This is a genomic window from Lentzea sp. NPDC004782 (assembly GCF_040609115.1).
Classification (GTDB): domain Bacteria; phylum Actinomycetota; class Actinomycetes; order Mycobacteriales; family Pseudonocardiaceae; genus Lentzea.
On the sequence record NZ_JBEXJN010000005.1, the window covers coordinates 101,607 to 159,277 of the forward strand.

General features: G+C 67.7%; 50 protein-coding genes (1 of these 50 only partly in view). 16 read left to right on the top strand and 34 right to left on the bottom strand.

Annotated elements, in window-relative coordinates:
* Positions 1-984: 984 nt before the first annotated feature.
* Positions 985-1,356, top strand: coding sequence for a helix-turn-helix domain-containing protein (locus ABZV40_RS06655; RefSeq protein WP_319971885.1), 372 nt, complete (start codon positions 985-987; stop codon positions 1,354-1,356).
* A 26-nt stretch (positions 1,357-1,382) separates the two neighbouring features.
* Here ABZV40_RS06655 and ABZV40_RS06660 read toward each other — a convergent pair whose 3' ends face one another.
* From ABZV40_RS06660 to ABZV40_RS06720, 13 genes are all read right to left on the bottom strand, one after another.
* Positions 1,383-4,337 (bottom strand): BTAD domain-containing putative transcriptional regulator, encoded by a 2,955-nt coding sequence (locus ABZV40_RS06660; RefSeq protein ID WP_355436859.1) that lies wholly within the window; start codon positions 4,335-4,337, stop codon positions 1,383-1,385.
* Between the two features lie 157 nt (positions 4,338-4,494).
* Positions 4,495-4,932: a hypothetical protein gene (locus ABZV40_RS06665; protein WP_355436861.1), complete on the bottom strand. Its 438-nt coding sequence runs from the start codon at positions 4,930-4,932 to the stop codon at positions 4,495-4,497.
* Positions 4,933-4,986: 54 nt separating this feature from the next.
* Entirely contained in the window at positions 4,987-5,439 is a 453-nt protein-coding gene (locus ABZV40_RS06670) for a pilus assembly protein TadG-related protein (RefSeq protein ID WP_355436862.1), read from the bottom strand.
* Positions 5,436-5,933, bottom strand: a complete 498-nt coding sequence (locus ABZV40_RS06675; protein WP_355436864.1) for a TadE/TadG family type IV pilus assembly protein — start codon at positions 5,931-5,933, stop codon at positions 5,436-5,438. Before ABZV40_RS06675 ends, ABZV40_RS06670 begins: the two co-directional genes overlap by 4 nt.
* Entirely contained in the window at positions 5,930-6,355 is a 426-nt protein-coding gene (locus tag ABZV40_RS06680) for a TadE/TadG family type IV pilus assembly protein (RefSeq protein WP_355436866.1), read from the bottom strand. Before ABZV40_RS06680 ends, ABZV40_RS06675 begins: the two co-directional genes overlap by 4 nt.
* 70 nt (positions 6,356-6,425) lie before the next feature.
* The gene (locus ABZV40_RS06685; protein ID WP_319971893.1) at positions 6,426-6,611 is read right to left on the bottom strand and encodes a hypothetical protein; all 186 of its coding nucleotides are present in this window, start codon (positions 6,609-6,611) and stop codon (positions 6,426-6,428) included.
* A 52-nt stretch (positions 6,612-6,663) separates the two neighbouring features.
* Positions 6,664-7,557: a type II secretion system F family protein gene (locus ABZV40_RS06690; RefSeq protein ID WP_355436869.1), complete on the bottom strand. Its 894-nt coding sequence runs from the start codon at positions 7,555-7,557 to the stop codon at positions 6,664-6,666.
* The gene (locus tag ABZV40_RS06695; RefSeq protein ID WP_355436870.1) at positions 7,554-8,477 is read right to left on the bottom strand and encodes a type II secretion system F family protein; all 924 of its coding nucleotides are present in this window, start codon (positions 8,475-8,477) and stop codon (positions 7,554-7,556) included. Before ABZV40_RS06695 ends, ABZV40_RS06690 begins: the two co-directional genes overlap by 4 nt.
* Positions 8,474-9,922: an ATPase, T2SS/T4P/T4SS family gene (locus tag ABZV40_RS06700; RefSeq protein WP_355436872.1), complete on the bottom strand. Its 1,449-nt coding sequence runs from the start codon at positions 9,920-9,922 to the stop codon at positions 8,474-8,476. The genes ABZV40_RS06695 and ABZV40_RS06700 overlap by 4 nt, the downstream gene beginning before the upstream one ends.
* Positions 9,919-10,758 (bottom strand): chromosome partitioning protein, encoded by an 840-nt coding sequence (locus tag ABZV40_RS06705; RefSeq protein ID WP_355436874.1) that lies wholly within the window; start codon positions 10,756-10,758, stop codon positions 9,919-9,921. The genes ABZV40_RS06700 and ABZV40_RS06705 overlap by 4 nt, the downstream gene beginning before the upstream one ends.
* Complete coding sequence (locus tag ABZV40_RS06710; protein WP_355436876.1) at positions 10,758-11,468, bottom strand: SAF domain-containing protein; 711 nt, start codon at positions 11,466-11,468, stop codon at positions 10,758-10,760. The genes ABZV40_RS06705 and ABZV40_RS06710 overlap by 1 nt, the downstream gene beginning before the upstream one ends.
* A 119-nt stretch (positions 11,469-11,587) precedes the next feature.
* A complete protein-coding gene (locus tag ABZV40_RS06715) occupies positions 11,588-12,628 on the bottom strand; it encodes a hypothetical protein (RefSeq protein ID WP_355436878.1) in 1,041 nt (346 codons plus the stop codon).
* Entirely contained in the window at positions 12,622-13,212 is a 591-nt protein-coding gene (locus tag ABZV40_RS06720; RefSeq protein ID WP_355436880.1) for a hypothetical protein, read from the bottom strand. The genes ABZV40_RS06715 and ABZV40_RS06720 overlap by 7 nt, the downstream gene beginning before the upstream one ends.
* Before the next feature lie 283 nt (positions 13,213-13,495).
* Here ABZV40_RS06720 and ABZV40_RS06725 point away from each other — a divergent pair, with 283 nt between their 5' ends.
* Entirely contained in the window at positions 13,496-14,140 is a 645-nt protein-coding gene (locus tag ABZV40_RS06725) for a prepilin peptidase (protein ID WP_355436882.1), read from the top strand.
* Positions 14,141-14,512: 372 nt separating this feature from the next.
* Here the strand turns inward: ABZV40_RS06725 and ABZV40_RS06730 are convergent, their stop codons facing one another.
* From ABZV40_RS06730 to ABZV40_RS06765, 8 genes are all read right to left on the bottom strand, one after another.
* Positions 14,513-15,301: a sigma-70 family RNA polymerase sigma factor gene (locus ABZV40_RS06730; protein WP_355436884.1), complete on the bottom strand. Its 789-nt coding sequence runs from the start codon at positions 15,299-15,301 to the stop codon at positions 14,513-14,515.
* A 207-nt stretch (positions 15,302-15,508) separates the two neighbouring features.
* Entirely contained in the window at positions 15,509-15,793 is a 285-nt protein-coding gene (locus tag ABZV40_RS06735; RefSeq protein WP_355436886.1) for a helix-turn-helix domain-containing protein, read from the bottom strand.
* 77 nt (positions 15,794-15,870) lie between these two features.
* Positions 15,871-16,362, bottom strand: coding sequence for a helix-turn-helix transcriptional regulator (locus ABZV40_RS06740; protein ID WP_355436888.1), 492 nt, complete (start codon positions 16,360-16,362; stop codon positions 15,871-15,873).
* A 12-nt stretch (positions 16,363-16,374) separates the two neighbouring features.
* Positions 16,375-16,854, bottom strand: coding sequence for a hypothetical protein (locus tag ABZV40_RS06745; RefSeq protein ID WP_355436890.1), 480 nt, complete (start codon positions 16,852-16,854; stop codon positions 16,375-16,377).
* Positions 16,855-16,986: 132 nt separating this feature from the next.
* On the bottom strand, positions 16,987-17,391 hold the full coding sequence (locus ABZV40_RS06750) for a hypothetical protein (protein WP_355436892.1): 405 nt from the start codon (positions 17,389-17,391) through the stop codon (positions 16,987-16,989).
* Positions 17,388-17,693 carry a hypothetical protein gene (locus ABZV40_RS06755; RefSeq protein WP_355436894.1) on the bottom strand — a complete coding sequence of 102 codons (306 nt, stop codon included), beginning with the start codon at positions 17,691-17,693 and terminating at the stop codon, positions 17,388-17,390. The genes ABZV40_RS06750 and ABZV40_RS06755 overlap by 4 nt, the downstream gene beginning before the upstream one ends.
* Positions 17,666-18,007, bottom strand: coding sequence for a hypothetical protein (locus ABZV40_RS06760; protein WP_355436896.1), 342 nt, complete (start codon positions 18,005-18,007; stop codon positions 17,666-17,668). Before ABZV40_RS06760 ends, ABZV40_RS06755 begins: the two co-directional genes overlap by 28 nt.
* Positions 18,004-18,315 (bottom strand): zinc finger protein, encoded by a 312-nt coding sequence (locus ABZV40_RS06765; protein ID WP_355436898.1) that lies wholly within the window; start codon positions 18,313-18,315, stop codon positions 18,004-18,006. The genes ABZV40_RS06760 and ABZV40_RS06765 overlap by 4 nt, the downstream gene beginning before the upstream one ends.
* A gap of 453 nt (positions 18,316-18,768) precedes the next feature.
* On the opposite strand from ABZV40_RS06765, the gene ABZV40_RS06770 reads away from it, so the two are divergent.
* Both ABZV40_RS06770 and ABZV40_RS06775 read left to right on the top strand, forming a co-directional pair.
* Complete coding sequence (locus ABZV40_RS06770; RefSeq protein ID WP_355436900.1) at positions 18,769-19,632, top strand: helix-turn-helix transcriptional regulator; 864 nt, start codon at positions 18,769-18,771, stop codon at positions 19,630-19,632.
* Positions 19,633-19,659: 27 nt separating this feature from the next.
* Positions 19,660-19,881 (top strand): DUF397 domain-containing protein, encoded by a 222-nt coding sequence (locus ABZV40_RS06775; RefSeq protein ID WP_355436902.1) that lies wholly within the window; start codon positions 19,660-19,662, stop codon positions 19,879-19,881.
* A gap of 654 nt (positions 19,882-20,535) precedes the next feature.
* On the opposite strand, the gene ABZV40_RS06780 is transcribed toward ABZV40_RS06775, so the two are convergent.
* The gene (locus ABZV40_RS06780) at positions 20,536-22,002 is read right to left on the bottom strand and encodes a helix-turn-helix transcriptional regulator (protein ID WP_355436904.1); all 1,467 of its coding nucleotides are present in this window, start codon (positions 22,000-22,002) and stop codon (positions 20,536-20,538) included.
* 499 nt (positions 22,003-22,501) lie between these two features.
* Between ABZV40_RS06780 and ABZV40_RS06785 the strand changes: the two genes are divergently transcribed.
* The 6 genes from ABZV40_RS06785 (at position 22,502) to ABZV40_RS06810 (ending at position 31,083) form a co-directional block, all read left to right on the top strand.
* The gene (locus ABZV40_RS06785; protein ID WP_355436906.1) at positions 22,502-22,687 is read left to right on the top strand and encodes an FxLD family lanthipeptide; all 186 of its coding nucleotides are present in this window, start codon (positions 22,502-22,504) and stop codon (positions 22,685-22,687) included.
* Positions 22,688-22,888: 201 nt separating this feature from the next.
* Positions 22,889-25,873, top strand: a complete 2,985-nt coding sequence (locus tag ABZV40_RS06790) for a lantibiotic dehydratase (RefSeq protein ID WP_355436908.1) — start codon at positions 22,889-22,891, stop codon at positions 25,871-25,873.
* Entirely contained in the window at positions 25,870-27,117 is a 1,248-nt protein-coding gene (locus ABZV40_RS06795) for a lanthionine synthetase C family protein (RefSeq protein WP_355436910.1), read from the top strand. The genes ABZV40_RS06790 and ABZV40_RS06795 overlap by 4 nt, the downstream gene beginning before the upstream one ends.
* Before the next feature lie 27 nt (positions 27,118-27,144).
* Positions 27,145-29,271: a methyltransferase, FxLD system gene (fxlM, locus tag ABZV40_RS06800; protein WP_355437144.1), complete on the top strand. Its 2,127-nt coding sequence runs from the start codon at positions 27,145-27,147 to the stop codon at positions 29,269-29,271.
* Between the two features lie 6 nt (positions 29,272-29,277).
* A complete protein-coding gene (locus tag ABZV40_RS06805; protein WP_355436912.1) occupies positions 29,278-30,393 on the top strand; it encodes a hypothetical protein in 1,116 nt (371 codons plus the stop codon).
* 45 nt (positions 30,394-30,438) lie between these two features.
* The gene (locus tag ABZV40_RS06810) at positions 30,439-31,083 is read left to right on the top strand and encodes an HAD family hydrolase (RefSeq protein WP_355436914.1); all 645 of its coding nucleotides are present in this window, start codon (positions 30,439-30,441) and stop codon (positions 31,081-31,083) included.
* A gap of 19 nt (positions 31,084-31,102) precedes the next feature.
* Here ABZV40_RS06810 and ABZV40_RS06815 read toward each other — a convergent pair whose 3' ends face one another.
* Both ABZV40_RS06815 and ABZV40_RS06820 read right to left on the bottom strand, forming a co-directional pair.
* Entirely contained in the window at positions 31,103-32,449 is a 1,347-nt protein-coding gene (locus ABZV40_RS06815) for a helix-turn-helix transcriptional regulator (protein WP_355436916.1), read from the bottom strand.
* A 110-nt stretch (positions 32,450-32,559) separates the two neighbouring features.
* Entirely contained in the window at positions 32,560-32,757 is a 198-nt protein-coding gene (locus ABZV40_RS06820) for a hypothetical protein (RefSeq protein WP_355436918.1), read from the bottom strand.
* Between ABZV40_RS06820 and ABZV40_RS06825 the strand changes: the two genes are divergently transcribed.
* The 4 genes from ABZV40_RS06825 to ABZV40_RS06840 all read left to right on the top strand — a co-directional run bounded on the left by ABZV40_RS06825 (position 32,756) and on the right by ABZV40_RS06840 (position 35,472).
* Complete coding sequence (locus ABZV40_RS06825; RefSeq protein ID WP_355436920.1) at positions 32,756-33,208, top strand: NUDIX domain-containing protein; 453 nt, start codon at positions 32,756-32,758, stop codon at positions 33,206-33,208. The genes ABZV40_RS06820 and ABZV40_RS06825 overlap by 2 nt on opposite strands.
* Positions 33,209-33,271: 63 nt before the next feature.
* Positions 33,272-34,132, top strand: a complete 861-nt coding sequence (locus ABZV40_RS06830; protein ID WP_355436922.1) for an inositol monophosphatase family protein — start codon at positions 33,272-33,274, stop codon at positions 34,130-34,132.
* Positions 34,133-34,134: 2 nt separating this feature from the next.
* The gene (locus ABZV40_RS06835) at positions 34,135-34,443 is read left to right on the top strand and encodes a hypothetical protein (RefSeq protein ID WP_355436924.1); all 309 of its coding nucleotides are present in this window, start codon (positions 34,135-34,137) and stop codon (positions 34,441-34,443) included.
* Between the two features lie 84 nt (positions 34,444-34,527).
* A complete protein-coding gene (locus tag ABZV40_RS06840; protein WP_355436926.1) occupies positions 34,528-35,472 on the top strand; it encodes a hypothetical protein in 945 nt (314 codons plus the stop codon).
* A gap of 27 nt (positions 35,473-35,499) precedes the next feature.
* Here ABZV40_RS06840 and ABZV40_RS06845 read toward each other — a convergent pair whose 3' ends face one another.
* The 5 genes from ABZV40_RS06845 to ABZV40_RS06865 form a co-directional block, all read right to left on the bottom strand.
* A complete protein-coding gene (locus ABZV40_RS06845; protein ID WP_355436928.1) occupies positions 35,500-36,369 on the bottom strand; it encodes an NYN domain-containing protein in 870 nt (289 codons plus the stop codon).
* 232 nt (positions 36,370-36,601) lie between these two features.
* A complete protein-coding gene (locus ABZV40_RS06850; RefSeq protein WP_355436930.1) occupies positions 36,602-38,722 on the bottom strand; it encodes a hypothetical protein in 2,121 nt (706 codons plus the stop codon).
* Positions 38,719-39,591: an SAM-dependent methyltransferase gene (locus ABZV40_RS06855; RefSeq protein ID WP_355436932.1), complete on the bottom strand. Its 873-nt coding sequence runs from the start codon at positions 39,589-39,591 to the stop codon at positions 38,719-38,721. The genes ABZV40_RS06850 and ABZV40_RS06855 overlap by 4 nt, the downstream gene beginning before the upstream one ends.
* 488 nt (positions 39,592-40,079) lie before the next feature.
* Positions 40,080-40,235 carry a hypothetical protein gene (locus ABZV40_RS06860; RefSeq protein ID WP_355436934.1) on the bottom strand — a complete coding sequence of 52 codons (156 nt, stop codon included), beginning with the start codon at positions 40,233-40,235 and terminating at the stop codon, positions 40,080-40,082.
* A gap of 917 nt (positions 40,236-41,152) precedes the next feature.
* Positions 41,153-42,544: a hypothetical protein gene (locus tag ABZV40_RS06865; RefSeq protein WP_355436936.1), complete on the bottom strand. Its 1,392-nt coding sequence runs from the start codon at positions 42,542-42,544 to the stop codon at positions 41,153-41,155.
* 391 nt (positions 42,545-42,935) lie between these two features.
* On the opposite strand from ABZV40_RS06865, the gene ABZV40_RS06870 reads away from it, so the two are divergent.
* Both ABZV40_RS06870 and ABZV40_RS06875 read left to right on the top strand, forming a co-directional pair.
* Positions 42,936-44,321, top strand: coding sequence for a hypothetical protein (locus ABZV40_RS06870; protein WP_355436938.1), 1,386 nt, complete (start codon positions 42,936-42,938; stop codon positions 44,319-44,321).
* A 233-nt stretch (positions 44,322-44,554) separates the two neighbouring features.
* On the top strand, positions 44,555-49,762 hold the full coding sequence (locus ABZV40_RS06875) for an NACHT domain-containing protein (protein ID WP_355436939.1): 5,208 nt from the start codon (positions 44,555-44,557) through the stop codon (positions 49,760-49,762).
* An 832-nt stretch (positions 49,763-50,594) separates the two neighbouring features.
* On the opposite strand, the gene ABZV40_RS06880 is transcribed toward ABZV40_RS06875, so the two are convergent.
* The 5 genes from ABZV40_RS06880 to ABZV40_RS06900 form a co-directional block, all read right to left on the bottom strand.
* Positions 50,595-51,620, bottom strand: a complete 1,026-nt coding sequence (locus ABZV40_RS06880; protein ID WP_355436941.1) for a hypothetical protein — start codon at positions 51,618-51,620, stop codon at positions 50,595-50,597.
* The gene (gene cas3u / locus ABZV40_RS06885) at positions 51,617-54,385 is read right to left on the bottom strand and encodes a type I-U CRISPR-associated helicase/endonuclease Cas3 (RefSeq protein ID WP_355436943.1); all 2,769 of its coding nucleotides are present in this window, start codon (positions 54,383-54,385) and stop codon (positions 51,617-51,619) included. The genes ABZV40_RS06880 and cas3u overlap by 4 nt, the downstream gene beginning before the upstream one ends.
* Entirely contained in the window at positions 54,382-55,920 is a 1,539-nt protein-coding gene (csb2, locus tag ABZV40_RS06890; protein ID WP_355436945.1) for a type I-U CRISPR-associated protein Csb2, read from the bottom strand. The genes cas3u and csb2 overlap by 4 nt, the downstream gene beginning before the upstream one ends.
* Positions 55,917-57,137 carry a type I-U CRISPR-associated RAMP protein Csb1/Cas7u gene (gene cas7u / locus ABZV40_RS06895; protein WP_355436947.1) on the bottom strand — a complete coding sequence of 407 codons (1,221 nt, stop codon included), beginning with the start codon at positions 57,135-57,137 and terminating at the stop codon, positions 55,917-55,919. Before cas7u ends, csb2 begins: the two co-directional genes overlap by 4 nt.
* Before the next feature lie 197 nt (positions 57,138-57,334).
* Positions 57,335-57,671 carry the 3' portion of a hypothetical protein gene (locus ABZV40_RS06900; protein WP_355436949.1) on the bottom strand. It continues 38 nt past the right edge of the window, so 337 of the gene's 375 nt are visible here — the last part of the coding sequence; the start codon falls outside the window, past its right edge; its stop codon occupies positions 57,335-57,337.

A 57,671-nucleotide genomic window follows, 5' to 3' on the forward strand; every position in this document is an offset into this window, starting at 1 on the left:
CGGCGCCCAGCGCACGCGACCAGCGACCGGCACGACGGCGCCCAGCGCACGCGACCAGCGACCGGCACGACGGCGCCCAGCGCACGCGACCAGCGACCGGCACGACGGCGCCCAGCGCACGCGACCAGCGGCACCCGGACAGCTCGTTACTGCAAACAGTTCGGATTCAGGCGGCAGAATTGCCGAGATCGGGAATTGCACTGTCCAGCAGTCGAACCCCACCAAAATGCAATTCATCCGAGAGAAATTCTCAATAGCCGAGAACCAGTTGACAAATGATGAACATAGCGCTTGTCAAGGTGGGATTGCTTTGAATCCAGATTGGCGCGGTGCCAAAATTGATGGAAGTCGATCAGCGCGAAGCAAGCATGCAGAGCGGGAGGCGCGGGCAAGGGGCAACGGAAGACAGATAGAGCTGGCCCGGTGGAGAGTGGGGCACGAGGAGATGGCGACCATCGCAGTCAAGACGACCACCGGGTCAAGAGATGCGACAGGTGACCACCCACCCAAAACGACTGTTCATATGCCTGTCGGCCGACGAGTCGGGCGCAGCATCGGTAGCCCCCATGACAGGAGTGACCAGGCACTTCGTCGCACTGGAGGGCTACCGCTCTAACAGGTAGCTGGATCGGACCGTCGTCGGGTAGTTGGCCAGGACGCTACAAAGCGATTCACCGATCGTACTGTTGATCTACTAGTCGGTCACTCGATGTAGTGACACCGGTCCGTCCTAAGTAGAAACACGCTGCACGGGGAACCCCGTTTGGCGTAGCGTTGACAACCTTGACACTGATCATCAGGCCCGCTGATATCGGGCAAAACTATACCCGCACAACCGGAAAGGCGCGATTCTAATCTCTGAATCTCAGGGCTCGCCTGTACTGCGGGGACGAGGTGCGGACGGGCTGTCGCGAACGATCATTGGGGGTGGACATGGGAATGGGGGATGATAGGCACCTAGCGCGGTCGCGAGATCTCCGTCATATGTTGAACGGGGAATGGCTCACGCACATCTTGGTGGCGTTGAGCGCTGGGCCCCTGCATTACAACGAGCTTCATGCCGCCATCCAGGACATGACTACGTTCGACCCGTGGACCGGGACGGTCCGCAAGATTCAGAGTCGGGCGTTGGGCCGCACCCTGCGCCGGATGGAGACCGCAGGCCTGGTGGACCGGGTCGAGGAGCGGACCTTCCCGCGGTCGGTGGTGTACTCGCTAACGCCGGCTGCCGCGGACTTGCTGGTCCGGGCGCGGCCTCTGATCGACTGGGCGGAAGAGAACCTCGATCTGATCGAGCGCCTGCAGAAGACGCTGGAGGACGGCGATCCGCCGCAAGGCGATGATCGGTCTGACTGAGGTACCGCTGCGATGGTGGACGCGGTTCAGCTGACTGCGGCGTTGTTGGTGGAGACCGGCCGCCGGCTGCTGCCGCGGCGCTGGAGGAAGTCGGCGAGGTTGAGTGTGTCGGCACTGGGGCGCTGGCCGATTTCGTCCAGTGTGGTGGTCAGCAGGGCGAGGGTGCGCGGGATGGCAGCGTACTGATCGAGGCGGGCTTGGGTGCGGATGATGTCGCGGTAGACGCCCTCGTTGTAGCGGTCGAGCTTCCGGGTGCGTTCCAGCAGCGTGAGCATGGTTTCTGGCTCACTGTCGCCGTGCGCGCGGATCAGTGCGCCAAGCGCGTCCAGGACGTCGCGTCGGGTGGCCTCTCGGAACGTTTCGATCCAGGGCACGAGCAGGTCCTCGGCGAGGTCGCCCTGATAGAGCTCGACGGCATCATGCAGCTGGGCCTCGGCATCGGGTGAGCTGGACGCCTGCAGGGCGTGCTGAAGTTGCCAGTAGTCGACGACGACAAGTTCGTCGTCGAGCTGATAGCGGCCGTCATCGTTGAGAACGAGGTTGTCGAGCCGGCCGTCAGTGGCGTCAGTGAGGGCACGGCGCAACATGGACAGGGTGTTGTGGAACGAGTTGTACGGCCGCGGCGGCCGGCTGTCGGGCCAGAGGGCCTCGTTGAGGACTTCGCGGCGGACGCCGTGGGGGTGCAGCGCGAGGTAGACGAGCAGTTCCCGTTGCTTCGGGGTCAGCGCGCCGCTGAGCTCGCGGTCGCCCTCGTCGTCGCGCAGGGCCAGGTGCAGGCGTCCCAGCACATGCACAACCAGCGGGGGTTGCGGTGCTGTCACGTCACCGTTGTCCCGTTTCCGGGGTTCATCAGCGGCCGGTTCCTGGCCTGCGGCTGGCTTGACGTCCTCGGCAGTCGTGCGGCGCTCGTCGATGTCGTCGTCCGGAATGGCTGAGGCCGGGCCGTTTGGCTGGACGTCCACGGGGATGGGGCGAACGTCCAGCAACTGCAGGCTCGGGGCCAGTCGGGACTGCTGGTTGTCTTCCTGTTCCAGCGAGCGGGTGGACTCAAGCTGAGTCATCTCGTCAACCGAGCGCTGCTCGGGGACGGGCGGCGTCGGTACAACGTCGTGATCGTCCGCAGACAGCACGAGCTCGTCGCCGGTGAGGCCGCCGGTTGCGCGCCTCGGCGTAGCCAGGTCGGAGGGGCCTTCGGCATCGCGGAGCACGGCAAGCAACTCAGCGGCGTCGGTGGCAGGCAGCCTGAACAGGTGCGTGTCGGCGAGGGCGTCACCGAGACCGGGGCTGGTCGCGCTAACGGTGCCGTCGTGGCGGACGCGCACGGTCGCGCCGGGGTGCCACTGGCCGAGAAGCACGCCGGCCAGGCCGAGGGTCGAGCCGTTGTCGAGCACGGCCTGCAGGCGGCGTTCCGCGTGGGGCGCGGGGCTGGCGAGCAGCACGAGCGAGGCCGGGACGAACTGGGCTTCGGTCTCCTCGATGACGTGGCGGGTCCGGGTGAGCAGAGCCGCTTCCATCTCATCGAGGGCAGCGTCGAGCGTGGCGACGACGTGAACGGTGGATGGCAGGTTCTCGACGCCGGCGCCGTCGAAGACGAGGTGCAGATCGTCGGCGGGTACGAGCACGCGGATGCCGTCGCCGGGCTGCTGTTCGGTGAGCAGGTGCAGCAGGAGCGCGCGGGCAGCGGCGGTGGCGCCGGGGCCGGCGAGACCGAGGCCACGGGTGCTGGCCAGGTTCAGGGCGAGTTCGCGACCGCCCCGCACGCCGACCCTCGCCGGTACGGAGACTGGTTCGTCGTCGGGTTCCAGATCCCCGGCGGCGGTGATGTGGATCCGCGGTGGAGCGGGCGCGAGGTCGACGAACTCCACGTTGTCCAGGGGCCTGCGTTCGCTGTGGTCGTCCTGGTCATACGCGGCCCTCAGGGCGCGGACTACGGGCGCGATCGGTCGCTGCAGGTCGATGCGGTCGCCGCTGCCGACGCGGTAGCAGCGTCGGCGCCACATCCGGGCCGACACCATGGCCGTCGTGATCGCTCCGGCCAGGCCGAGGCTGACGAACACACCCGTCAGCAGGTCGAGTCCCGGTTCGGCATGGTCGTCGCTGTGCTCGCCAGCCTGGTCCGTGGCCGGCGCTGGGGTCGTGTTCGGCGCGGGCTGTGTTGACGGTGGCGTGGTCGGCGCTGTGCTCGTCGGAGGAGGCAGTGGTTGCGGAGGCGGTACCTGCGGCTGCTGCTCGCCGGGATGCTGTTCGGGCGGGGCCGCGATGTAGGCGGTGATCTTCCAGCCAGGGCGAACGAGGTTGGGTTGGGTCAGCGCGCGACCGTCGGGCTGCTCCACGCCGCGGTTGAGCTGGAACAGCTCCGGCCAACGGCTTCCGCCGCCGGGACCGTAGATGCGTTCGGCGACCCGCCACAGGCTGTCGTAGATCCCGTCTCGGGGAAGTCGGACTTCCTCCGTGATCTGGACCATGCCCGGCGGGGCAGGTGCTGCACGATCGATCACCAAGGTGGTCGCCGGGACCACGGCCGCGGCTGTCTGCGGGTCTGCAGCCTGGGTGGCCGGGCCGGGCGTCAATGGCGCGACGACCGCAACTGGCACGAGATCGCCGGTAACGGCTGCGGCGGTCAGGGTCGGGACGGTGTACGGGGTCCGGTTGTCGAGCAGGGTCAGCACGATGGTGCCGATCAGGGCTGCGGCGAGCCCGTGCAGTGGGCCAGGTGGGCGGACCTGCGGCCAGGTAATCCCGCGCGCCGCATCGACGGTGCAGCGCAGGACGTCGAGCGCGAAGAAGAACCAGACGATCCAGCACAGCACCGCCAGGGTGTTGAGCAGGAACTGTGCGCTCATCGGGTTGAGCAACGTCGCCTGGATCTCGTCCCACGTCGGCACGTGGTCAGGCAGGGGCCAACCCACGAAGTGCACGAGGGCCCAGGGCAAGCCCGCCACGAGCGCGAGCAGGACGATGAGCGCGAGCAGACTTCGCACGAACCGGAGTGTGACGGCGAGCGCCCACCAGCCTGGTCGGCTTGTCCTCGGCCGTATCGGCTTCCGATGAGAGGAGTGCGAGTGTGCGGTCACGACGTGCTCGATTCCTTGGACGTACAGGTTTACGGCTCCGCGGATGCCACCGGAGACAGCGGCGTCATGTCACCGGCGTGGGAATCCGGGTGGAGGTGTCCGCCGCGCCGTTGCGAGGCCCGGCGAGCTCGGGTGACGCGGATGACTGGGTGACCGGCGCCGGGTTCGATGTGGACGATGCCTGGCTCGCATCCCGTTTCGCGGTAGCGGTGCTGGAGGTGGACCGCTTGCGGCTGGGGCGAGTCGTCTTGCGGCCGTTGAGCCACTGGGTGAGGTCGGTGGCCGGTACGTCGGTGAACTTGGCCAGCTCGTCAACGCTGATGACGTCGCTGGACTCAGCAAGAACATCACCGAGTTCTCGCTCGATGTCGCCGAGTTTCTCGGCCACCTCTGCCCGCAGCAATGCGAGCTCACCGACGCGCTTGGCCGCAGCGGCCCTCTTCGCGCTACGAGCCGCGTCGGCTTGCTCCACACGGCGTTCGATCTCTTCAGTCGTCGCCATCCTGGTCTCCTTCCCCGTTGTGGCACTGAATTGGGTACGAGCGCGTAGGGATCGTCATGGGAGTACTCCGGAGATTCCGCGTTGCGGTTGGGCCTGCCCGGTTCCCGTGACGGTGATTGAGCCGATGCTGACCAGTCCGAGCAGTTGAGTCGGCTGGGTGATGCTGACGGTCACGTTCACCGTGTTGCCGGCGACCGACACGGTGCCGGTGTGGCCGGCGGCGGCGAGGTAGCTGTGGGCCGCGGCGCTGGCCTCGTGTGGGACCAGGCGCAGGGTGCCGTCGGTGCGGTAGGCGGTCAGGTCGATTTCTTGGGCACCGGCCCGCGCGGCTTCCTGCGCCTCCCCCATCGCACGGACCTTGGCGGCCAGGGCGAGCCCGCCGTCGAGCACGAGCCCGGCGAACAGCAGCGCGGCGAGGGCGATGATGACGACGAAGGCAGTCACCCGACCGGCCTGGTCCTCGCGCAGCCGGCCGGTTCGGCGGCGCAGCGATGCGGCCAGCCTCATGGCGCACCTCCGGCTTGGGCGTTCGGGGCGGTGCCGCGCCAGACATCGACCGGGGAGGAGAAGCTGGATTGGAACGTCCGGCTGCCGGGCACGCCGAGGGAGGTCAGGTCTCCGAGCCCGACGCTGCAGGACACGGTGACGGTCACCGTGGAGCCCGGCTTGAGTCCCTGGGTGTCGGTGGACACCGACAAGGACTGGCAGGTGATCCCGGCGGACGCCAGGGCTGCGCTGGCGGTGGCTTGGGCGTTGGTGGTGGCCTGCGATGGGGTGCGGGCCAGGGTGGCGGTGCGGGCCGCTTGGTGCGCGACGTCGTTGATCCGCAGCTTGGTGTCGGCCAGCCGACCGCAGAACACCACGAACAACAGCAGCAGGATCAGGAGCGGGGTCAGTAGGGTGAGCTCGGCCGCAGCGGAGCCTCGTTCGTTCCGACGCAGCGCGCGAATACTCGCGCGCATCGAGCGCACGAACACGGGAAGACGGCGGGCCGCGGTCATGGTGCCACCGCCCCTGCACCGGTCGGCGGGGTGAATTTCTCCACGGGCCCAACGGCTTCGGCGTGCACCGTGAAGGTCGCGAATGGAATCACGTTGATCACGGTTCCGGTGACCGTCACGGATGCTTGGTTCGGTCCTCGCTGGACGTTGACCGATGTTCCCTGCAGCGGGCCACTTCCGAGTTGGGTGAGGACTCGTTGTCCTTCGGCATTGCCCGCGGCCGTACTGGCGCCGTACACCCGTGCTGCGGACAGGGCTTCGGAGGCGGCGGCTTGGGCGATGTGGGTGGCGTGCATGTAGAGCGCGAACTGCGCGATCAACAGGATCAGCAGCAACAGCAGGGGCGTTGCGATGACGAGTTCGACCGTGCCGGCGCCACGCTGATCCGTCCGCAGCCGGTGCAGCGCCGCCCGCACGCGCATCCGGTGTGGACGCTCGCGCGTGTTCGGCGTGCGGGGTCGGCTGGGGCGTCGAGGCATCGTGGTCACCGGCCTACAGGTTGATCCCGTTGGCTTTCTGGGTGACCTTGACGACGATGATCGCGATCACCCCGATGGCCAGCGCCGCCAGCAACGCGGTCACCACGACCGCCTCGGTCGAGTAACCCGCCTCGTCGCGGCGCAGCCGCTCCAGCTCGGCCCGGATGCGGGCAATGAGGATCTGAACTTCGGTGAACATCAGCTTCTCCCCTGCGGTTCGGGGTCCGGTATGGACAGTCCTTGTGGGAACTTCAGAGACCTCCCAGCACGCTCGCGAGGGCAGGGAACCCGATGAAAATCAGGAACCCGCCGAACAGCATCACCACGGGAAGGCTCATCCGTTCGGTGGCGGCCTGCGCTTCGCCTTCAGCGTCAGTGAGTTCACGAGTGCGCAGCGCCGCGGCCTTGGCCGCGAGGCTGGCTCGCACGCGGGCGCCCTCGGTGCCGGCGAGGCTGACCGAGGCGGCCAGCTCGGACAGCTGATGCACGTCGAGCTCGGCACCGAGCTGACCGAGGGTCGACCACGGTGTCGTGCGGGTCAGCTTGGCGGTGACCAGCGCGCGGCGCAGCTGTTGGAAGGCCCAGCCCTTGCCGATGCCGACCGCGTCCGACAGCGCGCCGTCGACTCCGGCGCCGCCAGCCAGCAGGACCCGGATCAGGTTCAGGTAGGCCGACAGCGCGTGCCGGAAGGTCGAGCGCCGCCGCTCGGCTTCCTGCCGCACGCTGATATCCGGCAACAGGAACCCACCGAGCGCAAAGAGCAGGCTCGCGACCGCCGGGACTTCCCAGCCGAGACCAACATCGGCCACGACGAACAGCAGTTGCATCAGGATCGGCAGCAGCAGCCCGGTCAGCGCCAACGTGGCCTTCTCTGCCAGGTGGTGCTCGATGCTCTTGCCGGTGACCGCGAGGTCGTTCCGTAGTTTGCGGTTGGGCAACCCGAGCGCGGCCAACGGCTTGATGAACGGCCGGCCCACACGCAACGCCCAGCCGTCGGAGTCCGCGGTAAGGATCGGTGGCGGCGCGGGCGTCGCGTGCAACCGGTCGACCAGAGCGCGCAGCGGCGGCCTCGGCGGAAACACGTAGACCACGAGCGCCCACAAGCCGACGCCGAGCCCGGCACCCCACAACAACGCGCTGATCATGACGACGCCCCCTTCCCGGTGAGCAAGTCATCGACGTCCACGTCGGCGTCGTGCGGTCGGATCGTGTCCAGCTCCGTGAGGAAGCGCTCCGGCTCACGCATCCGCGCAATCCTTGCCAGCCAAGCAAAAGCTGTCGCGAACAGCGCACCGACGAACAGCAACATGATCTGCCCGAACGCGGAGTCGTACGGGGCGACGTAGCCGCGGTTGAGCAGCACCAGCCCGATCGCGAAAGACAGCGTGGTGATCACGATGACGCGCACGCTGGTCCGGGTACGGGCGCGGCCGGCCTCGACGCGCATCCGCATGGACGCCTGCTCGCGTGCCTCGCTAGCGAGTTCGCCGAGCAGGTCGGCCAGCTGCCGGGCCTGGTGCTCCGCGGCCAGCACGAGCGCGGAGATCACGAGGTCCGCGGTGGGGTCGCGCAGCTGGTCGGCGAGGTGGCGCAGCGACGGTGCGAGGCGTTCGCCGCGTTCCAGCCGGACGGCGAGCTCGGTGATCTCCTCGCGGATTGCCTCGGGGCAGGCCGGGGCGGTGGCGAGGATGGCCTGTTCCAGGCCGGCCGCGGCGACCAGGGTGTCGCGCAGCATCTCCGTCCACCCGGCGATCGCCTCGATGCGTTCGAGGTGGCGCTTGTGGTCGACGTTTGAGCCGAGGATCCGCGGCAGGCCGACGACCGCGAGCGCGGTCAGGATGGCGGCGACCACCCAGCCGGTGACCGCGCCGACGGCCAAGCCGGCGAGCACGGCCACGACGAGCCAGCCGACCCGCTTGCGGTCATGTCGTGCGGCCAGCCAAGCGCTGAGCCGCGACGGCGTCGCCGGACGGGCGGGTCGGCCGCGCAGCCCGGTGGCGATCAGCAGGACACCGACGGCCGCACCGGCACCGAGCAGGCCGAACAGGGCGGCGGTCGTGGTCATGGCCTCCACCACCCTTCGCGCCGCTCGAACAGGTCCGGGTCGTAGCCCGCCTCGACGAGCAGGTCGACGGTGTCGGTGCGCAACGGCGCGCCCGGTACGGCGCGCAGGTCCGGGCCGGGGCGCCAGACCTCGTTGCTGATGATCTGGGCGCCATCGGCGCCGACGACTTCCCGGATGGACGACACCACGCGCTTGCTCGGGTCGTCGCGGGGCTTTTCCAGGTGCACCACGAAGTGCAGCGCCGCAGCGACAAGCAGGTTGGTCGCCTCCATCGGCAACCGCTCGGGACCTTGCACGGCGTAGGCAGCCAGCTTGGTGAACGCGCCTTGGCTGCTGGAGGAGTGCAGGGTGCCCATGCTGCCGTCGTTGCCCATGGACATCGCGTTGGTCAGCGGGATGACCTCCGGGCCGCGGACCTCGCCGACGATGACCCGGTCCGGGCTCATCCGCAGGGACTGCCACACCAGGTCCGACAGCGAGATCTCACCCTGCCCCTCGATGTTCGGTTCGCGAGCCTGCAACGCCACCACGTCCGGGTGCGTCTCGGCGTCCTCGCCGAGGCCGAGCTCGAAGACATCCTCTATGGTGATCAGCCGCTCCCACGACGGGATGGCCGAGGCCAGGCCGCGCAGCAGGGTGGTCTTGCCGATCGCCGTGCCGCCGGTGACCAGGACGTTGCGCTTGGCCCGCACCAGAGCCTTCAGAAAGCTCTCCAGCGCGAGGTCGATGGTGCCGTTCTCGCGCAGCTCGGCCAGCGTGACCTTGGTGAACCGGTGCCGGCGGATCGACACTGACGGGCGCGCGGTGACCGCCATGACCGCCGAGACACGCTCGCCACCAGGCAGCTGGAAATTCACGATCGGGCTGCCGCGGTCGAAGCGGCGCTCCTCCACTCCCGAACGGGTCGCCAGGTCGCGGATGAGCTCGATCAGCTCGGTGTCCGAACCGACCACCGGGGGCAACCGCTTGCGTCGGCCGTCGGCGTACTTGACGAAGACACGGTCGCCGTTGATGTTGATGTTCTCGATGTCGGTGTCGGCCAGCAGCGGTTCCAGACCGGCCAGGCCGAAGACCTCGTCGAGGACCTGGCGGATCAGGCGCTGCTCGACCTCGGGCGCCACGAGCATCCCGCCGGTGGCGGAGTTGCGCAGCTCGGCTTGGGCGTGCGCCTCGGCCGCGTCGGTCAGGATCGCCTCAGCCAGCCGGCGGCGTGCTGGGGCGTCCATCGGCGGGCGGCCGGCGGTCTCGTCAGCCCGGATGCGCCTGCTGAGTTGGGTGGACAACTCCTCGCGCAGGTGCTGCCGCAGCCGTTCCACCGCGGCGGCTTCCCCGGCGGGCCGGTGTGGCAGATCCGCCGGTCCAGCCGCGTGGTGGGCAGCCAGGTTCGGGCCGGCGCCGTTGGTCGACGCCGCCAGGCGCGGATCACCGACATCAGGTGGCGTCATGGCGTCGCCCCGTTACGAGTTTGCGGCCCGAGCGGTTGCAGCGCCGCACCCGAGACCGGCTCACCCGGAACGGCCAGCCGCAGGTGCGGGGCACGGGCGCCGTTGCCGGTCGGCTGGTGCCCGTGCGCATAAAGGTTGAGCGCGATCCTGGCGGCAGCCCGCCCCAGCGCGGACTTGTCGGGCCCACGTCGGCCGGTGCCCTGGCCACACAACACCGCGGCGCCCTTGTCGTCGCGCGGCACGCGACCCATCACCGGGATGCGCAGCGCCAGGGAAACCTCCGCGGTCGGGTAGCCGTCGCCGACCAGGACGAAGCACGGGCGTCGTGACCACTGCTGGGCGGCCTGCAGCTTGAGCGCGACGTGCGCGAGCTCGTCGTCATGTGGGCGGGCGACCAGCAGCATCGCGTCCGCGCTGCGGATGATCGGGAACGCGGGTGAGTCCGGATCGACCCGGCCGCAGTCGGCGATGACCGTGGTCTCCGGCTGGTCTGTGGCCCGCCGCAGCGGCGAGGACGGGCCCGAGGCCAGCACCGTCAGGGCGGCGCGAGCTTGTTCGGCACCGACCGGGCCGAGCACCACCCGCAGGCCACCAGGGAGAAGCTGGGTGTGCTGGCCGAGCAGATTCGGATTGACACCGCTACGGCCTCGTGCCGCCGCGGCCAAGCTGACCAGGCCCGGAGTGTCGGGCAGCCGGAAGCGGGCCATCAGGTCACCGCCAGCAGGGTCGACCTCGGCCACGATCGGGTTCTCCTGGCCCGGCCAACGGGCGCCGAGCGCGGTCGCCAGGGTGGTCACGCCCGGCGACCCTTTCAGCGAGCAGACGGCGATGAGCATCAGCGGCCTCCTCCCGAGATCGCGACCAGACTCAGTTGCCCCGCCGGGGCCGATGCCAATGCGCGAGCGTCCGATTCGGACAGTTGCAGCGACACCACCGTGGTCTGCTCGGTCTCGCGCGTGGCGATGCCTGTCACCACCGCGGTCCACGACGACGTCTGTCCGGAACCGGTCGACGTTCCGGTCGTCGTGCCCTGCCCTGGAGTCGTGAGGACCGCGACGGTGGTACCGGGCGACAGGTCGGGCGGGAACTGTCCCGGCTTCAGCCCCACGGCGGCGATTGCCCTGCCATGCGCCGGAATCTGCGGTGCGCCGAGCACCGAACGGGTCACCAGTGAGCCAGCGGGCAGGCTGAACGCAACCGGCTGACCCACCACTGTGGACGCAGCAGATGCGAGCATCACGTCCATGCCGGAGTCCGCGGCCATGCTGACCTGCTTGAGATCCTGCGCCGTCAGAACTTGGCCTACGGCAACGGGACGGGCCAGCGCGAGCACGCTTTCCCGGTCACCCAGCTGCATTCCGGCGAACACACCGCCGGCCGCGCACACCAGGACCAGCAGAACGCCGAGCAACAGGTAGGGCACGCTGCGGCGCCGGCCGCTGCCGCTCAAACGCGAAGGAGTCTTGCCGTCACGGCCGGCCCACGCGTTCGGCGACGCTGGTTTCTGCGTCGTGTCCGTACTGGTCGAACCTGCGGTAGTGGTCACCACCGACCTCCTTCAGGCATGACGCCATCGCGACGCGTCGACTCGGGTGTTCGACGTGCCTTGTTCGCAACAGGGTGTTTCGTTGTGCACGCCCGCCCTCGTGAGGCGGGAGGCTTTGCTCAGCCGGTCGCGATTCCCTGGCTCTCCGCCACGCGGAACGCCACCGAGGCCGAGGTCGTCATGTTCGGGAACGTGCCGCCCTGGCCCGCGCCCAACCACGTCACGGTCCAGTTCACCGTCGCGGTCACCGGGAACGCGTCGGCGCGCTGCCCGGCCGAAGACGTCTTGTACGTGTAGCCGCAGTCCGGCGAGGCGCTCTTCGGGTCACCACTAGCGGGGAACGGCGAGCCAGGGCCAGTGCAGGTCACCGAGCCGCCATCACCCATCGACCACGTCACCGAGGTCGGCCTCGCGACCGCAGTCACCGACACGCCCGGCACCGACGCGGTGGCCGAGACGTCACCCCAGCTGCTGCGGTCCAGCCACAACCACGTCGGCAGGCTGACCAGCTGATCGCCCGCCGGGTTCGCCTTGATCTTCGGAGTAGGAAGCCGCAGCTGGTTCCGCGCCTGCGCCGCGAGCTCGGCCGGCGACGGCAACGGCACCGGGCCTGGCTGGCCGTCAGCGATCCAGACCGGCGGCCGGTACAGGGCATCCGCAAAGCCGGGGCCGGTGCACTTGTATACGTACCAAGCACCGGACGGCGGCTGAGCCTGCGCGAACCGCGGCTGCGCGACCGCGAACTGCACGGTGGCCGACTCGCGCTGCGGCCGATACACCGCAGGCACCGCCGTGACCGCACCGGTTTTCGGCGGAACATGGAAGGCCGCCGGCTGCACGCCTCCCGGTGGCGGGCCTTGGTAGTCGCTGCGCACGTAGCCGCACTGGGCCAGATTGGTGATACCGCCGACGATCGTGTCGCCATTGGCATTGGACTGCCCCGTGCCGGGATTGCCGTTGCCAGGATTCGGCTTGCTGTTCCCGTTGCCCTGGTTACCGTTTCCGGGCCGAGGGTTCTTGCCTGCACCAAGTTCACAACCAGGGTTGGGGTACTGCGTGCAGTCGGTAAACCCGTACCCATCGTCCGCGAACGCGGGCAACGCGCTCGCCAGCATCACGGTCGCAGACAGGCCGACCGCAACTCCCAGACGTTTCAACACGAACCCACCCCCTCCACGGCGAAGCGGGTAACCCTCCACGTGCCGTCCTGCTGCTTCTTGACTTCCGCGGTGATCGATCGCCGTCCGCCCGGTGCGTCATTGAGCAACTGGCCGTCCTTGTACTTCAGCCAGTTCGAGCTGTCACTGCAGTCCGAGATCATGACCGTGGTCGGATTCGCAGCGGGTTCCGCACTGGACACCTGGGGGTTGTTCGTCGGCGCACCCTTGGACACCACACCGTTGAGGTGATCGGTGTACAGGCTGCGATTGATCACCCCGAGCGCGTCGCCAGTCGCGTACTTCGCGAGCTCAGGCGACTGCCAATCCGCGGTCTCGCCCACCTTGGCCATCTGCCGCCACATGCCCGTGTAGGCAGCCGTCGCCTGCTGACGCGCGGTGTCCGCGGGAGAAGCCGACGACGGCGGAAGGCTGGTCGTCGATGGCGGCGTTGCCGTCCCAGTCGTGCCCCCAGGCGTCGAGGACGAGTTCGAACTGCAGGCCACCAACGTCAGCGCCGCGAGTCCAACAACCGCCAGTCCCACCCTGCGCCAGCCGTTGCGGCCTTGTACGTTGCCCCCGACCACGTGCACCCCCTCCGATCTGCGAAAAGTCCTTTCGATCTAGTGTCGTACTCCTCACGTCTACCTGGCGCCCCCTAGGAGACCGCAATGTCCCTATGAAGGGACACAAGTGTCGGAACAGCGGAAACCGGGCAAACTTCGCCCAAATGGGTTAATGCCGCCGTGTCCAAATGGCGCCGAGCAATAGGCTCGTTACACCGGAAGGCTGCAACAAGAGGGCCACAGGGGGTACAGCCTTGACGAGCTCTGCCGCACCCGCGAGCACGCGAACGACGCGAGTACCACGGTGACCGCGGCCAGCATCGGCTGCTGGGGGCTGGTCGGACTCGTCATCGCCAGCGTCCTGCGTATCGCCATCCAGCGAAGCTCACTTCTCCCGCCAGGGTGCGAGCGACTCTCGCCACCGGCCCTACTCGAAGTGGTCACCGCGGTCGCGTTCTCGGCACTGGCCTGGCGCATCGGCGCCGTACCCGACCTGTTCGCCTACTCCTGGCTCGCTGCGGTTGGTGTCCCGCTGGCCGCGATCGACTGGAACTCCCGCACGCTACCTACCCAGCTCATCTGGCCCAGCGGAATCGTCCTCGCCGCACTCTTCGGCATGGCTGCCCTGCTCGACCGCGACGCGTACCCGCTCCTCCGGTCCGGAGTTGGCATGCTCGTCCTACTCGCGTTCTACGGAGCGCTCTACTTCCTTCGCCCCGGCCAGCTCGGCGGTGGAGACCTCCGACTCTCAGCTCTGCTGGGCCTTGCTCTCGGGTGGCTCGGCTTGTCGGCGATTCTGGTCGGCACGCTCGTTGGCTGGTTCGGCGCTGCCCTCGCCCTGCTCGTGCTACGCATCAGTCGATCATCGAGGCCCAGCCATGATGTACCGCTCGGCCCGTTCCTGATCATCGGAGCCTTCAGCGTCGTGCTCACGCAGCAGATGACCTGACGCCCTCCAGGCCGTCTGCCGGCTAGCTGGAGCTGGGGCCTCTCACTCGGAACAGTCGCGGGTGCCCGTGGCGAGAGTGTCGTGTGCAGGGGCCGGTCGTTACGTCATGCCGAGCCTCAGACCGCCGCCGAACCTAGTTGCAGGACCTGCGCAAGATCGCTGCCACACCGCCGGTCATCGAGCAGGCCAAGGGCATGATCACGCTCCTGACCCATGCGACGACGACCAGACGTTCACCGTGCTGCCCGAGCTCTCCCTACATATCAACGTCAAGCTGCACGACTTCGCCGCGATTCTTGCCGCCAGCGGCAGCAAGGCCACCCCACAACTGGACGACGGGGGTGAAGGCCGTGCTCGCCGATGTTCGTATTGCTATGCCGAGCGCGTCCCGTGGACACGAGCGGGCATTGCTGGCGGTATGGCGTTCAGCGTCGCCAGCTCTGCGACAAGCTTGCGGCAACGCAGGCAGCCGCCGAGGTGTTGTTCCACCGCGGATCTGCGCCGGGTACGTAACGTCTGACGGATCCATCCGCCCAGTTCGTCCACAATGGCCTTACAGCGCCCCGCCGGCCTGACGGTGTCAACATGCGCGGCAAGCCACGCTGTACGGAGGTCGTCACGAGCCCGATGCGCGCGGGCCGCAACGGCTCCCGGAGCGATCTCCAGAATCGGTGCCGCCTCGGCCGGGGACATGTTCAGAACCTCCGTGTACCAAAGGACCTGCTGCGACGTGCCGGGCAACCTCTCGAACGCGCGCACTACGAGCGCACGGTCCACGACGCCCTCGATTGCCAGGTCCAGGAAGGATTCCTGACGCACATGCCCGCGACCAGCATCGTCAACCGGCGGAGCCTCGGTGGGCACCTCACGCGCTTCCTTCCGCGAGCGGGCGAACGCGAGGTTCGTGATCGTCCTCCACAGGTACGCGCTGAACGACTCGGTCGGCCCTCCACCGGCAAGCAAGGCCTCCAGTACCTGCATAAAGCCGTCAGAGACCAGCGCGTCAGCCTCGGCGCTGCAACGCGCGAAATAGCGGGTGCGACGTGTCGCCGCGGTGACGTGCCGCTCGTACAACGGACCGAAGGCGGCCACGGTTCCAGCGCGTACAAACGCGACCAGGTCGGCGTCGCCGTGGCGCGTGTAGTCCACAGTGGCAGTCAACTTGGTCTCCTCCTTCGTTTCCCGGCAGCGCTCTTCGGTACTGGAGGTATCGGCCGCGGACCAACCAGGGGTGCACAGTGCCGATGTGCGTTTCCGGGAGGCCGAGCGAGACGGCGATCTGCGGCAGGCTGAGCCCGTCGGCCTTCGCATCGGCGACCCACAGCGCGCGTTCGTCGCGGTAGAGGCGGTAAGTCAGCCACCATGAGATCAGCATCCGCGCGTGTCGATCAGCGACGACGTCGTCGGGATCGGAGCCGTCGTCGGGATCGGCTTCTGCTTGCTGCCGCCACGGGGCCGGAACTGGGTTCCGGCCTCGGACAGCCACCGGTGAACGGTTCCGTACGGGCGGTCGATGCTCTTGGCGATGGCCCGGATGCTCTCCCCGTTCTTGTAACGCCTGGCAAGTCTGGCGAGGTACTTCTCGCGCTCCGCGAGCGTGAGGTCAAGAGTCTTGGGTTTGGGCTTGGACGTGCGCCTTGGCGTGGTTGTCATCGTGAGTCCTCCTGTCCGGATGTGATTGATAAGGAGGGGCAGGGCCTCCCTGGAGAGCCCTGCCCCGGTAGCGCCTGTCAGCCGGGGGCAGGCGGCGACAGGCGGTAGACCTCGAAAACATGCTCCTGCTCCTCTGCCGTGAGATGGCAGCCGGCACAGGAGCATGTGCACCGCGGCGCGCACCGGCAGCCGAAGGCCTTGTTACAGCACCAGTGCGCGAAGGACATCGCCGAGACCGGAGCCCCGGCGAAGGCCAGCACGGCGGCCAGCTCGTGACGGCCTGGGACTTCGCCATAGTCAGCCGGGAGCAACTTTCCTTGTGCCGCAAGGCATGTCTCGTAGACCTGCAGGAGTGCCGCAAAGACATTGATGTCGAACGCCGCGCAGAGGCGGACGAGCGACTCCATCGACGGCACCATATCGGCGATGATGAACTTGCCGAGCGCGCCCGGCGCCAGGGCCGCGCGCTTCACCGTCTCGTTGTAGCTCAGGCCAGAGCGCTCCAGGAGGATCTTGAGCGTGTCCGCCATCGCGCGGCGGTAGGAGTCTCGATCGACGTCGTGGTACACGTGAAGCCTTCGTCAGTCGCTGGTGGGCACCTGATGCGGATCGTTGTCCGCCGGTAACGTCAGCTCGTTCAGTGCCGAAGGCCGTGGGCGCCACGTTCGGAGCAGTGTCTGGCGTCGGCGACGGCTGAGATGGCAGCCCTCGCACGCGCAAGAACAGTCAGCGCCGCAGACGCAATCCAGCGGCTGTCGGCAACACCACTCGACAAAGGCCAGAGTGGATGTTGGCAGCCCTACCCACAGGTACGCCATCGCGACACCGAAGATGTCTCTGCTCTTCTCGAACGCCAACGGCGGAAGCTGTCCCTTCGCACTCAGCACGTACCGGTAGCTGTCGCAGAGCAGGCCCCACATGTCGACATCGAGGAACTCGCACAACCCGAACAGGTCGGTCAGCGAGACCCAATGACGTCCGGCTTCAAGGCCGACAACCTCGTCGACGGGAATGCTCCACGAGCGAGAGCGCCCTCGAACGTACACGCTTTCGACGTTCACGCCTCGGCGCTCTCGATGGGCACGTAGCTCCACGCCGACCTTGCGCAACCACGCGGAGCGCTCCGACTCGTTAACCTTTGTAAGCAAACGCACAACTATCCCAAGGAAGAAGAGGGTGTCCAGAGTGGACGGTTACTCGACCGCGTCGCCGTTCTGCTCGGGCCGTGGGGTGACATCGATGTAGGTGCCGATGGCTAACGCCAAGGCGTCCTGGTTACCGCGCCACAGGAAGAGCACTGCGGCGCTCAGCGCGCCGGTTCCCGCAACCAGGGCTATGACCGACCACGGTGAGTATGTGCCGGTAGCGACGTACAGGATCGCAACGACGTTCAGCGACAGGCCCAGGGACAGAAGTACCGCCGCACGGCGCTCCGCCGTTGCCCAGCCGCGGACAACCTTGCTGCGGGCTGTAAGCACACGGACGATCCGTGTCTGGGTTGGGCCATCAAGGAGGTCGGCTTTTTTGGCGAGGTCGGTAAGGTACGTCGTGGCCAGCACGGCGCGCACATCCGGGAACGGGTCGAAGCCATCACTCACGACGTCCACACCCCTTCCGGCATGTCCTCCAACATGTCCCGAAGCCGGGCCTGCATCGCGGGGACCTGCTCCTCAAGCCTCTGCGCGATGTAGGTGCCGTATGCCAGCTGGCACTTTTCGCACTCCGGCGTCGTGTCCCCTGTCGGCCCCAGCTGGTCGGCGCCGTACTCCGCGCCGCACTCCGCCCTGCGCATCTCCCCGACGTAGTCCACCGGGAAGGCGTGGCTTTCGTAGCCCTCGGTTTCGAGCAGGATCTCCAGCGCCGCCACGGTGATCACCGGCTCGCCCTGCCTGGCCTCCACGCGGAGCACACGCGCGCCTTCGGCTCCTGCGGCTTCGGGCCGTTCAACGTCCAGGCCAGCCGGACGGCGAGCAGCATTCGGCATGGCCCCGGCAGGCGCTTCCACCAGCCGCGCCGGCACTCCCGGCAGCGTCCGTCCGCGTCCGGTTTGTGCTGATCAACCAATGCCATCAGGGCGGCCACGAGGCGTGGCATGTCGTGCCTCGCGATGGAAAGAACGGAAGCGTCGTCACCGTCGGCTGCGACGGTGCCGAGCTGTTCCAGGTCGCGCGTCAACTCGTCGCGCAGGATCTTCTCCAGAACGCCGTTCGTCATGAGCTGACTCCGGTCTTCGGACGCCGCGTACGCCCTGGGCGCGGCTCGTCAAGGGTGCTGCGGGGCGGAGGTAGAACGGGTCGCGGTTGCTGACCGGCCTGCGTGCGCCACTCCCGGTCACACGCCACACACTCTGGCCACATTCCGTCCGGATATTTCGGCGGTGGCGCATCCGGGATGACGACGGGCTCGCCGCACAGGGTGGTTCCGCTCAAGCCCGGCATCGTCAACTCACGCGGCACCGCATGGCGAGCGCCGTCGTACGGCAACCACCGGAAGCGCTCGGGAGGCGTGAGTCCGGAGATCATTGCAGCCTCCACCCGGAGCGGTCGGCCAGGCGCAAGGCAGGTTCCGTAGCGGGAACTGCGTGCCGCAACTCCCCCACCAATCCCAGGCCGATCAGCAGTTCAGTCGGCATAACGCACCTCCGGCAGTTCCCCGCTAGTTCGGGCTGCATGGCGTTCGCCAGCTGCATAGATCGGCACGCGGGCGAACCCGCGGTCGTGCGAAGCGCCACTTGTCTGCGAGGTGGCCCGGACACCACCGATGCGAGGGGAGCGCATACGGCAGGCCGGACCACCTGACCCGCCTCGGTCTTGCTCGAACCCGCGAAGGCTGAGACGGGCCGCCGACGACGTCGACCACAGTCGAAGTTACCCCAGGAATAATTCCTCGGGGAATAATCCGTTCGGTGGACGTGCCTCGCATCGCTCGTTCGAGGTCGGTCACACTTGGTCACCTCAGGAGGCACAGGAGGATGGATGGCGAAGGACGCTCAGCCGCGAACACCGTTCGTGAGAAGCCGCCTGGGCGAGAGGCTGCGCGAGCTCCGCGAGGAGGCCGGCGTGTCGGTCAAGGCGATCGCCGAGAGGCTTGATCTCCGACAGGGCACGCTGAGCAAGATGGAGACTGGCCAGCAGTCGATCCGCCTCGCCTACGTCGAGATCATGTGCCAGGAGTACGGCGCTAGCGAGGAGGAGACAGCCGAGCTCAAGAAGTGGGCCAAGCAGACGGGACAGGCCAACCCACTTCAGACCTACAGCGATGTCGCCAATGCCGAAACCCTGGACTGGGCGCAAGTCGAGGGCATCTGCGACGAGATCTGGGCACACGGCACCGGCCAGCCCTACGGTCCGTTCCAGTCGCCCGACTACATCCGCGCTCTCCGCAGGGCAGTGCAGCCCGAGAGCACCGCCGCAGACCTCGATCGATCTGTGGAGCTACGCCAGATCAGACTGGAAAAGCTGGAAGACAAGATCGTTCACGTGACGATCGACGAGGCGATGCTTCATCGAATGGTGGGCGGCTCCTCGGTCATGAAGGGACTCTGCCGCCACCTACAACAAGTGGCCGCCAAGCCTGGCAAGAAGATTCAAATCGTTCCCCTCGCAGCTGGCGGGTACGTAGTCCAGGACGCCGGTTTCCGGATCGCCCACGGCGTACCGCCGGAGCCCAAGGCGGACGTGGTCCACCTCGAACACGACCGGGTCGCCTGGTACTTGGGCGGAGAGCACCTGGCCCGCTACAAGGCCATCTTCGAGTGGATGATCGATCCGGAGCAGGGCGTTGCGCTGACGCCGGAGGAGAGCTGGAACCTCCTGGATAGACTGGCCACGAACCTGTGAAGGCAACCCTGAAGGGCGGGTGCGGGTATGGAAGGTGACCTGTACCGTTTTAAGAAGAGCACGTATTCAGACAATGGATCCGGTGGTTGCGTCGGTGTCGCACTAGCCGGTGGTGGCGTCCGAATCCGTGACGAGAAGGACCCGCTGGGGGATCAGCTTGTTTTCGGCGCCAGCGCCTGGGGAGAGCTGCTGGCTCACCTGAAGACCATGCCATGGCCGACGAGCATCGTCCGCAAGAGCAATCACTAGGGAATTAATTGCGAGAGGGCCTTCTTACGCTTACTAAGCGCAAGAAGGCCTCTCTCCTTCTCAGGAAAAGCGCCGACCGTGACGTTAATCGCGAGTCTCCGGCGCCGTCGAGACCGTCACCGCCGGCCTGACCAGCGACCTGGAACTCCAGCCCGGCCGAAGGCCGGGTCAACCACATCAAGATGATCAAACGACAGATGTTCTGCAGAGCCGGCCTCGCGCTACTGCGCAAACGAGTTCTACTCACCGCGGTTCGCCACTGACACCGGCGACCTCGCAGCATGCCCGATCACCAACCAAAAGTGGGCCAGATCCCGCATCTTGCGAAGAAAACCACGTACTCGGTACCGGGCTCCACTAGGTCAACAAACCCACCGCAGCGGCCGTACGCGAACTGCTACTGGACACCCGCCCCTAGGTGATTCTCGCCCACCCGCTAAGCGATGTGCACCCGACCACCGACGCATCGCCGAGGCCGTGCTCGGATGGGCGGAGGACCGGTGGGAGGAGATTGATCCGCACACGGCGCGGCGCCCCAGACGTCGGTTTCTACAGACTCACCGAGACCGGCCTGACAGCAGCGCGCGGCCCTTGCCAGAGCACGACAACCTCGGTTGATCAGCTAAATGACCGCCCTTCACCGAGCGCACGTTCTCAGCCAAGCAGGAGTTGTCGATCACGCCATGCCAGGCGCAACAAGGTCAAGGAGCTGGCCGACAGACGTGGCTCAAGTCGGTCAATCGCCTCGCTGGTGAAGGGCATATCGGTCCGACCGCCCTCACCGACAACATGGCCTTCGTCGTTGGTTGCCACCAGCCCGGTGAACAAGCGGTCGAAGATCTCGTCGTCCAACACGGCAACGGTACGTTGGCTTGCGCCCAGCGTGAGTGCGTCCATGACCAAGCCGTAGTGCCACAGCCGAAACCGGCCGTCCGCGCGTGCCTGCTCGAAGGAGCGGAACGGCTCCTGCTCGGCGTAGTCGATGGAGCTGGTCCCGGCCCCGTCATGTTCGGGGTTGCCGAGAAATTCCTCGGAGTACTCCCGCATGATGTTGCGCCACAGGGAGAAGTCGTTGTGCACATCGACTGCGGCGAGCGATGAGGGCTGGAATTCTCCGGAGGGCATGACGGTGCACATGCCGCCGCCGTCGGCGACGGCGCGGCCGTCGCGCTGGTGCATCATGAACCGGTGCTCGCCCCGCCGGTCCTTGCGGATCGTCAGAGTGCTGATGCCGGGTGACATCAACATTCGGGCGGGGTCGAACGGGTCGCCGATCGTCGAGCGCAGCGGCAGTGCGCTCCAGTCTGGGACCGACCCACCCGAGGCCAGCCAGGCGGCTTTGAACTCGTGAGCGAGGCACTCCTTGATGTCGAACACTTCGAAGAACGTGGTGGTCCCGAACGTCAACTCCAGTCCGTTGCGCTGGGACACCTCCAACAGCCGGTAGCTAAGTCGGTTCTCCAGTAGTCGAGGTCGTACGAGGTCCCGCACGGCCCGGCTGTAGCCGGCATAGCGCTCGCCACGAGCGGTGAGCGGCAACACGTGGTCCACCGGCTTGAGCTTCGACACCGGACGCTCGACCTCGGAGAACTTCAGCCGCACCGAGTCCAGCTCCACGGGCGTGTCCAGCAGCCAATCCGGACCGGTCAGTACATGGCCACCGGGTGCACGTTTGCTGACCGGGTACAACCATGCGGCCAACTCCGTCAGCTCACGCCCCCGCGCGCCCGCAGCGCGACGGACCCGAAGCCACTCCTCCCGACTCCGACGGACATGCTCGGCGATCTCAGGACTAAATGCGTCGCTCGCATCAACCTGATCGGCCGTGATCGCCGACGCTGGCGAACTCGGCACAAGGGAGGTCTCTGGGGGCCGTCCCAGGAGCACTTGCCCTATGACCGGCTGTGGCAGATCCGGCGAATCGAGCAGCACGTTCAACTCTTCGAGCGAGACATCGAGCGCTTTCGCGATTCGAGGACGCCGCCACGGCTGAGGCGTCAGCACACCACGTTCCCACCGACCAACGGTGTAGAACTCCACGCCCACAGCGGCGGCGAGCCCTTCCTGGGTGAAGCCCATCGCCTCACGCCGAGCTGCAAATGCCTCGCGCTTGCCGCCCACGCTGTTCACCTCGTTTGCCCGGTTCCGCCACCAGCCTGATCGGCGAGTGACCACGCCGTATGTCTGCCAATGCCGTCACACGGGTCATGCGTCTTGTTCGATGCGATTGGTCCGCCGCCACGATAGCCAGCTGCCGGTCAAGTCTGATCACCCTCTCGGTGAGCTGCACCCGTTCGGACGATCGCACACCAAGAGATGTTTTCGCAGTTCAGAGGCGGTGACGCCTCATTGCCGCCTCATGGCCGCCTTGTCTCCGCTCTGGTTGTCGTTGATCACCGGGAGTTGACTGGGGTCGCTGTAGTCCGGGCGAGTTTCCGCGTCCGGCGCAGCCCCGAGTGCCTGGAAGCGACCTTCACCAGAACGCGCCGCTGGGAATGCGAGGCGGTGGAGCCACCCTCCACTTCGATGTGAATTCCTCTTGGTGGGCGTGCTGGTGGGGATGCACCGCGTCCGCATCGGCGTACGGGACTCGGGGCGTGTAACCCACGAAGGAGGATCTGTGACGGTTCAGATGGAGTGGCCGCCGACCACGGTGGCCACGCCCGCTGCGGGGGACGCGACGGACTCGGAGTTCGACCTCGACATCACGCTGGTCGAGGTGGTGGACCCGGCGCATCTGATCAACATGACGGATGACGGCTGCGGACACACATGCGAGAAGTCGACCTGCATCAGCGCCGCCTGATCATCACGAGTGATCGGACGTCGGCCCGCTTGGGCCGGCGTTCGATCGCCGTCCCCACTCCCTGAAAGGTTCCCGGTGGCAACGGCTTCGCCCGACCGTGTCGACTTCCGAGCCGCAGGTGGTGCCTTGGTCCGGGCAGTTGCCGAAGGTGGCCTGCGGCTCCCAGCGTGGCCTGTGTTCCGGTCATCCGGCGTTGGGGCCGTGATCGGATGGGTGGCCTGGCTGCGCCAGGTGTGGGAGGTCGAGGGCGTCCGGGATGCCGTCAGCCACGCCAGCCCGGTACTCGCTGATCGTGTCAGCGCGTTGTGCGCGGCTGAAGACCCAGGTAGTCGAGATGTGCGGCGCGCGGTCTTGTCCGTGATGCGCTATCTGCTGCGGTTGACCGGCCGTCCGACGCCCAACGGGTTGTTCGCCGGGGTCACCGCTGCTCGGTTCGCCTCGGTGCCGTACCAACGTTCGGGCGGCAATCACGAAGCGGTCGCCGCGGCTGACGCTGGGTGGCTTGCCGAAGTTATCGGCTTGTTGGAGAGCGAGCCCGTCGTCCTGGCCCACCTGGTCGTCATCGCCAACACAACGCTGGTGGTAAGAGGCGGACGCCTCGTCGTGCCGTACCTGCCGTCGACGGACAGCACAGGCACCCGTGCTGTTGAAGTCGAACTCCGGTATTCCGGCCCGGTCCGCGTCGCGGTGGCCGAAGCTCGCGAACCAGTGCGCTTCGATGCCCTACGCGCCAAGGTTCAGGAGAGCTTTCCGCACGCTGCCGCCGGCACGGTGACCGACTTGCTCACCACCCTGGTCGCCCACCGGGTGCTCGTCACCAACCTCCACGCGCCGAGCACCGAGCCCGATCCCCTGAGGCACCTGGTGCGCGAGCTGGCGCCGATCGGCGAGGTGGCCGCCGAGTACCACGTGGCCCTGAACGACCTCCACGACCAGCTGGGGCAGCATCGGCGCAGTGGCGTTGCCGCGCGGCGCACGCTGCGGGCAGACGCAGCTACGTCCATGAGGAAATTGGCTTCGTCGCGGCGCAACCCTCTCGCGGTCGATCTGAGGCTGGATGTGGAGGTTGCGCTGCCCGAGACGGTCGCGCGTGAAGCCGAACGGGCTGCGCTGCTGCTGGCGCGCCTGACCTCCCGGCCTGGGCCCAGTGCGAACTGGGCCGCCTATCACCGGCGCTTCTATCAGCGGTTCGGTACGGGGGCTCAGGTGCCGCTGCTGGAGGTAGTCGCCGACAGCGGGATCGGCTGGCCTGACGGCTACCCCGGCGCGACGCCAGCCACTCGCCTTCCACGGACGTCTCGGGACGAGCGGCTGCTGGCCCTCGCTCAGACTGCCGCATTGGACGGGCAGCACGAGGTCGTCCTCGACGAGAAGCTGATCACTGAGTTGGAGCATGTGCCTCTGCACTCACTGCGATTGCCATCCCACCTGGAGCTGTGCGCCCGCGTGGACTCCACAAACATGCGGGCCCTGGAAGCAGGGAAATTCCGGCTCGCGGTCACCGCGGTATCTCGATCGGCCGGCGTCGTCATCGGTCGTTTTCTGCACCTGCTCGACCAGCACGACCGTGCGACGTTGACATCACCGCTGCTCGGCTCACCGAACGACGATGGCGTTCTCTCGGTTCAGCTGTCGTTCCCGCCGCTGGACCCCGCCAGCGCACACGTCGCCCGCAGCCTTCAGGTTCTCCCGACCGTCGTCAGCCTCGGTGAGCATCGCGAAATCGCCTCGGATTCCGTGCTCACGGCGGCCGACCTGGCGGTCAGTTGTGACAGCGACCGGTTGTACCTCACCGCCCCGGAACTCGGCGTCCATGTGGAGACATGGGGATTGCATGCACTCAACCTGCGCAAACACACCCCACCGCTCGCTCGCTTCTTGATCGAACTCACTCGCGCACACCGCGCCGAGGTCGCTGACTTCGACTGGGGCGCAGCGGCCACCCTGCCGTTCCTTCCCCGGCTGCGCTCCGGCCGCGTCGTGCTGTCCCCGGCGCGCTGGCGACTGCCCGCCAGTGACCTTCCCGGCCTGACCGCCGACTTGGAGATGTGGAATGCCGCGCTGGCCCAGTGGCGCGCCCGACGGCGCCTTCCACGGGTCGTGCTCCTTCTCGACGGGGACTGGCGGCTTCCTCTGGACCTCGCCGAGGACGCACACCTGGTGCTCTTGCGGGAGCACCTGGCCACCCGCCCCCATGCGGTGCTGGAGGAGGGGCCGGCCGACAACGCCGCCGGGTGGCTCGATGGCCGGGCTCACGAAGTCGTCTTCCCCCTCACCGCTCAGCAGGCGCGGGCCACGGAACGACTGCCACGCCCGACGCGTCACCGCGTCGTGCGGCCCAGTGAGCACGGATTGCCTCCCGGTTCGTCCTCGTTGCTGTTCGCCAAGCTCTACGGCGACCCTCGGCGCCAGAACACGGTGCTCGCCGAGCACATGCCCGCCCTGATGGCCGAGTGGGGCCAGGACCAGCCGCAGTGGTGGTTCCTGCGATTCCGCGAGGGCGACGAGCACTACCTGCGCCTCCGCATCGCGCTACGCAACTCCGATCCCGAGGTATTCGGTGAAGCCGCTGGCCGGGTCAGCGCCTGGACCGAGCGACTCCGCCGGCAAGGGCTGCTCCGTGAGGTGGTCTTCGCGACCTCCTACCCGGAAACCGGGCGCTGGGGCTCCGGCACGGCACTGACGGCCGCAGAGGCCGTGTTCACCGCCGATTCCCGCGCCGTGCTCACCCAGCTAGCCCAGCCGCAGCGACCTCACCATCACGCCCTGACCGCGGCGAACTTCGCCGCCATCGTCATCGCCTTCACCGGAAGCATCGAGGCCGGGATTCGGTGGCTGGTCGACCACGTCCCGGCGAAGCCGCCCAGCGTCGTCCCGAGGCCGGTGTTCGCCGAGGCAGGACGCCTGGCCGATCCCCGCGAGGACTTCCACGTCCTGCGGGGCACACCGGGCGGGACAGAGATCGTGGCGACGTGGGCCGAACGGGCCGAGGCCCTGAGCACCTATCGATCACGGCTGTGCGGGACCGACGCAGAGGGCGTCGATCCGGACGCCGCCTTGGGTTCCTTGCTGCACAGCCACTTTCTGCGGGCCTGCGGCATCGACTCCGAGGACAAGGCGGTGTGCCTATACCTCGCCCGGACCGCAGCCCTGACCTTCACCGCCCGTACGGGAGGAGCACGATGACCATCGAACTCGCGGCGGACGCCGCGGTCGAGTTCGCCGTGGACATCGCGGACAGCCTCGCCCGGCCCGATGCCGCCGATCTGCCCACCGATCAACCGTGGTGGCACCAGTCCCTCGCCCACGGTGCCCCCGGCATCGCGCTGCTGCACATCGAAGTGGCTGCTGCCGGGCTACGGCCATTCGACCGTGCCCACGAGTGGCTGACCGTCGTCGCGAGCAAGCCGGTCACCGCTGGGGCGAGCACCGGCGGCTTCTATGGCGCGCCGGCCGTCGCCCGTGCCCTCGCAGGTGCCACCGCGGCCCGACCTGGCACGTACCGGTCCGCGCTCGCGCCGTTGGCACGGCAGATCGCCGCCGACGCCCATGCCCGCGTCGACACAGCGCACATCCGCATGGACGCCGGGCAACTGCCGCCGATGGCCGAGTTCGACACGATCCGCGGCCTCGCCGGTCTTGGCGCCTACCTGCTGCACCACGATCCCGGCAGCACTGCCCTGCGAGCCGCGCTCGGCGCTCTGGTGCGGCTCACCCATCCGGTGACGATCGCGGACGAGGCGGTTCCTGGGTGGTGGACCCCCACCGGCCCCACCGGTCGGGCCGAGGACGAGTTTCCCGGCGGCCACGGCAACTTCGGCCTCGCGCACGGCATCAGCGGGCCGCTGGCGCTGCTGGCTCAAGCCCTGCGCCGCGGCATCGCCGTGGAGGGGCAACGCGAGGCCGTCGAGACGATCCGCACGTGGCTGGACTCCTGGCGCATCGACACCCCCGGCGGACACCGCTGGCCGTACATGATCACCTGGGACGAGGCGCGGACAAAGCCCAAGCAGGTGCTCCACAGCGGAGCCACCCGCCGTCCGAGCTGGTGCTACGGCACGGCCGGAATCGCACGCGCACTGCATCTCGCCGCCCTGGCTCTAAGCGATGACGCGGGCCGCCAAAACGCTGAAGCCGCCTTGATCAGCGCGGCGACCGATCCGGAGCAGGATGCGCTGGTCAACGACGCCTCGCTGTGCCACGGCTACGCCGGACTCGCCCGCATCACCGCCCGCGCCGCCCTCGACACGACCGGCTCCTCGGCGACTCATCTCAACGCGCTGTCCACCGAACTGCTCCAGCGTGCCCGTGCCCAGCCCGTCGCCGACGGGCCCGGCGTACTGGAGGGCATTGGCGGGGTCGGCTTGGCCGTCCTCGCCGCCGTGACCGAGCCCGCGACGGGCTGGGACACCTGTCTGCTGATCGCCTGATCGACACGAAAGAGGAGACCCGTGCCGATGCCGCCGGACAGCCGCTGGCACCACTACCTGGTCGAGTTCGCCGACCCGTCCACCGCCGAGCACACCGCCGCGACCCTGCTGGCGCCCGCGCTCGACCAGGCTCAGCAGGACGGTGAGCTCGACACGTGGTGGCATCTGCGCAAGACGCCCGCCTGGCGACTGCGCTACCAGCCGGTCAATCCAGACACGACCGTGGTCGACACGCTGCTGGCCGACCTCGAAGCCGACGGGCAGGTCGGCCGCTGGACCCGCGGCATCTACGAACCGGAGTTCCTCGCGTTCGGTGGTGCGGCCGGGATGGACATCGCGCACACGCTGTTCCATCACGACAGCCGCCACCACCTCGCCCGTGCTCGCGAAACGGCGCCTGCGGCTTTGGGGCAGCGGGAGACCACTGTCTTGCTGTTCAGCGCAATGCTGCGCGCCGCCGGGCTGGACTGGTTCGAGCAGGGCGACGTCTGGGCCAAAATCGCGGCACTCCGGCCCGCCCACCATGTCGACCGCACGAACTCCCAGCGCACCGAGCGGTTGAGCCAAGCCGTACGGCGGCTGATGATCACCGACACGCGCCAGCTCTGCGACGTGGCGCCCGACCAGGTACCGCAGACCTGGTGGACGGCGTTCGACACCGCCGGCCGCCAGCTCGCCGAACTCGCCCGCGACGGCCTCCTTGAGCGGGGCCTGCGCGCGGTCTTGGCGCACCACTTCATCTTCCACGCCAACCGCGCCGGACTCTCCGGCCCCGACCAGGCCACCCTGGCGGCGCTGGCCGTCGACGCCGTCTTCCATGCCGATTCACCGGTCACGCCTACCCGGCAGGCACCAGCCGGGACCACCTCCAACACCGTTAGGGTTCCCGCAATGACGTCCACTGTCAGTGACGCTTCCACCGGCTTCGCCGACGAACTCCGTACCCAGCTCGCCGACCGCCTCGTCAAAGACGGCACGGTCCGCACCGACGCCATCGAGGCGGCGTTCCGGCTGGTTCCCCGCCACCTGTTCCTGCCCGATGTCGGGCTGGCCGAGGCGTACGCGGACGAGCCCGTCTACACCAAGATTGAGGGAGACGGCACCCGGATCAGCGCCGCATCACAGCCCAAGATCGTCGCCATGATGCTCGAACAGCTCGACATCCAACCTGGAGAGCGGCTGCTCGAACTCGGCGCGGCCACCGGCTACAACGCCGCGCTGATGGCCATCCTCACCGGCCCAGCCGGACACGTCACCACCATCGACATCGACGAAGACCTCGTCGACGGCGCCCGCGAGCACCTCGCCGCAGCGAGCATCAGCAACGTCGAGGCGGTCGCCGCCGACGGCGCGCTCGGCCACCCGGAGAACGCGCCCTTCGACCGCGTCATCGCCACCGTCGGCGCCCACGAGATCCCTACCGCCTGGCTCGACCAGCTCAGGCCGGACGGACGCCTGGTGGCCCCAGTGCGCCTGCGCGGATGCGCCTCGCGCAGCATCGTCTTCGAACGCGACCAGGACGGCTGGACCAGCCTCGGTAGCGAGATGGCGATCTTCATGCCGCTGCGGGGCCTCGGCGACGACGCCCGCCGCGTCCTCGATCTCACCGGCACCGGCCTCAATCCCGGCGACGTGACGCTGCAAACCCACAAGGACAACAACCACGCCACCGACCCGGACGCCCTCGCCGGGGTCCTCGACACCCCCGCCCGCGAGGTGTGGACCGGCGTGCACTTCGTCCCGATGGAGTCCTTCGAGTGGCTGGACCTGTGGCTGGCCTGCCACCTGCCCAACCCCCTCATGCGCATGGAGGTCAGCCCGGCCGCCAAGGACAGCGGCCTGGTGCGGCCAATGTTCCCCTCGGTGGCGATGGCCACCACCGCCGCCGACGGCAGCCTCGCCTACCTCACCATCCGCGCCGCCGAGCCCGGCCCCGACGGCGGCCGGCGCTACGAAGTCGGTGTCATCGGCCACGGCCCTAGCGACCAAGACCTCGCCGACCAGGTCGCCACCGAGATCATCACCTGGGACCAGGGCTTCCGCTCGTCGACCATCCGCTTCGCCATCCCCGACACCCCGCCCCAGCCGGACAGCAACCCCGGCCGCGTCGTACTGGACCGTCCCGCCAAGCCCATGACCGTCACCTGGGAGTGACCTGACATGGACCCCACCGGCCAGTTCGCGCGCCGCTTCCCCCTTGTCGCCCGTACCCGACCGGCCTGCGTCCCGCTGGGCCAGCGGGTGGCCGAACTGGGCGAGCGCGCTCGTGAGGCCGCACGCACCGGCGACCTCACCGAGGCAGCCGCGGTGCACAACCAAGCGGCACTCGTCGCCTCCGACTGCGGCCTGCCCGACCTGGCGCGGCAGTGGTGTCACCAGCAGGTGAACCTCTACCTGCGCGCCCGCCCCTTGGGCGCGCAGGTAGCCCGCCTCGCCCTCGAACCGATCACCAACCTCGCCCGCCTCTACACCCGTGAGGGGCAAGGCGAACGGGCGTTCACTGTCATGGACACCCTGTTCACCGTAGTCTCGGCTCGCACCCAAGCAGACGTCGATGGCATCGAGATCCCTGCCGACCTCACCGACTCCGCCGAGACTCACCAGCAGATCCGCAGCTGGCTATGGGCGGTCCTGCTGGCCACCGGCGCACGCGCTCTCGCCGCCACCGGACGCTGGACGCAAGCACGCACCCGCCTGGAGGGTTACAAGGGCATCGGCCGCCGGATGCTCGACGGCCGCCAGATCGCGGTCATCGCTCACGCTGTATCCGGAGACACCGACGGCGCTCTCGCCGTCCTGGCCGACACGACGCCCGGAGAACCGTGGGAGAACGCCGTGACCGCATGCCTGACCCTCCAGTGCCGCAATGGCTCGGACACTCCCGACCTGAGCACGCCCGTCGAGAAGTACCAGGCTCTCGACATCTTCTCTCCTGGCCTTGCGGTGTTCCACACGCGTTTGGGGCTGTCCTTTGTGGATGCACTCAGCTTCGTCGACAACCCTCACACACGGTCCATCGCTCTCGAACTGATCGAGCACGCGGTCCGCAGCCGCGATGGATACGTCGCTCGCGACATCCTCCGCCACAGCGACTGCCGCGAGTTGCTCACCCACTCCCAGGAGAAGCACCTTGCTGCCCTGATCGAAACCTGCGAGCTGGACAGCGGAACGATGTCCCGGGAAGCCCTAGCCGTCCTGACCACAGCACTTGCTCATGCCGAAAACGTCATCGCAGGTGCCTGCCCGGCGCGGCACCGAAGCCACGTCACCAGGTAGGCGGCTGTGTGGCGCCGTACCCGCCAGTGACGTAGGAGTAGGGGCATGGTGACCGCGGTGGTGTTCGACGTGGGCGAGACGTTGCTGGACGACTCGCGAGAGTGGGGAGCGTGGGCCGACTGGATCGGCGTTTCCCGCCATACCTTCTCGACGGTGCTCGGCGCGGTCACCGCCGCTGGCCGGGACAACGCCGAGACGTTCCAGTACTTCAAACCTGGCTTTGATCTCACGCGGGAACGGCAGCTGCGCGAGGAGGCCGGCCAAGGTGAACACATCGACGACAGCGACCTTTACAGCGATGTGCGGCCCGGCCTGGCAGCGTTGCGGGAACTCGGCTTGTGGGTCGGGGTGGCCGGGAACCAGACCGCTCGCGCGGCCGAACTGTTGCGGGCACTGGAATTGCCGGTGGACCGGATCGCGACCTCGGGGGAATGGGGTGTCGCCAAGCCGTCGCCCGAGTTCTTCGCCCACGTGGCAGAGATGGTGCCCGACGGGCCGGGCGAGACGGTGTACGTGGGTGATCATCGGGACAACGACGTCGTTGCCGCGAAGGCAGCGGGGTTCCGCACGGCATTGATCCGGCGCGGCCCGTGGGGCTACCTGTGGGCTGATGACCCGCTGGTGCGTCGCGACGCGGATTGGGTGATCGACACCCTCCACGACCTGCCGGATCTGTTATCCCTGCACTGAATAGCTGGTGGCGAGCGGATCAACGAGCGCGGGCCCACGCGGCGAGGTCAAGCAAGCCGGCGCTGGGCGCGCTGTGGGTGCGCAGCAGGGCCGAGAGAGACTGACGAACCTGCGGATGCGTCCGAGTGTGCTCGGGCGCGGCCTGGCGGGCCGTCTGAAGGCACACGTAAGCGTCTTCGTGGCGACCGAGGGTGAGCTGGGCACGGGCCAGATCGATGAAGTAGTGGGAGCGACGCTCGGCGGGAAGGTTGTCGGGCGGGTGCCAGGACGCCGCGCGTTCGATACCCAGCGGATCTCGAAGTTCGACGGCGACCGCCAGTTCGTGGATGCGCAGAGAAGCCGGGCCGAATGCGGTGCCCACGTAGATGCCCTCGGGCACCCTGTCCGCGGCACGGCGGGCCTCGCGCAGGTGGTCGGCGGCAACATCGGCCTTGCCCGCCCTGCCAGCCACGACCGCGGCACGCATGTGCAGGGCACCGAACGCGGCCGAGGAGGAAGTCGTACCGAGGTCCGGCACGTGGTCAGCGGCGAGTTCGAGTGCGCGGGCTGCGGTGTCCAGGTCGCCGGTGGCGAAGAAGGTTTCGGTTCGCACGTATGCAACGGCAGCCAGCAGCAGCGGATCCTCGGCGATCTGAGCGGCTGAGCGCATCAGGTCGATCAACCGGGCGGACAGGTCCAGGTAGCCGAACTTGAACGCCACGCCGTCCGCAGCCCGCAACGCCAGGGTCAGCAAGATGGCGGCGTGACGGCGCCCTGCTGCACCACCCAGCTGACCAGCGCGGGCCAGTTCGGTGATGAGGTCAGGCAGGCGACGGACGAGATTGCCGTAGCGGGACTGCAGTCGGTCATCGTTGGCACGGATGATCTCGCCGCGCAGGTCTTTCAGGGCTCTGATGGGTCCGTCGTCGGGCAGGTCCAGCCGGTCAAGCGCGCGGCGCAGGCGCGGAATGGCGGCGTGGATGACGTCGAGCTCGGCGGGCGGGTCGTCCTCGTGAGTGATCCGCGTGGCGGGAGTCGTCACCGAGCTCGACAGGAGTGAAGGCAGAACCGTTGTGATGGCGGCAGCAGGTTGCCGCTGAGTGCGTCGCAGCAGGTCGTCGAGTTCGTCGAGCGAGATGTGCAGGGCGGTGGCGAGACCGCGCCGCTGCCAAGGCTGAGGAGACTGGATCCCGCGTTCCCAGCGTCCGATGGTGGTCCGTTCGACCTTCAGCTTGGCGGCAAGGGTTTCCTGGGTGTGACCGGCGATCTGGCGAGCAGTGGCGAACGGGGTGAGTGGCCGTGCTGCCATCGCGTGTCCTTCCTTTCCAGTCCTCCATAGCGCACAGTACTCGCCGGTTTTCGCAGCGTAGCGAGGGTGTCGCCTCATCAGTGCCTCATGGCCGCGTCTTCGCGCGCCGCGGTCGGCTGCCACTCACTGCCGCACGCCCATCCGAGCGCCTTCTCTGGCTCCAGCTAGCCAACAGCGCTGGTCAGCGACTAGGTCGCCGCGTTGACGCCTCGTTGTCGCCGCACGCCCGCTCTGGTGATCGACAAGGCGGCGGCGTTGACTGGATCCGGCCTGCGGTGGGCGACCCCCGACCGCCCATCGCCGGCCGGTACCGGTCGTGGCGCGATGAGCACCACCACGTTGGCCTCGTCGAGGCGTCCCCTGTCCGTCGATCGTGAGAGCACCATGATGACCTCCCCCAGTCCCGCTCTCGGTCCGCTTGTCGGGGCGTACGGCCTCGTCGGGCACAACGAGCACCTCCTGCTGATCCGTGACCAGGACGCCAGCGCCTTCCGGCTTCCCGGCGGCCAGGTACGACCCGGTGAATCCATCGAGGACGCCCTGCGGCGATCCGTGCGGGCACAGACCAATGTCGACCTCGCCTACCTCGACTTCTGTGCCGCCGTAGAGCTGCGCGACCACACCTCACCGACCGGGCCGGCCCTTTACGAGCTGGCTCTGCTGTTCGACGTGACCCTCACCGGCCCTGACGCCGCCCGATCCAGCGAACACGAACTGCGCTGGCTCGCCCAGTCGGACCTCCACCAGATCGAACTGCGTCCCGCGGTCATCGCGGAACGGCTGCGAAACGACGCGCTGACCGTCGAACGCCCATGGTGGCCGCACCGATCCTCTTGACCCGCGCCGTCCACGGCCCGGTCGGTTTCCCGCTGCTGCGCGTCCGAAGAACCGAAGGAAACCATGCTGTCGGTACCCGATTGCACCGCCGCACTGTCTGCGGCACAGGCCGCGATCGATCTCGCGGTCGAGCACGTCCTCAGCCACCCTCCCCGCGCGATCCGTTACAAGGGCGACCGTGAGCCCGTGTCCGAAGTGGACGAGGAAGTCGAACATGTTGTCCGCGAACGCTTGACCGTCGGCGGACATACCGAGATCGGCTTCCTGGGGGAAGAGACCGGCGCGGTTGGCGACCGCAAGACCTACTGGGTTCTCGATCCCATCGACGGCACGATCAACCACCACCACGGCAATCCCCTGTGCGCCATCGCCCTTGGGCTCGTGCACGACCATCAGCCTGTCCTCGGCGTCACCGCGCTGCCCTTTCTCGGACACCGCTACTGGGCCGCCACAGGGCAAGGCGCGTACCGCGACGGAGTGCCGATCGGCGTCTCGGCCGCCGAGTCGCTCGATCGAGCCCTGATCGGGTTCAGCGACTACGGCAGTGGCCATGACGCTGCCCTGCGCGACGTGCTCTGCTCCACTGTGGACCGGGAACTCACTGCACGTGCACAAGGCGTTCGCCGCTACGGTTCTTCCGCTCTCGACCTCGTCTGGGTCGCCGACGGCACCCTGGACGCCTGCGTTCTGCTCGGCAACCGGACCTGGGACACCGCGGCCGGGGCCGTCATCGCTCGCGAGGCCGGCGCCTTGGTCCTGGATGCCGACGCGAGCCCGCACTCCACCCGGTCTCGTTGCGCGATCGCCACCACCCCTGGTCTGCGCGAGGAGTTGATGCCGTTCCTGCACGTCCTGCGTGGCAGCCGCTTCTGGCCGGACGATCACCACGAACCGGCGGGAAACCCGGCCAGCGCTCCGGGGTAGCAATGAACAACTCGGTGACGATGCGGGCATGCCGACTGGTGTGCCGGTGGGTCTTCCCGCGCCTGCGCTGCTCGCCGGACGCTGCAACCGCGATGTCCGGCGAGGCCGCACCGCGTCAACTCGACAACGGCCCGCCCACCGAGTACCTCCCCGTCTTCGGACAACTTCCAGAATTCGGCGCTCCAGTGCCGGCTCCGGATCTCGACGCGGAACGAGCTGCTGCGCTTCGAGCCGTGGTGGAAGGCCAGCGATCCGGCGATGAGCATCTGGCGCTCCTCGACCGTGTGCTGTGCGCACTACACCGCCTGTGACCGGAACGGACCGAGATCGCCGCGAAGCTCGACGAATTCCCGTCCTTACGAACGTCTGCCCGCTCCAGTACTCGGAAACCATTGATGCGCAAGCACTTGCCCTACAGCCTCGACGACGACACCGCGGCCGAAAAATACGTGCGCACAGCGCTGCGTCTTTCCCAGCGCGGCAACTGGACCGCACTGCTGGCCAGCAATCGTGTCGTACAGACCTACCGGATGCTGCGACGTATCGAGTCCGGTGCGCTCCAGATTCGTGTGCACCACTACGAGGCGATCGAGTCAGCTGAAGCAGACCGAGATGCGGGCCTGATCAGCGCGGCTAACTATGCCGAGAAGTACCGGGAGTACGCGGAGTGGCGTCAGCGGTCCGTGGGCTTTGACAGCGTCCTGCGGCAGTACCTCGACATGGCCATCGACCAGGTCTGGATGATCCGCCGAGACACCGTCGCGGAGTCGCTACGTCAGGCCCTGCTCAAGCTGGCCATCGCCGTCGCCGAGCATCGGGAAGCGCACTGCGGGGAGGAGTCGCTGGCCGACACCGCGCTGTGGGCGAGGCTGGAGCTGCTGCCGTGGCCGACCGTCGCAGGCGTCGAGCGGCTTGTCTTGGCCGATGCGGTAGCCGCCGAACGTCTTCGCCACGGTCCCGCGCGCCGGGCGAGTGAGAAGCCCGTTGAGTTCGACGGTCTACCGGTCTTCGGGGATACCGTCGATGTCGTCGACCTGCTCCTGGACATCACCGATTGCGCCCAGCCCGCATGCGCTCGAACCGAACTGGCCGAGCTGTGGGAGCAGCGAAATGCGGACCTGACGGTCCCCGTGGCGGTCGAGGCCACCACCAGACCGAAAGTCAACTGTTCCGCGGGTCGCCTGCCGAAGTCCCTGCGGTTGCTGGAAAGACTCGGCTTGATCAGCCGCGTGTCATACGACACCTACGCCGAAGTCGTGGTCACCGACCGGGCACGACTCGTCGACCTGCGCCGGCAGTGGGACGAACAACACTTCGGCCTCGACGACCTCAGGCCCTGACCAACCAGCGACCGACTCCACGTGAGCTCAGGAGTGTTCTTCCTGGTCTGCAGTACCCAGGCTGCCAACAAGGGCCAAGGTGACGTCGTTGCCCGACGTGCCCACCACCGTGACCCGGTGCGTCAGACGGCCCAGGAAGTCGCGGAAGCTGCGGCAGCCATAGTTGCGCTCGTCGAACGCCGGGTCGAGGGAGATCATCTTACTCTTCACCCATGCAGCTGTCGGGGTGGCGATGGTGGACTGCTCCATCACTGTGACCAACAGGTTCTCGGCGGTGGTGATGTCGAACTCGTCGGCGAGATGATCGCCGGGCTCGGGTTGGACCTGAGCGACCAGGGTGCCCCAGTACTTGTACTCCGAGCACACCGACACCAACCGCGGGCTGGCGTTGGCCTCGGTGCCCACACCGACGACGTGCTTGCCGAACTCCCGCAGCCGCTGCACCAGCGGGGTGTAGTCGCCGTCGCCGGCGACCAGCACGAACACACTGACTTCGGGATGGGTGATCAGCGTTTCCATCGCGTCGACCGCCATGCGGATGTCGGCGGCGTTCTTGCGGGCGGTGCCGAAGCGTGCCACCTGGATCAGGTCGACACCGTTCATCGCCAGGTCCTGCTGGTAGCGCCCGAACTGTGGATTTGCCCAGTCCGCGTATGCGCGGCGGATGACCGCGTTGCCGTAGTCGCGGCACAGCCGGGTAATGGCCGCGTAGGGCACCGGGTTGGCGCGACCAGGTAGCCCTCGGCCCGCGCCGCAGACCAGGTTCTCGAAGTCCACATAGACCCCGACCGGAGCGTTGACCTGCTCGGTACGACTTCCCGCTGCGAGTGCTTCCACCTTCTGCCCATCGACGGTTCCGCACGCTGCCTTGATGCCGCGAGCGGCTGAGCGGGACATCCGCTCATGTCGCCTTAATCGTGACGGCGTCCGCCCGACAGCCAGCCGCGAGGCACGGTGTGCGGCCAGGAGCCTTCGCTGGGCAACGCACCGTCAGCTGCGATCAGCCTCATCCAAGACCTTCACCGCAGATTCCGCTGATGCACAACCGGACAGGCTTGCCTCCGGCGATCTTCGGTTCCTGACGCCGTTGACGAGTCGGCGTCTTACGCCGTTCGCTCCTGTTCGCGGTTCAGGCGGTCGGTTGGTCGCAACCGAGGGCGTCGCGCCGGTCGATGACGGCGGCCTTGCTCTTGTCGGCGCCGGGGCCGGCGGCGGTGTAGCAGTCGATGGCCTGGCCGTAGCGGCGGCGGGCCTCGGCGGTGTCGCCGAGCGCGGCGTGGACCTCGCCGAGCGCGGTGCACAGGTCCGCGAGGTAGCCGACCGAGCCGTAGTCGCGCACCGTCTGCTCGATCGCGACCAGTTCGGACACCGCCTCGGCCGCTTGCCCGTCGAGAGTCAGAGCCCGCGCCAGGTGCAGGACGGTGCGGGCGTGGCCGATGTCGTCCCCGATGCCGGTGAACATGCTCGCCGCAAGCCGCAGGTGGTGGAGTGCGAGCCGAGCGTCGGCGATCTTGGGGTGCAGCGCGGTTTCGCCGAGGCGGCGGTGCCGCAACGCGATGCTGCGAGCGTCGTTCATCTCCTCGGCGAATTCCAGTGCCCGTTGCAGATCCGGCAGCGCAGCGCGCGGATCGTCGGCTTTCAGATGGGCGCGGGCACGGGTGGACAACGCACCAGATTGCAACCACGGGTCGCCGAGTTCAGCAGCACGTTCGACGGCGATGGTGCAGGTGGCGATGGCCACCTCGTGGTCGCCGAGGTTGGTCTCGCCGAAACCCTGCCGGATGCGGCAGACCACCTCCAGGATGTGCCCGGCGTCGGCGGCGGCATTGGCCCCGAGGACCTGCGAGCGCACCAGCTCACCCGCGGTGTAGTTGGGGCGCAGCGCATTCCACAGAACCTCGCCGAACTGGTACACCAGCTCCGTCCAGCCCTGGTCCGCGGCGGCCTGTTGAGCCGCGAGGATGTTGGCGCGTTCGATCTCGGCCCAGTCCAAAGCGGCCTTGGCGTCGGCGAACACGCCCGTGTCCAGGCCGACGTAGACGTCGCTGAATCGACGTGGGAAAGGGTTGATGACCTTGTCGGCTTCCGCCGCGCGCCGCAGATACCAGTCGATCATCCGGCGCCGCACCGCCAGCCGCTCAGTTTGGTCATCCTCGCTGGCCAAGGCCCGCATGTGCTCGCCCACGACGTTGTGCGGCCGGTAGCGCTCGTCCCCGGTCTCGGTAACCAAGTTGGCCTCCACCAGCCGGGCGAGCCCGCATTCAACCTCGGTGACCGGCACTCCGAGCCCGGCGGCGAGCGGCTCGGCGGTGAACTCAGGACCGGGGTGCTCGGCCAGGCTCCGGTAGAGCCGGGCAGTGGTGGCGTCAAGGTCTTCATAGGTCATCTGCAGCACTCCTTCGATGGATAGCTCGTACGGGTCCCCAGCGGCGGACGCCTCGGCTAGGCGGGTCAGGCGGGCAATCAGGCGTGCCGGGTCGCGTTGGGGATGCGCGGAGAGGTGGGCCCCGGCGATGGTCAAGGCCAGCGGATGCCCGTGACAGCGGGCGGCCAGCGCGTGGAGCAGCTCCTCGCCGAGAGGTTGTCGGTCTTCGTCGAGCAAGCTGGCCAGAAGTGCAGCGCCGGTGGCCGCGGGGAAGCAGCCGAGGTCGAGGTGACGGAAGCCCGCGAGAGCCAGACCGGTGAGCCTGCGGCGGCTGGTTACCAGGATCGTGCCGCGCGTCGTGGCGGGTATCAGGGGCCGCACTTGCTCGGCGGAGCGGGCGTTGTCGACGAGCACTGCGATCGCCTTGCCGGCGGTCACGGTCCGGTACAGCCCGATCAGTTCGGCAGCCTCACCCGGCAGGTCGTCGGCGGCGACACCAAGCGCCCGGAGCCATCCGGCCAGGACCTGGCCGGTGACCGGCGGCAGGTGACCGCTCCAGCCGTTGAGGTCGGTGTGCAGTACGCCGTCGGGGTGAAGCTCGTGATGCGCGTCGAGCCACCGCACCGCCAAGCCGGTCTTGCCGACACCGCCCAGGCCAGTCACCACGACGCGAGTCGGGTCCGCCGTCGTGAGCAAGCGGTCCAGCCGGTCCAGTTCGTCCGCGCGGTCGACCCACGTGCGCGTGGGCGGCGGAAGCTGTCGAGGCACCAGTACGCGGCGCTCGGAAGAGTTCAGAACGATGGTGTCGGCGGTGACCGTGCGGGCTTGCACAACCTGGCCATAGACCGTTCCGGACACGGTGTTGCGGTGCACGGCCTTTTTCACGCAGGTCCTGCTGGCTCGTGGCCATGGCCGGCCAGAACGGCGTTGCCCCACAAAGACTCCGGCAGGGGCGGGGCGAGGCCGTCTGGCCGCCACAAGCCGGTCGGCACCACGCCGTCCGGGTGCGGCTGCCACGGACCCAGCAGCGCTGCGAACTGCTGTCGGTTCCGGTGCACGAGCGTGATCCCGGCCCTGGCGAGCCGGGCTTCGACCGCAGCGGCCAGCTCGTGCCCCAGCAGCGTGGCGTCGGCGTGCGAGGCCGCCAACAGCGAACCGGGCGCCAGTCGTTCGTGGTACCAGGCCAAGGTAGCGGCCACTTCTTCGTCGTCGGGCAGGCAAGGCAACACCGACCCGGCCACCACGCCCACTGGGCGGGTCAGATCGAGTACCTGAGCGGTCACAACATGGTCGAGCACCTCGTCGACGTGCCGCAGGTCCGCTTCGAGCACGCCGATTCCCGGATAGGCCTGGGGCGCGATCAGGCTGAGACGTGCAATGGCCACGGGATCGCGGTCAACGTAGACAACGCGGGCCTGGGGCCGCTCGGCTTGAGCGAGTTCGTGCACGTGGCGAACGCCACCCAGACCCGCGCCCAGGTCGAGGAACTGCTCGATCCCGGCGGTGAGCATGTGTAGCACCGCGCGATGTACAAAGGCGCGGTTCGCACGGACGAACACCTCGTAGTGCGGCACCACGGCCATGATCGCGTCGGCCACCGCACGATCGGCGGCGAAATTGTGCCCGCCGCCGAGCAGGTGGTCATAGATGCGGGACAGCGATGGCCTGTCGGGGTCTACTTGCTGCTCAAGACCTGACGCGCCGTCATCCATCGTCATCACCGTGATCTTCTCCCCCGCCCGCCGCGCCACCACGACCCGACTCGTCGTGCGTCTGGCCAACTCCGGCGACCTGACGAGTTAGCGGTTAAACCGCACTGCCCTAAGCCGGCCGAGCCGATTGGTGTCGGTGATTAGACCGGTGGCAGGAAGATCCGGACCAGAGCGCGACCGAAGCGTTCGTGAGGCGTCCATGCGGCGGTGCCCCGCCTGAGCACGCCTTCCAACACGGTCATGATCACTCACGCGGGTGGTATCGAGTGTGCGAGCCGGGTCGAGCTGGGCAGAGCTATGACCTGCGCGGACGTTCTTCGCTGACAAACGATCAACCGGTCCGGCGGGCACTGAGCTCCAGCCCAACTGATTGTCCACTGTGGAACATACAGCTCCAGCGCGGCAAGGTTCGCCGTCCCGCACCCATCCCGCCCGGCGGTTGTCGACTGCGCGGTACATGAGTCCACAGGTGTGCACCGGGCCGCCGGGCAGACCTTTGGCCAGGGTCTCGTGCTGGGTACGGATGTCCTTCAACACGGAGCTGTGCAGGCCGGAAAGTTGCGCTCGTCGTGGCCATGGCACGCGTCGTTGAACTGGTCCTCCCAGAGGACATGCGCGATCGCATCGACCGAGGCCAAGGCCGCCACCTCGGCAGGAACGCCCTTGCCCACGATCTCGCGGGCCATGAGCTCGACGTTGACACCGCGAAGGCACCGATGCGCCGTCGCCCAGGCGTGGACCTCTCGCGGCGCGAAGCAGCAGCTCAGCGGGCATTCCCTCCAGTGATCCGAACCCACGCCTGTCCAGCTGCTGCCTCCGACTGCGTACCCTTCGCGGAGCGTCCTGTTCGCCGAGGTCATAGGCGGTAGGATGGCGACCCCATTGCGGTTCGCTCGCGAACCGCCCTTCATTGAGGTGCGGCCTGGCCCTGCGAGCCCTCGTGCTGCATCTGCCCATTGCGGTTCGCTCGCGAACCGCCCTTCATTGAAGTGACACCGCACTGCGCCGCGCCGTCGCGATCTGTGCCGCCCATTGCGGTTCGCTCGCGAACTGCCCTTCATTGAGGCGGCTCGAACCGGTAGACCCTGTGGTGTTCCCGCCGTTTACGATTGCGGTTCGCTGGTGAACCGCTCTTCATTGCGGCGCGAACTGCAGGACAGGCCAGTCGATGCCCATCAACATTGCGGTTCGGTCGCGAGCCGCCCTTCGTTGAGGTAGCGCCCACAGCCGGACGCCCGCCGCCGCGCCTGGTCGTGGTTAGGTCCGCTGCCGCTGTTGCTGCGGGGGGTTCTCTGCTCCTCGGAGCTGGGAACCCCCGCATTGGGCAGTTCACCAAGCAGTCGACCGGTCATGGTCGTCATGATCCGGACTGCAGGTCTCACCCGATCGAGACGGCCCAGGCCCGCCAACCGCGCCATCAAGAGGGCCCGGCCCTCCGCCTAGGGCCGATACGCACCCGTGTCGACGAGCTCCGCGGCGTAGCCGATGTCGTACAACCAGGCCGCGGCAATCAGCAGCTCTTACTCCTCGTCAGGCAGCACCGAGCCACCTGCTCTGCGCGGCGGGCGACGCCCGCCGTGTATTACCACCGGCGTGGCGTGCGCTAAGTGGTTCGCGGTTCCTCCGCAAGCCCTGTCGAGGGCTGGTTGTCGGCGGTCGGGGCTGTTCCCAGCACCGCGGTTCGTATGGCTTTCCAGTCTTTCGTTCTCCACCAGTCGAACAGGTCGAGGGTGCTGACGACCGGCACTGTGAGGGTGTTGACGAACTCAGGGCGCCTGTAGATCTGGCGGGGCCGCTGGCCGGGTGCCAGTTTGTGCTGGTGATTGACGATCAGGGTGCCACCGTCGGCTGGTGAGCCAGGCTGGAGTTCGCCCCAGGTGTCCAGGTGTCTCCGCAGGTCGCCAACCAGCGCTTCCTTGGCGGGGCCTCGTTCGGACTTCACCTCGACCAGGCGACGGTGCGGACCGAAGGCCACCAGGAGGTCGGCCGACTTCGTGGCGCCAAGTCTGGCGTCGACGTCGTCGACGGCGAACCCAGCGGCGGACAGCGCTCGGGTGACCGCGTCGACCAGTGCCTGGCCGGTGCCGAACAGCAGGCCGTTGCGAACCGGGTCGGCGACGGCTTTGGCGTCGGCTAGGTCCTGCTCCAGCCGTGCCTTGTCCTGGGCGTATCGGACCTCCAGGTCGGCCAGTGCGACGCGGGCTTCGTTCTCGGCCGGCGTCTCCAGGTCAGGGTTGACCGCGGAGGTCAGCCGGTGACGCTGTGGCGCGTCGGGAACGTAGGCGGGGACGGCGTGGTGGACCAGCCAGTCGATCACCGTGTCCCAGTCGGTGCCGTCCGGCACGATGTACCAGCGTTGACGTTCGTCCGGGGAAACCCACACGGCAACGACGGGGGCACCCAGCGAGTCGAGCAGGATCGGACACAACTCCCCCACCGGCTCGGTCTTCTGCCATCCGCTTTCACTCAGGTACTTGCCGGCGCCCCGGGATTCCAGCCTCCACCATGTGTCGGGGGGACGGTTGAGCAGCCGCAGCCCCAGATCCCGGTCTGCGGCGTTCAACCCGTCAGCGAGTACTGGGCGGCTTCCCCGCGGCAACCGGTAGCCGACGATGGTGGTCTCGTGGTCCAGCAGGTCGATCGAGGCGTCGTAGTTCACGAAGACATTGCGCCTGATCTCGTTGACGTTTCCCATCACATCGACGAGCAAGACGGTTTCCCCTCGCCCGGCCGCACCCGCGACGAGGCGCTGGCGTTCGCTCGCGCCACGGGAGGAGGCGGGTGTCAGCGCGGCCACGCAGTCGGACGTCTCGTATTCCAACCACCGCGGCTCGACCTCGTGCTGTGTCCAGTCGATCTCATGAAGCGACGGCCGCCTGACCGCTGCCATCGACTCCACTTCGTAACTGGTCAGTGATGACGAAGGGTCGATGGTCGAGCGTGAAGGCAGAGGGTTCTGCGGTTGGCCGATATGCACCGGCAACTGGGCCTGCATTGGACGATGCTACTTCGGGCCGCCCACCACGCAGCCGAGTCGTCGATTGGGCAGCTTCAAGCGTTAGTTCCCCCAGCTATCCGAACGTGATTTTTGTCGGGTGCGCCGACCAGCACAATCCCGGGCCTGCGGACGATTCCCTCGTTCCATCCGCTCGCTCTCGGACTACCCATCGCAGCAGGCTAAAGCACACCTCTGAGTATATGCGAACGGTTTTCAGGATCGGCGTCGACGCGGCCGAATGACGTTCCGCCGCGCGCCGGGGCTTGCCGGCAGGCCGACGCGCCGGACAATTTTCGCGTGTCTTCAGCGGACGCCGCCTGTATTCTGTGCGGCTCGCGCCCGACCGGGTCCTATGCGAGCAGGACGTCGACGGCGAGGTACGGGGCCGATGCAGTTACCTACGCGAGACCGAATCCGAAAAGCTGTTGCCGCGCTGCTCGTTGCCGCGCTGCGCGACCTGGCGGAGCGCGACGGAGCCCCGCGCGTTGGCCCGATGGCGGATCTACGGAACTGGTGGCGGTATGGCCAAGAGTCCTTCGCCGCTTTGCGGCCCCGTGCCTGGCACATGCCCGAGCGGGTCACTGTTGTCGGCTGGCTGAGCACCTTCGCCGAGATGGCCGCGGTTCGCGAGGCGATCGACGCGGATCCTGTCCTGCGCACTCGTCTCGACACCATGGTCGGCACCGAGTTCTCTCTGAATCCGCGACCGCTCGACTGGCTCTTGATGGAGCACCTGCTCGAACCCATGATCATCGCCAGCCGTTCGTACGAGTTCGACGAAGCGGTGTTCGAGCTCCAGTTCGAGCGATTGGATGCTGGTCTGCGGTCCGACTCCATCCGCTTCGTGGAGTTCGTCCCGCTCAACGGCTTCACGTCGAGCATGGCCGACATCGCATTGGCCGACGGTGTGGTCCTGCGCCCGATGACTGACCGCCAGGTCAGCCGGGCCATCCAGGTCCTGGCGGTACCGGCGGAGTTCAGCGGTGGCCCTAACAGCGTGCAGGTCTCCCGGTTTCACCAGTGGGCCGTGACGCGTGAGCAGAGCTACCCGGTGCGGTCGTACAAGCAGGGCATGCCTGACCAACCGCAAGCTCCCGACTTCCCGAAGCTGGAGGAACCGGCACAGCGGCTGGTTACTGCCCTGCGGATCGTGTGCGGTGGCTCTGTTGTGGCCACGCGTCCGATCCATGCCCAGCACGACGACGACTTTCCGCCGACAGTGGAGGGCAGCGCTGCCCTGCCGACCGTGGTTGCGGCCGACATCAGCCGGCCGACCCAGGTGCTCACCGACGAGCAGGTCGAGGCCGTACGCGAGGTGTACGAGATGCTCGGGAACTCAGTGGTTCGAGAGGACCGATCGTTGCAAGTGGCGTTGCGTCGATTCGTGTTCGCCGGCTCCAAAGCCCAGCCAGAGGACCGGCTCATCGACCTCGTCATCTGCTGCGAAGCCCTGTTCCTCAAGCGATTCGGGATCGAGGGGCCCCAGAAAGGCGCACCCGCGGCTGCGAACGCTGCGCGATTGCTGGCAGACGACCCGCTGCTGAACGTCGGACGCAACCAAGTACAGCGGTTCGTCAGGGCTGCCTACTCGTTGCGGAACGCGGAAGTTCATGGCGACCACCCCGTCCGCCGATCGATGACGCTCCTCTGTGGGGCAACCACCGAGGACCTCGCTCGGTTCGTTGAGGACCTAGGGTTCGTGGTCGGCCGGGCGCTTCACCTGGTGCTGAGCGAGCTGTCACTCCCAGCCGCTGCAGCCAGCGTGGTCCGATGACGCCGGATCAGATCTGCCAGCGTCAAGCGACCCGTTCAGCATCGACGCCGACTCCCGCCGTTAACCTTCTGGTGCGAAGGACGGCAGAACTCGTCAACGGCATAACTGGGGTGTTCTCCGGACAACCGACGAGCCCACGCCCAAACGGCACGAGGGCCGCGTGCCCGGCATGTGTGGGTGAGTCTCTTGTGCTTGTTTTGGCGGGGCGGAGCCGAGGCGGGAGGCAGCGAAGAATGACTACGATCGCGTTCGCGGACGAAGCGGGTGGCCGAGACCGCACCGAAGCGCTCCTCTGGTCTGCCCCTACGGGGGCACTGCCGGCACCACCGATCGACACCAAAGACCAGGTGCTGCCTATCGGCACAATGGAATGGCCCAACGCCGAGCGTCTGTTTCTCAGGCTGCTGCACACTGTCAGACCTGTCCAGTTCGCGAAGCTCTTCGGTGTTCCAGGCCAAGCCCAAGCTGGGATTGACGCCTACGCTCGGCTCCCGCTTGACCTGACACACGGCGAGTCCGGCGGCCGGGATTACATCACCCTGCAGTCTCGGCGGGTCCAAACGCTGACCGCAGCCAAGATCAAGAAGGCTGTCGACGACCTGCTGAAGGGTGAATGGGCGGACAAGACGGCGGCGTTCTACTTCGCTACCTCGTTCGACCTGCAGGAAACCAAGCTGGACACCGCGATCCGTGAGCAGACCGAACGTCTGGCCAAACTTAAGATCACCTTCGTTCCGTGGGGTGTGCAGGAGGTCTCCAGCCTGCTGAAGGATCAGCCCCGCATTGTCGATGACTTCTTCGGCCGCCCTTGGGTAGAGCGCTTCTGTGGCTCAGAGGCAGCCGAAGCCCTTGCGAACAACCTGTCGCACCAGGACAGCAGAGACCTCCGTGCAGGGCTTCGCGACCTGTACCACGCCGTCTTCTCTGCCCAGGGCGGGGTCCACCTGGCTGAGAACCCCGAGCCCGATGGCGAGTTCGTCATCCTGGACGTCGACCCTAACCGCCAACGGGCCGAGGTGATCGACGCCGAGCGGTCTGAGCCGCCCGTTGAAAATCAACGCTCGGCGGAAAGCTCCGGTGATGGGCACACCGTCATCGCCTCGCGGCTGGGCGCCCGACGGCAGTCCCTCAGATCTGCCCGCCAGCTGATCAAGCCGAGAAGCCAGGGCGCGTCAGCGACGGTTGGCGCCGTTGCGGCTGACGAGTGGCTGGCTGGTGGTAAGTACCGACTGCTGATCGGCCGTCCGGGAGCGGGGAAGTCCAGTCTCTTGCGGTTTGTGGCAACGGACCTGCTGTCGTCCCAACCGCAGTCGATCGCATTGCAACGGGAACATGCCACTGACCTGCCGATCTGGCTGCCGTTCGGGTTCCTGTGCCGCCACCTTGAAGCATCTACGGAGAACTCGCTTGTTTCGGCTGCGGAAGCCTGGCTGAGGTCGCAGAGCGCCACCCACCTTTGGCCGCTGGTCAAGCTCGCCCTGCGGGACGATCGTTTGCTGCTGCTCGTTGACGGCGTCGATGAATGGAGCGACGTCGGCGCAGCCGAACGCGCCCTCGGGATCCTTGAAGCGTTCCTTGGTCGCACCAGCGCGTCAGCGATTCTCTCCACACGCCCTTATGCGGTTGACCGGCTCAATTGGAGGCGTCCTTGGGCTCAGGCTGAGATCACCCCGCTGACCGATCGGCAGCGCTGGACGATCGTGGCCGAAATCCTTCAGCCTGTCACGCAGTCGGAAGCCTCTCCGATAGGCCTGTCGATGTGGACGGTCGGCGTCGAGCCGTTCCTTGACCAACTGGACGCCATCCCGGAACTGGCTGAGCTTTCCAGGTCTCCGCTGTTCCTGACGTTGCTGGCCGCGACGTGGCAAGGCGAGCCCCTGCCCCGTCAACGGTTCAAGATCTACGCTCGGCTTGTCGAGTTGCTCCTCGAAAAGCATCCCCAGATGCGGCAACGTGCCTCACACGCCAGAGGGGCGGTGTTGCCGGCCACCGAGGTGACCGCGTTGTTCGGCGCCGTGGCCTACCGTCTTCGTGTCAAGGATCCGTCCGGCACTGTCACCAAGCCGGAGATGCGCACGCTCATCGTCGAGTCGATGACCGACGACACCGTCCTGGGCTATCAGCAAGCCGAGGCCCGCAGGATTGCCGACGCTGTGCTCGCCATGGCAGAAGACGAGTTCGGGCTGATCGTGTCGCACGGCGGGGGTTCCGTCGGCTTCCTGCATCGAGTGGTGCTCGACCACCTCGCCGGCCAGTATCTCGCCACCCTGGCTACCGAAGCACAGGTCGAGGCCATGCAGAGGTTCGTACATGATCCAGCCTGGCGAGATGTCCTCCTCGCGCTGCTGACTGCGCAGGTCAGCTCTCACGCCACGGAGCCACTGCTTACCGCAGCCCTTGACACGGGCAGCCAACGATGGGCAGACATTGACGGATACGAGCTGCTCGCCGAGGCGCTCGCCGCCGGTGTCAAGCTGACCCCGAGATCCCAGACCGGTTACCTCAACAGGCTCGTCGAACGGGTGGAGACCCATCCGTCGCTGCGCCATCGGGCGAACCTCATCACGGCGCTTGCCGGCACGCTCGCGAGCCACATCGCGCGGACCCACCTGCTGCCGATCATGAAGCGGTGGCTGACCGCGCCCCGTCCGGACCCGTCACCGACCATGTGGGCGCTGCGCGATCTCGCCATCGCCGACGACGTCGCTGCCGAGTACCTGGCCTGGGGTCTTCGACATCCCGAAGACAACGTGAAGGTCCATGCGGCGCTGGCCATCGCACATCGGTTCGGTGGCCAGCAGCGCCTGCTGGAGCGGCTGGTGGCGTTCACCGAGACCGGACCGTCCTCAGCGACCCAGGCCGCTGCCATCCTCGCTCTCGGCAAAGGCTGGGCTGACGCATCCGAAACCACACGGTTGATCGACTGGGCACGTCGTCAGCCATCCATGTCCCTCCGGCTTGTTGGCCTGCACATGCTGCAACGCGGCAGTACGCATGGTGATGCCGCACTGTTCCGGCCGGACGAACGCGACTGGCTGCTGTCATTGCTTCACCAGGAAGGCCTACGCTCCGGACCATGGCCCGGAGCGGACCTCGTCAACATCGCCGCCACCGGCGATGCGCGAGCGGCCGACTTCGCATTGGAGACCTTGACGACGAACGGCCGAAATGGCGGCGACCGTGGTCTCGCCTGGGCCTTGGCCTGCAACGCTTTCACCGGGGATAGCCGCTTCAAGGACTGGGTGGCCGCAGAGCTCGCGCACCCGGAGGAACGCGGCCTGATCTTGTACAACGTCGGCATGATCCCGGAGCAGTGGAGCGACGACCCGGAATTCGCACGGACGCTCCGCTCCTATGTGGACAGCAAAGTGCAGGATTTCACAGCACACTGCGTCACTGATCTCGCCACCACATTGCCACCCGCCGACGCACGGACGGTGCTGTTGCAAGGTCTGGACAGCATGCGGCCATACGCCGCGGCCCGCACGCTCGTCGAGCGGTACGCAGACGACGAGCACGTCCAGACAGTCCTCGTCAGCCGGCTCCGCGGCGACTTTGCGCAGGCCGCGCCTATGGCCGGCGTAGCCGTCGACGTACTCGGTCCAACCGAGGGCTTCGCCGTCCTGGTATCCCTGCTGCGCCAGCCCGATCCAGGTAGTCCGAGCGCGAATCGCGTCGTCGTGGCCGAAGCCATAGCCGATGCCTGGAAGCGGTTCGAGAATGCCGTCAGGGAGCCGAATGCTGAAGCCGACGCCATGCGAGAGGTGCTTGCCAGCTATGACCCAGCCGAACTGGCAGCGCTGTGCACGGACGTGAGCCCGCACATCTTGATGTGGCACGTCCCAGCGGTCATCACCGCCTGGCCTGGGCAGCCAGCTGTCCAGGAGTTCGCCGACAAGCTCATCCACGACCCAAGGCCCATCACTTCAGGTATTCCAGACACCATTCCAGCCGCAATCCTCAGGGCGTACTGCGGCAGGACCGACGAAGCCTCCCTCCAGATCGTCGACAAGACCCTCAACCTCCTCAAGCACATCGAGCCAGAGCTGCGCGAAGTCCTGGCGTTTGAACTCGCACGCAGTTCACTCGCAGCGGCCGACCTCATCGACGTCATGGCGGAATGGAAGAACGAGCCGGACACGGAGGTTCGCAGGAACGCCTTCATCGGGCTCATCCAAGCGATCACGCGTAACCAGCAGTCCCACAACGACCTAGCGGGCTCCGACACACTCACGTCCGAGATGGAATGGCTGCGCGGAGAGATCAAGCGGGACCTGTGCACCTACGGCCCTGAACTCGAAGAGCGCCGGCAACTGGCGTGGATCGGCATGCTCATGCTCGGTGACCTCGCACTGATTGACGGCATCGAGGAAACGATCGGCCATCCAGGCACGCCCGGCGTCAAACTCGATGTCCTATCCGGTGAAGTGGATCAGATCCTCGTAGACCTCGTCGCCGAGAACTGGGACCGGTTGTGTGATCACTTCGGCGCCGACATCTTCGAGCGTCTGAACGGGAAGTCCGACAGTCAGCGTCGATCGGCCAGCGAGCAACGGCGCCACGTCATGTCCGCGCTCGCGACAGTCGCTTCCCGGTACCCCGCCATCGCCGAGATGCTCCGTCACGAGGCCGACAGTGATGCCACGCTCCGCGAAGATCGCAACTTCCTCTTGTGGGTCAAAGAAGAGAATAGGGGTGACCAAGGAGTCCTCCGTGCACTCGTACCAAAACTCGGCCACACAACGCACCTCCGGCACGACCAGCTCTTCGACTCGGTGCTGGACCTAGACAGCTGGAATATGCCCGACGCGGTGTTCAAGGCCATCCTCGCCGAGGATGCCCTCGACACCCAGTCAGGCCACATCTATCCGAGCGCAGAGCTAGCTGCCTACACCCAGCTGTTTCCAACGGACAGCTTGGCTGTTGCCGCGCTCCGAGACCTCGAAACGTGGTTCGACACAGACCCCGCAACTCGTGGGCACCGAGGCTGGAACGACACGCTGGGCATCGCCTTCGGTGCAGCCGAACCGCAAGATCTGCCAGCCCTAGCGACCCGCGTTCACACCCGAATTCGGATGGGCATGTCGGACTGGTACCTGCCCATGTTCACCAAGCCGCTGATGCGACGGCTGCGTGTGGACACAGACGCCGTCGAAGCGTTCCAAGCCGCCCTACGAGAACCAATGGGGATCCGTGAGAACAGCCCCATAATGGCGGCTCCTTGGGATCCGATTGCCCACGCATACCTGGAACTGCAACCGCTGCAACGTACGTACCTCTTCGCCGTGGTACTGCGCCAAGCGGGTGCCCTGCCGCAGCCGGACGCGGCAACGGCCATCCACGTCCTGGAATCCGCGTCCCCGGACACCGTCGTGCACAACCCCTTCACCAACCACGAAGGTCCACTCTGCCTCGCTGTACTCGACCTCGCCGCGCACTGACTGCGATCCGCCCTTCAATCTGTTCGAGAGCCGCGGCTGCGGGCGCCGTGGTCCAGGCGTGGACCTCTCGCGCCGCGAAGCAGCAGCTCAGCGGGCATTCCCTCCAGCGAGCCAGACCCACGCCTGTCCACCCGCTGCCTCCGACTGCGTACCCTTTGCAGAGCGTCCTGTTCGCCGAGGTCACAGGCGGTAGGATGGCGACCCCATTGCGGTTCGCTCGCGAACCGCCCTTCATTGGGGATCCGGCTTCAGGTCGCCGAGGATCATCAGCGTGACGTCCGAATTGCGGTTCGTTTGCGAGCCGCCCTTCATTAAGGTTGGCCGATGGTGATCGCCAGCAGTCCGACCGGTTAGCCGATTGCGGTTCGCTCGCGAACCGCCCTTCATTGAGGTTCCATCGCGTCGGCCGGGTTGTCGAGTGCCCGGTGCGCGCATTGCGGTTCGCTCGTGAACTGCCCTTCATTGAGGCCTCGGAATCGAGGTACAGACCCGCACGGCGTAGATAGTTATTGCGGTTTGCTCACGAACCGCCCTTCATTGAGGAGCGCCAACGATGGCGACCGTTTGGCCAGCGCCAGTGTGAGTGATTGCGGTTCGCTCGCGAACCGCCGCCCTTCATTGAGGTATCCGAATCGTTGACCAGTGGGACGACAACGCGACGATTGCGGTTCGCTCGCGAACCGCTCTTCGTTGAGGTAGCCGCCCACAGCCGGACGCCACCGCCGCCGCGCCTCGTCGTGGTTACGTCCGCTGGCGCTGTTGCTGCGGGGGTTCCCTGCTCCTCGGAGCAGGGAACCCCCGCAGCACATACGCACATGTTGGTTCGGTGTGGTTAGCGGCAGGGCAGGATTTGGCCGCGTTGGGCGCGGCGTTCAGGCGCGTTGTCGCTGCCGAACCGGTGGACCGGAAAGCGTACGACCGCCGTCACGCCCTGGGCGGTCATAGATCGGCGTGCGGTGTCGTGGGCCACCGGTGGATGGTTCGTGTTGGCGTGTAGCCCGTCACCGGCGACCTCTCGCAACGCTTTTGAGGCGAGCACGGTGCGCAGGCGGGCGGGCAGCCACTGTCCATTCCAGACGGGCACGTAGAACCAGCCTGAGGTCGCGGCGCCCAGATGCCCCGTGGTCACCGAGGTGTGTGTGATCTGGTGGGCCAGGGGGAATTGGGAGATTCCCCACAAGGCACACCAGGCGACCGCGTTGTCGGTGGGACCGGGGCCGGTGAAGCCGGTCGGTGTACGGCTGTCGTGCTTGTTGCGGTTGATGTCGTCGCGGACAGCGACCCCGGATAGACCCTCGATGACGTGCTCCGTCGGCCAGCTGCCGATGGTCTCGGCGAGCTTGCGGAGCTTGGTGGCGACGATCTCGGAGCCTTGGTTGCGGGCCTGCATTTCCAGGCGGCTGGCCCCGTCGTCCTGCAGTCGTTCGCCTTTGTGGTTACGCCGCCAGTAGCTGGGTTCGCCGAGCGCGGCGATGAGCCGCAGGTCCAGTTGACGTCGGTGCCGGGTGAGGTAGTCGAGCACGGTGTGCCTGCTGGTCTGCATCTCGGGCCATTGCTGGTCGGGGATGGGGGTGATCCGCGGGCTCATCACACCGCGCGGGCTGCCGCGCAGCACGATGTTCTGCGCGAGCCATCCTTCGGGTGCGGCTTGGTGCGCGGCGTGCGCGCGGACGGTCTCGCCGATCTGCTGCCAGGTGAGGCCCGTGGCTGACAGCTGTGGACGCGACTGCATCCCCGCTGTCCACGACATCCGCACATCGGTGTGCCCGGTGTCGTTGAGGATGGCGGCCAGGCCGTAGAAGGTCATGTGCGACAACAACACCTGCGGGTCGGCGGTGTTGAGCACGATGGGGTTCACGAGCCCTCCCCGGAGACCTGGGCGTCGGCGGCGCGCAGCACCGCTTCCAGCAGGGCGCATCCCCACACACCCCACCGCGCGTGCGTGTCCTCGATCAGGGTGTCCCAGCCGCCCTCGTCGAACAGCCACCGCGCCAGCCCGGTATCGGTGGTGTGTGGCGGCAGTAGCTCGGTCGCGGTGTGGGGGAAACTGTGCCGGCCGTGCCCGTGGCTGGTGCCAACCAGCCGGGCGATCATGTCCCGCTCGTGGGCGGCCAGGTGCTGCAGGTGGGGCCAGCAGTGCAGCACTGACAGCTGTTCGTGCCGCCAGCCCAGCGGCAGGCCGCTTCGTCGCCGTTGCCGTCGCTGGGTGAGGGTCGTGCAGCCGCTCTTGGCCAGCGGCTCGTCCAGGGTGAGATCGATGCCCAGCCAGCGCTGCCAACGGTCGTCGATCTTCCCATCGTCATGGTGCAAACCAGCCAGCCACAGCACCTCGTGCAGTTGCGGTGCGATCCCCAGGGCCTCGGCCAGTTTCTTCCCGCGCGTGGCCACCGCAGTGCTGTGGTCGGTGAGCCGCACCTCGTGGGAGGGGGTCCAGCTCTGCCGGATCCGCTCGTCCCGCACGGCCGTGCGCAAGTCCCGCACGACCACTCGGGTCGGCGGTTGCTCTTCCAGCGTGTCCGGGTACAGCAGTACCTCGCACTGCCCAGCCTTGCCCCGCAGCAGCTCGATCGCGGCGGCCAGCATCGCCGGCCGCGGGTAGGCGATCCCGTCCAGCACCGTGGCCACGGCCTTGTGGGCTAGCTGGGTGTCCTCCTCGGCCATGGCCTGGCCGATCACCGTCAGGACTGTGGCGGTGTGGTCGTTGGGCGGCAGCGTGGATCCGGCGCCGATGCGGATCACCACCTGGCCCGGTCCGGGTGTGTCGTGGTCATCCAGCACGTCCGTGCTGGTCTCACGCCCATCTGGGCGCACCACCCCGGACTGGAAGATCGCGGCGGTCTCGTCGACGACGAACACATCCCCGGCACGGATGTCCATAGTGGATTCCGGGTCGGTGTGGTCGGGGGCATAGATGTCCTCTCCGCGCACCCGCACCACGCTCGGCACCCGCCCCAGGGTGTCCCTGGTCGGCAGCAGGGCCTGCACGGCCTGGCGTGCCAGGTGGATCGCGGTCGGGAACACCTCGTGGGCGCGAGGCGGCAGCGCGCCGACGAGCGCGACCGCGTCCTGCGGGTCGGCGGGCACGTCCGCGCGGACCACGATGCCGACGTCGAGATCGTCGTCGAAGTCCTCGGCCAGCCACAGATCCAGATCCAGTTCGGCGAACAGTTCATCGTTGGTGCGCGCCAGCTGCCAGGTATCGGCCAGTTCCAAGCGCTGCAACAGATCCCGCTGCGGGTAAGGCTTGGGTGGCGGGGTCGTGCGCAGCGGCCACGGGGCGATGTCGGTCAGACCCGCGATCCAGTCGGCGGCCCTGGAGAGTTCGTCGGGATGGTACGGGCCGGACATTGTCTTGCCGGACACGCCCGTGGCGGGTATCGCGATCGTGAAGGCCGTCTCGTTGCGCTGTCCCCTGCGGTTGACTCGCCCGGCGCGCTGCGCCAGCGCGGTGCCGGGGGCCAGTTCGCTCAGGCCCGCCGACAGGTCCAGGTCCGCGCCCACTTCGGTGGTCTGGGTGCTGATGATCGCGTCGGTCGAGGAATCTCCTTGCGCGGTCAGCACTCCCGAGTGGGTGAGCCGGTCCAGGTCGTGCGGGCGCATCCGGCCGCACACCAGGACAGTGTTCAGGCCCCGGCGGGTCAGTTCGGTGTTGACCGCGACCGCGACACCCACGGTATTGACCCAACATCCCACGGTGGGGCCGAATTCCTCCCGCAGAGCGAGCACCGCGTCAGCCAGGGTCTGGATGGCGGCCACGCGTTTCGGCCCCGTGTCCGGCACCGGCCAGACCGGCATGCTCAGCGTGCGCACCGGTTTGGCGGTCCGCATCCGCCGTGCCAGTGTCCCGTCATCGTCATCGGGGTGGTCGAGGTCCTCGGCCTCGACCCCGACTGTGACCCCGGCGGCCGTGCTCGTGCCTGGGGTAGCGGTGGTCTCCACCACCTGCAACCCCGCTGGGCCCACCCGCACCTGGGCGACGTCGACAAGGGCCGCGACGCGGCGCGCAGTGGTCAACAGCTGGCCGGACAGGTGGGCCTCATCGACGACCAGCACGCTGTCGAACGCCAGCAGACCAGCCTCGCGCGGGCGTGCCAGGCGGCTGGTGCCGTAGCCGCGGAGCAGGATTCGGCTGCCCCACATGTCCGGGGTGCAGCACAGCACCGCGCACGCCGCCGGATCATCGCGCCACGCGCGAGACGCGGGAATGCCGCCCCGCAACCGGCCCACCAGCAGCGGCGATCCCTGCTCGCCCTGCCAGCGCAACGTGGCCAGCGCCGCCGCTACCTGCCCCAGCACCTCGGGCCGGGCTGGATCGGCCAGCAGCCGGGCCACCGTGCGGGCGTGCTCGTACTGGTCGTCGACCAGCGCCCGGCGGCCGACCACCAGTGCCAGCCGGCGCGGCACCCGAACCGGATGCCCGCTGGCCATCAGTGCCACCGCGAACACGTGCACGTCGATCACCGCGGTCTTGCCCGCCCCGGTCGGCGCGTCGATCCGGTCCGGCCACCGGCCGGTGTCCAGCACCTGGTCCAGCAGCCGCCACTGCCACGCAAACGGCTTGTACCCCTGCGAGCCGTGGACACAGTCGAAGAACGCGGCAAAATCCTCACGTACCAAACTCACTGGGCTGCCTCCTCGGCAGGCAGGTCGACCGGGGTGAGCAGGCCGCCGCCCAGGTGGCGGCTTTGCCCGATCGCGACCAGCGTCCGCTCGCCCGCCACGCTGCCCAACGACAGCAACGCCCGATACGGCTGCACCACCGCGCCAGGCTGGACCTTGTGCACGAACCGGCGCAGATTTCCGCTGGTGATCAGGGACGCCCAGCTGACCCGCACGCCACGCTCGCCCACGGCCTGGGCCAGGGCGCGGTAGCGGGCGTCGCTGCGCCCGGTGACCGGGAACATGTCCCGCCACACCAACCCGACCGAGGCTGCCACCGTGTCCGCGACCGACCACGCGCCACGAGGCGGACGGTTGTCGGCGACCGCGGCCGGCGCCGTGATCCACCACCGGCGAAGGCCCGGCCTGGGCGGGTGCCAGAAGTCCTCGCCCGCGGTGACCTCGATCTGGCCAACCACCGCGCGCTGCTCGCCACCAGGCAGCCGGATGACCCGCAAGCGCGCCAGCGCCTCCCCGATCACCCGCACGTCCATCTCGGCGGCGTCCGACGGCAGCAGCACCGCCACTGTCGAGGGCGCACTCGTGGCGCACGCGAACGGCATCCCCACATCGAGGAACTGGATCGCGATCCGGTTGGCCGGGCGCGGCACACCCCGCGGATACGCGCCGGTGACCACACCAGGTGCACCGTCACCGATGATGCTGATCAACGCGCGATGCACTGCCACCGCCCACGCGACACGCTCGTCCGGCTCGACCGGCTTGTCCAACGGCGCCAGCCACACCGTGCTCCACGGCGCCGTCGAGACCGGGCCGCCGCAGGGAACGTAACGCAGCAACTGCAGCGACTCGCCGTCGACCGGGGCGCGCACGCTCTGCTCGTCGGTCTTGATCGCGTCCGCCTTCACCGACGGCACAGCCGCCACCATGGCAGCGTGCCCGGCGGCCAGCACCGCACCCCGGCCCGGCGCTGGCGCCACCACGTCCACCCCCGCGCCAGAGCCGCTGAACAAGGAGGCCTCGGTGTCCCACACGTGGCTGGGCTGCACCGCCTCACCAGTGCCGGTCCACACCCGCGCAGGGCATTCGGCCATGCCCAGATGCGACACATCCGCGCACAGCTCCGTCAGCGCCGCCCGCACCGGTGGCGGCGGGGCCTCACGCCAGACCCAGGCAAACACCCCGTCCGCGGCCACCGACACGGCGGCCGGTTTGCCGTTCTTCTTCACCGCCCACCCGGACTTCGACTTCTTCAGCAGCCCCTCGTCACGAAACGCCACCGCCGCGGTGGTGTTCACCCAGCGGCGGGGCAGCCGGATGCCATCGGGCGGATGCAGCTCCAACCACCGCAACGCCGCATCGTCCTGCGCGCACGGCAGCAACCGGCCACCCTCCTGCACCGCGCGCGGGCCAGCCGCCGCCGCGCACACCAGCGCCGCGTGCAGACGGGCCGGCGAGACCACCACGTCCAGATCCCCCTCGCCGACATGCCCCCGATACACGCCCAGCGGCAGATCAGCGATGATCGCGAAACTCACTGGGATCCCTCGCCGCCGTCGGCGTCATCGACCGCACCGGCCACGATGCCGGGATTTCCGGCCACCCGCAGCGCCACCCCGTCCCAGCGCAACCCGGCCGCCGATTCGGCCACCGCCAGCGCCTCGGCCAGCAACCGGTCCGCGCCAGCGATATCCAGCGGCGCCAGCTCCTCTGTCCGCCCGCCACGCTGATCGATCCGCACCACCGTCGGACCGGCCTCGATCAGATCGCAGTTGGCGCGCAAGCACAATTCCGCATCCGACCGCGCCAACCCGTTGAGCGCCAACGCCGCCAGCACCGCCCGGCACGCCGCATCTCCTTCGGGACCAGCACCGAATCGCAGCTGCCGCAACGCCGCGAACGACAGCACATGCGAGCGGATGATCCGGTCACACGCCACCCCGGCCAACTGCTCCAGCGTCGGCGGAATTCCCCCCAACCCCAGCATCGACGCCGACACCGTCGCCCCCTTGGCGAGCTTGCCCGCTTCCTTGATCACCTTGTCGTAGGTCTTGCCGCTGAGCTCCGCACGCTGCGTCTCAGCGATCTCGGCGAGCACCGGACCGGGCAGGCTGATCCGCATACCCACCCCGTCCACCCGCGCCCCGCCCCGCTTCGGGGTCTCGATGGTGTCGCAAAACCCCAGCACCTCGCCGACCAGCACGCTGCGCCACCGCCCCTGCCGGGCGGCACGGCTGGAGTCCCATCCGCCATACACCAACGTGATCGGACTCAGCTCCAGCAACGCCCGCGCGGCAGCGGCGGTCGCGTCCCGCGCCGCCCGGTACACCGGCACCGCGGTCACCGCGTCGCCCTCCACCGTGCCAGCACGGATGTGCGCGTCGAACACCCGGTGCGGCAGCGTCAAATCCGTGTGGCGCTCAGCCGTATCTCCACGCTGGTAGGTCACCTCTACCCGTGGCAACCGCCCCAGCAGCGGATGCCCATCGTCAATGGCCTGCTGCAACGCTGTTTCGGCCCGGTTGAGCTGGCTCTGCTTCGAGTCCACGATCACCGCCTGCCGAAGTTCCCCATCGAGGTAACGGCGTTCATAGGCATAGGTCCCCAACGCGGACCGCGGCATCGCGAACTTGGCCGGGGCGATCGCACACTGCGGCCCACCCGCCGGCGCCAGCTCCGTCGTCGAACTCAGACAACTCGGCCCGCCCGGCGACACGGCCTGCACCAACCGCTCCACCGTCAACAACGCGGTCACAGACGACATCCCTTCTCGCGATCACGTAACGCGGCGGACCATAGGGACGCCCTCTGACAAAAACAGGCCAATCCGTCGACAGAGACCCGAACTGTCATCCGATCGAGTGACCGCTCCGTCGCGACCGATACACCACCAAACGATCATTCACGAGGCACAACAGGCACGCGCAGGCCCCCAGGCCACCTCCATTTGCGTCACCCCAACTGGTCAAGTACCGACGCCACCGCGGCGTGCGCCGACGCCTGGGTTTCGCGCATCCGGTCGAGGCTGAAGGCGACTCGTTTGACCCCTGCGGCCAGTTGCTCGGCCTGAGCGCGGTTCGTACGGAGAGACGCCACGCACTCCCTTTCCCATCGAGCCCCCAACTCACCGCGCAGCAACGCTGCGTGCCACCCTTCGATCTGCGCCCTGCGCAGCCGCTCCTGGCGCAGAATTACCCGCCGCTCCTGCGACGTAGCAACACTCCAGCGAAGCGTGAGCAGCAGCTTCTCCGTGGTGCATCGGCGGGGCACCTGGCCCAGGGTTCCCACC

Bases quoted from the DNA above. Each gene is read 5' to 3' on its own strand.
- ABZV40_RS06665 (WP_355436861.1), bottom strand. From the start codon at position 4,932: ATGGCGACGACTGAAGAGATCGAACGCCGTGTGGAGCAAGCCGACGCG.
- fxlM (WP_355437144.1), top strand. From the start codon at position 27,145: ATGCCGCCGGACAGCCGCTGGCACCACTACCTGGTCGAGTTCGCCGAC.
- ABZV40_RS06655 (WP_319971885.1), top strand. From the start codon at position 985: ATGTTGAACGGGGAATGGCTCACGCACATCTTGGTGGCGTTGAGCGCT.
- ABZV40_RS06875 (WP_355436939.1), top strand. From the start codon at position 44,555: ATGACTACGATCGCGTTCGCGGACGAAGCGGGTGGCCGAGACCGCACC.
- ABZV40_RS06775 (WP_355436902.1), top strand. From the start codon at position 19,660: ATGGAAGGTGACCTGTACCGTTTTAAGAAGAGCACGTATTCAGACAAT.
- ABZV40_RS06870 (WP_355436938.1), top strand. From the start codon at position 42,936: ATGCAGTTACCTACGCGAGACCGAATCCGAAAAGCTGTTGCCGCGCTG.
- ABZV40_RS06810 (WP_355436914.1), top strand. From the start codon at position 30,439: ATGGTGACCGCGGTGGTGTTCGACGTGGGCGAGACGTTGCTGGACGAC.
- ABZV40_RS06760 (WP_355436896.1), bottom strand. From the start codon at position 18,007: ATGACGAACGGCGTTCTGGAGAAGATCCTGCGCGACGAGTTGACGCGC.
- ABZV40_RS06680 (WP_355436866.1), bottom strand. From the start codon at position 6,355: ATGCGCGTGCGGGCGGCGCTGCACCGGCTGCGGACGGATCAGCGTGGC.
- ABZV40_RS06825 (WP_355436920.1), top strand. From the start codon at position 32,756: ATGATGACCTCCCCCAGTCCCGCTCTCGGTCCGCTTGTCGGGGCGTAC.
- ABZV40_RS06830 (WP_355436922.1), top strand. From the start codon at position 33,272: ATGCTGTCGGTACCCGATTGCACCGCCGCACTGTCTGCGGCACAGGCC.
- ABZV40_RS06865 (WP_355436936.1), bottom strand. From the start codon at position 42,544: ATGCAGGCCCAGTTGCCGGTGCATATCGGCCAACCGCAGAACCCTCTG.
- ABZV40_RS06705 (WP_355436874.1), bottom strand. From the start codon at position 10,758: ATGCTCATCGCCGTCTGCTCGCTGAAAGGGTCGCCGGGCGTGACCACC.
- ABZV40_RS06815 (WP_355436916.1), bottom strand. From the start codon at position 32,449: ATGAGGCGACACCCTCGCTACGCTGCGAAAACCGGCGAGTACTGTGCG.
- ABZV40_RS06835 (WP_355436924.1), top strand. From the start codon at position 34,135: ATGAACAACTCGGTGACGATGCGGGCATGCCGACTGGTGTGCCGGTGG.
- ABZV40_RS06735 (WP_355436886.1), bottom strand. From the start codon at position 15,793: ATGACAACCACGCCAAGGCGCACGTCCAAGCCCAAACCCAAGACTCTT.
- ABZV40_RS06845 (WP_355436928.1), bottom strand. From the start codon at position 36,369: ATGTCCCGCTCAGCCGCTCGCGGCATCAAGGCAGCGTGCGGAACCGTC.
- ABZV40_RS06805 (WP_355436912.1), top strand. From the start codon at position 29,278: ATGGACCCCACCGGCCAGTTCGCGCGCCGCTTCCCCCTTGTCGCCCGT.
- ABZV40_RS06840 (WP_355436926.1), top strand. From the start codon at position 34,528: ATGCGCAAGCACTTGCCCTACAGCCTCGACGACGACACCGCGGCCGAA.
- ABZV40_RS06795 (WP_355436910.1), top strand. From the start codon at position 25,870: ATGACCATCGAACTCGCGGCGGACGCCGCGGTCGAGTTCGCCGTGGAC.
- ABZV40_RS06820 (WP_355436918.1), bottom strand. From the start codon at position 32,757: ATGGTGCTCTCACGATCGACGGACAGGGGACGCCTCGACGAGGCCAAC.
- ABZV40_RS06690 (WP_355436869.1), bottom strand. From the start codon at position 7,557: ATGATCAGCGCGTTGTTGTGGGGTGCCGGGCTCGGCGTCGGCTTGTGG.
- ABZV40_RS06770 (WP_355436900.1), top strand. From the start codon at position 18,769: ATGGCGAAGGACGCTCAGCCGCGAACACCGTTCGTGAGAAGCCGCCTG.
- ABZV40_RS06675 (WP_355436864.1), bottom strand. From the start codon at position 5,933: ATGACCGCGGCCCGCCGTCTTCCCGTGTTCGTGCGCTCGATGCGCGCG.
- ABZV40_RS06685 (WP_319971893.1), bottom strand. From the start codon at position 6,611: ATGTTCACCGAAGTTCAGATCCTCATTGCCCGCATCCGGGCCGAGCTG.
- ABZV40_RS06700 (WP_355436872.1), bottom strand. From the start codon at position 9,922: ATGACGCCACCTGATGTCGGTGATCCGCGCCTGGCGGCGTCGACCAAC.
- ABZV40_RS06670 (WP_355436862.1), bottom strand. From the start codon at position 5,439: ATGAGGCTGGCCGCATCGCTGCGCCGCCGAACCGGCCGGCTGCGCGAG.
- ABZV40_RS06695 (WP_355436870.1), bottom strand. From the start codon at position 8,477: ATGACCACGACCGCCGCCCTGTTCGGCCTGCTCGGTGCCGGTGCGGCC.
- ABZV40_RS06860 (WP_355436934.1), bottom strand. From the start codon at position 40,235: ATGGCCCGCGAGATCGTGGGCAAGGGCGTTCCTGCCGAGGTGGCGGCC.
- ABZV40_RS06765 (WP_355436898.1), bottom strand. From the start codon at position 18,315: ATGATCTCCGGACTCACGCCTCCCGAGCGCTTCCGGTGGTTGCCGTAC.